Raw genomic sequence first — 57,671 nt, 5'->3', positions numbered from 1 at the left:
CCCAGGGTTTTGATTATTATGCTGGGGGTCACTTACATGAGAGGATAGAAAAATATGAAGAAGATTATGGCCTGATAGTATACCCTGGGCCATTGTTTGGATCATATGCAACTGATCTTGAAGCAAATGCCAAGGGCAAAGAACGGGGATTTTATATTATAGAATTTGATGATACTATCCAGAGTGCGAGTTTTCTGCCCTTGGACCTTGTTGAATATGCCTATTTTGAATATGATGTTACGGGTAAAAGCTCCCATGAGGCTATGGATGATATAATCTCTAAGCTCCAGGTTTATGATGTTGAAGATAAGCTTGTTATGGTGAAGATTTTGGGCGAGCTTTCATCAGGTAAAACAGCCGATATAGACCCCTTGAGGATAAGGGATTTGCTCATAGGGATGGGGGCTTTACATGTTAACATAAACCGTCATGGTCTCAGGCGCAGTGAAAGACGAAAGATAAGGATTAGGGTAGAGGATGTTCCGCAGGTTGAAAAGAGCCTTTTCAAGGAGAACAGGGAAGACTTAGACATTCTCAGAGAGTGTGATGTTGATGTTGCCATGGAACTCTTGGCAGTTTTAAGGAGGGATAGGGAACCTAATGAGCGCAGAATAGATTATGAAGAGGGGATGTTTAAGGATGCTATACGTGTATTGTCACTTGATAAGTCATTGGGTGATCTTTTATGATTATCAAATCCTTAGAACTTAAGAATATTCGAAGTTATAGGGAGGCAAGGATAAACTTTTCTAGTGGTGTCACATTATTTAAGGGTGATATCGGTTCTGGTAAGACAACAATACTCTTGGCGGTTGAATTCGCCCTTTTTGGTCTTGGAGGTCAAAGAGGGGCTGGTCTACTCCGTATAGGCTCAAATAGGGGTCATGTTTCCCTAACATTCCAAGTGGATGGTAAAACCTACACTATCTATAGGAGCCTTAGAAGGACTGATGGTAGTATAAGCCAGGGTGAATGTTATATCGAAACAGAGAATGGCAGGATAAATTTGAGACCGACAGAGATGAAGGATATGATACTTAAAATATTGGAGTATAATGAGCCTTTGAATCCGCGTGCAAAAAGCCACATTTACAGGTATGCTGTTTTCACCCCACAAGAAGAGATGAAAAATATAATAAATATGAACCCTGAAGACCGGCTTAAGACAATTAGAAAGGCTTTAAGATTGGAAGATTATAAGATAGCCGCCACTAACGCTAATATAGTGGCGGTTAGGATTGAAAAGAGGGCTGATGAACTCAAAGAGAGAATACACGACCTCCAAAGATTAAAGGATAAAAAAGATGATATTAAAAGTGAAATACACAAATACAGGCTTTTAATCGGGAGAATAGAAGATGAAATGGAAAAATTAGAAGAGAAGAGAAAGCTTGTAGAATATGATCTTAAGGAGCTTGAAAGAGCATATGAAAAGGTTAAAGATGCCGAAGGCAGAAAAAAGAGACTGACAGAAAAAATTGATATTATATGGGAGCAAATAGAGGATGCCAAGAAAAAAAATGAAAAAATAGAGGAAGAATATAGAAGACACATTCTAGAAAAGGATAAAAAAGAAAAAGAAAAATCAAGACAAGAAAAGAGACTAAAAAGGGTGGAAGAACGCTTAAAAATTATAAAAAAGGGAATAGAGAACATCCAAGAAGACTATAAGAGCATACCATTAAGCAAAAACCAATTAAAAAACTTGAAAGACCAAGAGCAAGAGCATCTAGAAAGGCTCCAAGAAATCCGAAAAGACAACGAAAAAATCAAAAAAGAACAATCCAAGATCACCAGAAAAATCAAAAACTTGGAAAAGATTAAAAAACCATCCAATCAAAGCCTAACAGAAGTCGAAGAAACCATAGAAAAATACAGGAGAAAAATAGGGATAACAGAGGAAAAAATAGGAGAAGTTAACGCTAAAATAAATGACTACTCCTCAATAAAAGAAGAAAAAACATGTCCAACATGCGGAGCCCCAGTCAACCCATCCAAAATCAAAAAGAAACTCAAAGAAAAACAAGACCAGAAAAAAGAACTTGAAAAAACAAAAAAAGAATACGAGACAAAAATAAAAGAAAAAAAGAAGCTCAAAGAAGAAATAATAGAATATGAAAACGCCAAAAGGGAACTAGAAACTCTCAAAGAAAAATTAGAAGACAAGGAACAAACCCGCCAAAAAAATAATAAGGCAATAGAAAAAATCCAAGAAAAAACAAAAAAGATAAAAACGATGATAAAAGACCTAGAAGAGAGCATAAAAGCAAAATCCAGCATACAAAGTGAAATGGAACGGCTTAAAACAGAAGAAACTGGATTAGAAGGTGAAAGAGACAAATTAAAAGAAAAAATAGCCAACATAAACGCCTCCATAAGATCACATCAAGAAATGATCAGAAAACTAAAACCAACACAAAACATGGAATACCAAGAAAACAAAAAAATCATAAAGGAAAAAACAAGCCAAATAGAAGCCGCAAAGGAAAAAATCAAAAAACTGGACAAAATACTAGAAAAAAAAGATAAAATAAAAGAAAAAAGAGACCAAACCCAGAATAAACTAGACAAAATCATGGAAAAGATAAGAGAATGTGAAAATAAACACCAAAGAACCATTGGAACACTCAAAAGGATAAAAAAAGAAATCAAAGAATTAGAAGACCAGATAAAAGAAAAAGAAAAGATAAAAAGATCCATAAAAAAACTAAAAGAATATGTTAGATGGCTCAAAGAATACTTCATACCAACACTCCACGATATCGAAACCCATGTAATGCTACAAATAAACCAAGAATTCAACAGCCACTTCCAACGCTGGTTCCAAAAACTCGTAGAAGACAATGAAAAAACCGTAAGAATAGACGAAAACTTCACACCCATCATAGAACAAGGAGGCTACGAACAAGACATAGAACACCTCAGCGGAGGAGAAAAAACAAGCGTAGCACTGGCATACAGACTAGCACTAAACACCATCATACAAAGATACTCCACAATAAAATCAGACATACTCATACTAGACGAACCAACAGACGGATTCAGCAAAGAACAACTCCTAAAACTCAGAGAAATACTAGACGAACTTGAATGCTCACAGATAATAATAGTATCCCACGAAGAAGAACTAGAAAACCTCGCAGACCACACATTCACAATAGAAAAAAATGGTGGAATCTCAACAATCCAAACAGGATAATAACCTTGATAATAACCCTTATTCTGGTGTCCCACTATGAAAGTCGCAGTGATAGGATTAGGCGTCGAAGGCAGAAAAGCCGTTAAATCACTTAGAAGACGTGGATACGAAGTATACGCCACTGACATCAACACCAACCTAAACTTGAAGGGCCTAGAAGATATTGAAGTAGACTTGGGCTTCCATGACCTGAAAAAAATAAGAGCATGTGACGCTGTAATGTTAAGCCCAAGCCTCTACTCCTCACCACTCAAAGAGAAATTAGAAGACAAACTACTCTGCAACATCCTAGAAGACCACAAAAAACCATATACCATAGGGGTCACAGGAACAAATGGCAAAACAACAACAGCCCTCATGATAACAAAAATACTAAAAAAGTGGGGTAAAAAAGTCCTAGTAGGTGGGAACGCTGGAGGAGGATTCCAAGGCTACACCGAACTCATACTAAAAGCCTCAGAAAAAAAATACGATATAATAGTCGTAGAAATATGCGACATGACACTAGATTTCGCAGACCAATGCTTCAACCCAAACCTCATAATCCTAACCAACATAGGCCGAGACCACATGAACCACCACAAAACCATCAAAAACTACAAAAAAAGCCTCAAAAAATTCATAAAAGGAAAAAAAGTGCTACTCAACAAAGAAGACCCACTCTCATTCCAATTAAAAAACCCAAAATCAATACTATACAATGCATACAATGGAAAACTCAAATTATTTGGAAAATTCAACAAATTAAACGCAGGAGCCGCCGCAGAAGCGGCCAGGCTACTAGGAGTGCCAGAAGATATAATAAAATCCACTCTAAGGGACTTCGAAGCTCCAAAAGGGCGTATAAAAAATTATAAATTTGATGATACAAATATCATCATAGGGAAAATTGACAATCCCTCAGCCATGAAAACAATACTACAAGAAACTGATTTTGATGTTATATTCCTCGGAACCCCAAGAAAAAACGAAGACTGGAGATTCGAAACACTCCAAGAAATAGGTAAAAAACCCCCAAAAATCCTAGTATTATTCCCAGGCCTCGAAGACACAGTAAATATCAGCATAGAACATGCAAAAAACCTACCATCAAAAGTGCTAACCGCAAAAGGCACCGATGAGATCATCAAATTACTAAAAAATTTTAGCAGAAAATACCATAGAATACTCATAGGAGGTAACGGACAAAAAAAGATCATAAAAATCCAAGAAAAGATAGAAAAAATGGTGGGACAATGAAAAATAAAAAAATACTAGTGGTTGGTGCAGGGAACGCCGGCAGACCCGCTGCAAAACTACTACACCACCTTGGCAATGAAGTGTTAGTCACAGAAATTAAAGAATTCGAAAAACTACCCCCAAAGGCCAAAAAGAGGATAAAAAAGATGCAAAAAAATGGTATAAGATTTCATTTTGGAGGACACCATCCCAAGGATATAGAATGGGCAGATTCAATCTTCATTTCACCCAACATCCCCAAAAATTCCATAATATACGAACTAATAAAAAAAACAGAAAAAGAGATTGAGTATATCACACCTCCTATGATTGGGAGAATGCTCAACTCTTTTATTAAAATTCCGATGGTTGGAGTAGCAGGCACAGATGGTAAAACCACGACCACAAACATGATAAAACATATCATAGAAGGACAGCACCCTACAATCTCCTTTTCATCATTAGAAGATTCCCTTGTCATCGAAGGGCTAGTCGACCTACTAATAGAAGATAAACTAGGTGAAGGCGAATTTGCAGTTTTTGAATTGCCTCATGGTACCATAAGGATGACACAAGGCCTTGAATTATGCGCTGGTATTATAACTACCCTCACCCCAGACCACCTCGATGAATTTAAAGATTATGATGATTATATCAGGCGTAACTTTCTCATCAAAGACCTTATCGACCAAAAGGGCCTGCTCATACTCAACGGAGACGATCCCATAATAAACAGGCTCACAAGTGAGATAGAATCACCCCATATCATCTATAGCGTGGGCAGAAAGAGAAAGATGGAATTTCATGGTAAAAGTTATGTGACAAAACCTTTACCAGCTGATGTTAAAGCCGAGAAAATCAAATTAAACGGTCTTAAAGGGTCGGAATTTACCCTCACAATTGGGAGAATACCCACAATAATCTGTGAAAGATGCGGAAGCATAAAATGTGAATGTGGAAATTTTAGAAGAGAATACTTCGGACCATACAAGGAAAGAGTAACTTTAAAGGTTCCAGGGATATTTAATGTTGAAAATGCACTAGCAGCCATTACAACAGGACTAATACTAGGCTTTGACATAGACTACCTAAAGAAGCGCATGGGCGAATTCAAGGGCATAAGAGGTCGTTTCGAGGTCATAGACGAAGTTAATGGTGTTAAAATTTACATGGACGCTGCTCACAATCCTGAGAGCATGGAAAAATTATTTGAGGGTTTGGAATTTGATGGTAGGCTTATAATAAGCCTCGACAACCCCGACACTTTAACAGTGCGGGACAAATTCAAGATAGGCAGAACACTCGCAAAAGCGGCTGAAATTCTCATTGTAAGCGCTAAAAATGAAACAACAGAAAAAATAGACTGGAAAGCAGCTGAAGAAGTTGCCAAGGGAGCGAACCCCACAAAAACCATAATAGTAGAAAACGTATACAAATCCATCAAAAAGGCCATAGAAAATTCTGAAAAAGGAGATACAATAATCCACATGGGCCCTGGTGTTGTTAACGCCTACCAAAATGTGAAAAAGGACATCCAACGTGCTATAAAAAATTACAAGGAGAAACTCTAAAATGGAGAACATAGTAGTACTTGGTGGTTGCGGGACAGTAGGCAGCCTAATGGCAAGAATACTTGCAAAAAATGCTATAGTAACGGTATCAGACATTCGCAAGGAAACACCCCTACGCAAGATCTTTGAAGCAGAAGGCATCAAACTAGACCTTGGAGGCCACAACCCCAAAATAATAAAAGGTGCTGATAAGATAGCGGTAGCGCCAAGCTTACTAAAAAATAAAAATATACTCCAACTCATAAAAGGCAAAAAGATCATAACAGTTGAGGACATCATAGCCTCTTGTAAAGTTAAAAAGCCAGTTGTAGGCGTCACCGGGACCAATGGTAAAACCACAACCACAAAGATACTAAAAAACATCCTAAAAGTGGCTGGATACAAGGTACCTGAACACCATCTTAACATCCAAGGAAATACCGAACTAATACCAGCTCTACAAGCAAGACTGGAAGGTGACATAGCAGTAGTTGAAATAGGAACATTCGGAAGACCAGGCGAAATAAAAAAGACAGCCGAAGACAGCAAGGTCAAAATAGCCATTATAACAAACATTTCAAGGGATCATCTACCACCAGAGGACTTCCCAACATACATAGAATGTAAGAGGGAAATCATAGATGTCGCCCAACACATCATATTAAATGCAGATGATCCAATAGTAGCAAGTTTCGCCAATAACCTCCCAAAGGACAGAGTAACATTCTATGGCATAGAATCACTCAAATACCCCGTTGAAGCATTCCCAGAGGACCGAGAATGCTCATACTGTGGCAAACCCCTAAAATACAAGAGAAGATTCTTAGGCCACCTTGGAGACTATTATTGTACATGCGGTTACAAGAGACCGCAACCAGAAGTTAAAGCCACCCAGGTAGAAAAGGACAAGTTCAAATTAAATATAACAGATGAGACAATTAAACTCAAAATAGGCGGAATTTTCAACGTATATAATAGTCTTGCGGCAGCAGCTGCCAGCTTAACTTTGGGCATAGACCCCAAGTATATCATTAAGGGTATAAGCTCATTCAAGGGCGCCAGCGGAAGACATGAAATAATAAAGGAAAAGCCCAGGATAATTATAGATTATGCTCATAACCCCGCTGGTGTTAGGGCAATAATGCAACTAGTAAAAGAAGAAACTATTGGAAAGATCATAGTAGTAAATACAATTTCTTCTGAGAGTGGAATAGAAGGTGACAAAGAAATAGCAAGAATATTATCAAATGCTAACATAATAATACCAGCGTCATATAATGCAAGGGAAGCATCAGATCATACAAAATCAAAGATCATACATATAAAGTCTAGTAGACAAAAAATAAAAAGGGGGACATTGGGGGCAAGCCACCAACAGGTAAAAGAAGCAATCCAAAAGGCCCTAGAACATGCCGATGAAAATGATACCATCCTAATAATAGGAGAAGGAGGCTATAAATATGCTAAAAGCATCCTCAAAGGATCCTAGGACCGTTATACTCATACTAATATTAATCGTTGTTGTAATGACACCAATAGACTACCATCTACAAAATAATATACCCCCACAGGATCCTGAGGAAATAAATAGCGTACCAGTAGGAAGTACAGTAGTGACTGGGATGCAAGTAGCAGACCCAGCCAAGATAAGAAAAGAACCACTAGTCACACGCCCAGATTATCTAATCAAAAACATGCAAGATGGAGATATAGGTGCGGTCATTTATGGTCTACTTACCGGGACTATCATGAAACCAATCAAGGAAATTACAGAGGGTGTCGAAGTTGGTGGAAGAGCCTCCCAATTTGAAGGTCCAGGGATGCTAACAATAAAAGAAAACAAGCTAGTTGTACAACCACCAGCAAACTTCATATGGGCCTACAAGACACCCTACACCTACGCCGTTAAGACAAAAGATGGCATAGCCATCATACAAAAAAATAGGACAATAAAGACCGTATCACCTAATGAGATAGGTAATATACATTCTGATTACATAAATACAACAGAACTCAAAAAATGGTACAATGAATCAAAAGTGGGTGACAGCATAGCTATAGACTTTTCACTTTCCAATTTTAATGATGGCAGACTAGAAGTACCACCCGACAAGATAACCAAATACTTCGGTGAAAAAACTAAAAAATACATGGAGGAATACCCCCCAGGCACGCCCATCATGGCTTACATGCACCATTACAAGGTTGAAGAGATTGCAACGGCCACAAGCCAACTTGAATCCTTCCCAGAATATGATGATATAAGCAGGGAATACAATGCAAGAGAATTCGTAAAAGCATGGAACGGTACTATAGTGCCGCCTGGGACAAGTTCATCTGGAAAGGATACAGTTCAGTTCACATCATCCAGGGATCCGAAAGCTCCTGGCGGGTATGCATCCCATGGTACATGTCCACCAGCAAGAGCCCTCAGGAATGCTGTTGCGCAAGCAGGATTACCCACACCCACAGGTATAACTTGGGGATATTTTGCCCTTGTATATGGTTTCGACCCGGCAACAGATGTTAAAGTATACAATGACGGAAAATATCCTATAATGATAATCATGTGGACTGAAGGTTCAGGTCCGAGCATGTTAATACATGCCAAGATACTCAGACTAATACCAACGTGAAACGATGACAGTATCAGGGATTATAACAGCAGCAGGTAAAGGAAAAAGGATGAAAGACGACATGAAAAAGAGGGGCTTAAAACCGGTGCATAAGCTCTTGCTCAGATTAAATAATAGTACAGTAATAGAAAAGACCATAGCTAATGTCCTAGAGGCTGGTGTGGATGAGTGTATCGTCGTTGTTGGACACCAAAAGGATAATATAATCCCAGTAATCAGCAACATAGATGTTAAGATTGTGGAAAACCAGGATGATCTGCCATTGACAGGTTCCCTTTTAAATGGTGTGAAGAACTCAAAGGGCGATCTTTGTCTTTGTGTTGCTGGAGACCAGCCGACGGTCACCTCCAAAACTTACAAGAGAATTATTGAGGCAGTGGAAGATGATATCGTGTCAATCCTTGGGAGAGGCTCTTTCGGCCGCTTAGAAGATCCCAGGGGCCTTGGAATGCCATTTGCAGCCACCAGGAAACTCCTACTAAAGTATCTGCCATCTTATAAAGGTAATATCAACCCATTACTCTGGCACCTAATAGAAGATGGTATAAGCCTATATGCTATAAGACCATCAGATGAGATAGAACTCATCAACCTTAATACTTTCGATGATTATCTAAAAATAAAATTGAGAAACTAGAATTTTTTACCTTCTAGCTCCTCCTCGAGCAAATCTACTCTATCCTGTAGTTCTTCAACTATCTTCGCCAACTTTTCCATTGAAAGCAGGACATCATAGACCCAACATGATATGATTTCGCTTTCAGCCTCTTTACGGTACTTTTTTATCTTTTCGGCCAAGTCACGTGTTTCATCCAATATTTCGGTTATCTCTACCAAGATCATCCCTCCTATGCCATTTCTTCTAGTGCTTCCATTATACAGTCTATGTTTTCGGCTGTTAAACCAACTATGAGTTCATCTTCTCTTATATCAGTATATTGTCTTGATCCGCTGCAGCCGAGGGTTATGTTGGCTTCGCCTCGCATGTATGGTCCTGCTACTGCATCTGCGCAAACTGACTGTATACCTGCGAAGTCTCCTTTGGCTCTGCCACCCTTAGTGTAGACTAGGGCTTGGACTATCCTAAGGGCCTGGGCCGGGTTACAGACCACTAGTATGACGTCAGGGTCAAATTCTGCCTTTTCTAGTGGTGCGTATACTACAGCATAAAATCTGAGGTCTATCTTTGGGATCATGTCTAAGGTTCTTTTGGCGGCTGGTAAACTTGAAAATCTGCCCAACTCATAATAGAATTCTCCGGTTTTCACTTTTTCTGGTGTTTCATCAGCTCCGATGGCACCTGCTCCTCCTTTGCATTCTTGGTCCTCTGCTAGTGCATAGAACATTTCGCCTCTGCTTGCTCTCATCACCATTTCACAATGTCTTGCCGGCTCACTTATCCTGGAAACACCATCTGGCAAGTCTTCCTCGCGGAGTACGAGTTTTACAGCCACTGGGGATCTTTCAAGTCCCAGTTTATCTTTCATTTTCTTGGAGATGGTCCCATATTCTGTCTTCATATTATCCCCCCATCTTGTTCGTTAAATCCATCTATAACGAACTTAATCTATTATGCTAGTGGGCCTACCATACTGCCTCCTCTCTATATGTCCACAATCCCTACACTTATACGTTATCATAACAAAATCTCCCTCAGGATATTCCTCTTCAATTTCAACTGCAACCCCGCCACAAACTGAACATTTAACAGTTTCAGGCGCATCCAACCTATAATGTATCAAACCCAAAACCCCCACAAACTAAAAAGTATATATTATATTTCCACCATCTTATATTAATATGAGCACCAAAAAATTTAAAACAGCATTCTTAGCATATGTACCAGATGCAGACCCACAAAAGGACAAATGCAAAATCGAAACAAACCTCTATGAACTTACAAGCATACTAGTAAAAGACGAAAACCAGGCAATAGAAGTATGCAAAGAACTCGCCAAACAGGGAATACACTCAATAATATTATGCCCAGGATTCACACACAAAACAATAGGCAAAATAATAGAAGCCACCAAAGAAAAAATCGGAATAAGCGTGGCAAGAGGCGACGACAAAAGCACCCAGATAGCATTAAAGGCCATGGAAGAAGCAGGCTGGTTCAAAAAATAACCCCCCCCTATATTAATTTTATAGGATAATAATCCCCATGGCCAGGTAAAACAATCAAACTCACCTTTTCATCAATTTCCTTTGCAACCTCTTTTAATGCTTCCATTTCTTCCTTAAATAGCATTGAGTTTGCATTTGTACTTGTCATAAGAAACCTTGGAATGTTCAGGAACTTCTTCTCTTCATCATCTAGGCTTGGCACATAAAGCAGATAATCACCACTGAACAGTACACCAGCCTCCTCTGATAAAAAGAATACCTGTCCAGGTATATGACCCCCAAGACTCTCCAAAACCTTAAATTCTAAGTTTCCAACATTGAAATGGTCTATTATGGGGAATGCCCCGATCTCGCCTTTTTTATTTGTCTTGTATGGTTGCCACTTTTCAGGAAACTTACACTCTGTAAAATGATTTACAAGGATTGTGAAATAATGGTTAAGCTCCATCAAGGGCGTTTTCGAGCCTGCCGCACGATTCTCCCCAACTATAATATCCTCGGCCCGCGGATGCAAAAAAACCTCACTACCATACTCCTCATGGAAGTACCCGCTAAGACCGGCATGATCAGCATCAGCATGCGAAAGATAAACCCTACCTATCCTAGAAGGATCCAAACCATTCTCCACCAACATACCCTTTACCTCATTATAATATATGCCATAGGATCCATCAACCATTACAAGATCATCCCCCTCTAGAAGGTAGATGTTGCCACCAGTTGGAGGCTTAAAAACATGCAATAGTACGTCACCGAGTGGCAGACTAGGCAACCTCCTATAAAAGAACGCATCACCCCTATGCCTCCTAGATGATATTGCAAAGGCTAATATGTTCCCAAGAACTTGACCAGCCTCAAGATTACGACCAGCCTCCCTATTAAAACCAATAAGAGTATCAGACAACCTCCTTGAAGTGTTAACAAGCCTCTTTACCTCCGCTAGTTCTTCATCATCTAGGATCTCTTTAAGTTTGAGGAAAAACCTCTCAATAAGGTTCAAGCCTATCATCGTATTAGTTTTTTCCTCGTCGGCCCCAGTATATTCAAGATTGTAATGATAGCCAAGCTTGTTTAATTCTTTGGCAAGTTCTTGGATCTGCCTGGGATCTTCGACATAGAATGCCATCTCAGCCTTGTTTTCTGATATCATTTCATTATAGATCATGTAGGTGACATTCGCATTATACTTTTCAAGTAGCCTTGCAAGATCCCTGAGGGTCCCGGGTTTGTTCTCAAGATAAACAGAAACCTTAAGAACATTACCAGGTTCCATGATCTGAAGATCCTCCTCAAAAAACTCCCCAAGGAACCCCTCCCTAAGAAGATCATTATAAAGGGATTGGAAAACATCCTCCCTAGACTTTCCTTCAACAAGAACGCGATTAGGATGCTCAGACCTATTATAATAAAAATATGATATATTTATACCATAATCCGCGAAATAACCGGCAATCCTTGCAAGAGACCCAGGCCTATCAGGAACATAAACTTTCACCCTACCAAGAAATAAAGTATTATGAAGAGACTTCCAAACCTCAAACTCAGCCACCAAGGAACACCCCCACCAAATGATCATTACATTCTATAATCCCACTAGATCAAATAATTTAAATAATGAACAAAAGCAAGTAATATAATAACCACCCACCCATATTAATATGGAAGAAAAATCACAAAAAAGGAAATCCTGGGGGAATCAAAAAAAACTCCCCCAACGAGAGTATAATATGTAGGAGTTGATTACTGATGGAAACAACACTAATATCAACAGTATACTCCATAGAACCCGTAATGATATGCATAACTCAATTCTCACCCAAAAAAGTCGTCCTCATCATGGAAGAAGAACCACCAAAAGAAAAACAACAAGTACAAAAAATCATACAAGACACACTAGGAAACTTCATAAAAGTCCAAATAAAAGAAACAAGCCTATATGACGTCGTACAAATAGCAAAAGACACAGTAGACACCATAGACGAAGAAAGAGCCCAAGGAAGAAAAGTAGTAGTAAACATAAGCGGAGGAAGAAAAACACAAGCCCTTGGAGTACTATTCGGATGCTACGCCAGAAACAACGACGTCCAAAGAATAGCCTACGTAACAGAAGAAGAAGGAGAAATAATAGACCTACCCATACTAAGCTTCGGAATATCAAAAACAAAAAAGAAAGTACTAGAAGAACTCAAAAAAGGAGAAACCTCAGTAAAAAACCTCGCCATAAAACTCGGAATAAGCAGAGGCATGACATACAACCACATAAGAGAACTAAGAAACATGGGATTCATAGACCCAGAAAAACTCGAAATAACATCAGCAGGAGAACTCGCAATACTCTAAATGCGGCGTCCGGGATTTGAACCCGGGTCACTGGCTTGGGGGGCCAGTGTCTTAACCAGGCTGGACCAACGCCGCAATTATGCTCCGACCGGGATTTGAACCCGGGTCCTCGGCTCGAGAGGCCGAGATGATTGGCCGGACTACACTATCGGAGCACACACAATCATTACTAGGTATTAAAAGTTTATAAAATTTTCGGGAGCCCAAAAACATGTACGATATAATAATAATAGGAGCCGGACCAGCCGGACTAACAGCCGCAATCTACGCAGGAAGACAAGGAAGCAAAACACTCATCCTAGAAAAAGGAATAGCCGGAGGAAAAGGACTAGAAGTACCACTAATGGAAAACTACCCAGGATACGAAAAAATACAAGGCCAAAAACTCATACAAAAAATGAAAAAACAAGCAACCCAACTCGTCCCACTCAAAGAACTAGAAGAAGTCACAAAAATCAAAAAACACAAAGAAGGATTCACAGTAAAAACAAAAAAAGACACATACCAAACCCGTACAATAATACTAGCCACCGGTACAAAGCACAGAAGACTAAAAATCCCAGGAGAAAAAGAATTCCTAGGACGAGGAGTATCATACTGTGCAACATGCGACGGACCACTCTACAAAAACAAAAAAGTCCTAGTAATCGGAGGAGGAAACAGCGCAGTACAAGAAGCAATATTCCTACACAAAATAGGATGCCAACCCACAATAATACACAGAAGAGACCAACTAAGAGCACAAAAATACCTACAAGACCAAATAAAAAAACTAAAAATCCCCATAAAATGGAACACCACACTAAAAGAAATCAAAGGCAACAAAAAAGTCCAAAAAGCAATACTAGAAGATAGAAAAACAGGCCAAACCCAAAAAATCAAAACCGACGGAATATTCATAGCAATAGGGGAGGAACCAACAAACCAACTCGCCCAAGACCTAGGAATCAAACTAGACAAGGCAGGTTACATAATAACTGACAAACAACAAAGAACAAACATAGAAGGCGTCTACGCAGCAGGTGACATAACCGGCGGCCTAAACCAGTGGATTACAGCATGTGCCGAAGGTGCAATAGCAGCAACTTCAGCCCACCAAGATATCCTCCAATAAAACAAAAAAGCATGCACAACTAGTGAGGTAAAAATGAGAGTGGTTGCGGTAGTCGTAACCTATAATCGTAAAAAATTGTTGGTTGAATGTTTAGAGGCTTTAGGTAGACAGACAAGGCCACTTGATGCTATCTATATCATTGATAAACTTCATTGATGGCATACCTGAATTATTAAGAGAAAAAGGTTACATAAATAGGTTAGAAACGGGAACATCAACAATAAGCCTTCAAGGTGGCAAAAAATAAAAATAGTTTATATACGCATGAAAGAAAATACAGGCGGATCTGGCGGCTTCCACGAAGGTGTGAAAAGAGCATACAATGATGGCTATGACTGGATTTGGCTCATGGATGACGATGCTGAACCCCTAGCAGACAGTCTAGAGAAACTATTGGAGTATATAAATGAAGATGTCGCTGTTCTTTGTTCAACTATTTTACTAAAAGATGGAAGTGTTTACCTTAACCATAGAGGAATATCTAAAGGTAGATTTCCTTCGCATTGGCGCCCTATAAAAAAAGAATGTTACGAAAGAAGGGTTCTTGAAATTGATATTGCCACTTTTGTCGGTTTTTTAATAAACAGAAAAAAGATAATGAAAGTTGGATTTCCAAAAAAAGAATTCTTCATACTTTACGATGATGTGGAATATTCACTAAGACTTAAAAAGGCTGGTAAAATACTCTTAATTCCATCCAGTATAATAATCCATAAAGAAGAAGGGCGAAAATACAAAATAAAAAAATTTTTAGGGAAAAAGTCAAAAAGAACACCCTACAAAAATTTTTGGAAACAATATTATGGTATAAGGAATAGCATCTGGGTATCAAAAAAATATACATCAACAAAAATCGGATTCTATATTATACTCCTCATTTGGACACTTGAGATAATCACAAATGTGCTGATTTTTGATGACAAAAAATTAAAAAGAATAAAAATCATCGTCAACGCCATCATAGACGGTCTCCTCGGAAAATTCAACAACAAAAAATACTCTCCAACCCCTATAAAAGACACCATTGTACCTATCCAACCATAAAGGTCCTTCAAAAAAAGTATTTTATAATTTATCTTCAAATACAAGCTTGTATATTCTCTCAGACGATTTATCATCCTTATAATAATTCACAAGATCGTTTATAACCATCCTTTCTTCTCGGTAATAATCTGGATTCTTTATACTCTTTTCAAGTTCTTCTAAAAATTCTTTGAAATTCTGAACCTTGGGCCCTGGCGTCCAAAACTCAAAAGGTTCAAGTACAAAACCCCTCCTTTTTTTGTATTCATCAAGATCGGGAACAACAAAAATAATGGGCTTGTCAAGTAAAAGAAAATCGAAGTATACTGATGAGTAATCTGTTATAAGGATGTCGACACAAGGCAATACATCATACAGATCTATGAGGTTTTCTTGTAATGTTTCTGTTTTTATGAGTTTAACATTTTCCATACTTCTAAAGTATTTTATGGCTTTTTTCTCTTCTAATGGATGGAATTTCACAAGACATAAGATTTCATGTTCTTTGAGGAATTCTTGGAATTCTTTTCCGCTGAAATCTCGAAGGTTGAATTTGTGGGAAATAAATTTGCCATCTTCTCTGAAATCCGACTTTCTGAATGTAGGCGCGAATAGAACAAACTTATCATACTCTTCAAGGTCAACCCCAAAAATCTTTAGAATTTTTTTCTGACAACTTTTAAGTTTATCATTTCGTGGCTGACCTGTAACAAATATACGACGAGGGTCTTGGTTAAAACAAGCAGCAAGAGCATTCTTCATAACAACAGAAGTCGCAATAAAATAATAATTCTTGTCATCAAAATTAAATGGCAAAAAAACATCCCTATTTTCCTCTTCAGCATAACCCATCGCCTTTAAAGGCATGCCATGCCAAACATTAACAAAAACTTGGTTTTTTGCTCTTGCAGGATGAATGCCATGTGATGTTACAATATATTTTGATCTGAGAAACTGCCACAATCTTTTTAAGGTAAACCTCTTATATTGGGGCACATTAATTTTATCATTTATTTCATTTACGGTCCATATGAGTCTATAATTTGTATTTAGAGACTTGATATAATCATATAATGCCTTTGGATTATCTGAAAAATCCGGATAACTTTCAAAGAGTATTTGATTATTATTCTTGGGTATTAGATAATTTAGTAGTTTGATTATAAACATGATAAATAATAAAAGTTTTTCTTTGACTATCATACGACTCCTCTTTTATTTATTTAATGTTTTTAACAAAATCAATTAGATGCTTGATTCTAAAAATGTTTGCCATTTCTCTGCGATTACAGAGGGGCTTCTAGTCTTTAGTATATATTCTCTGAGGTTTTCACCCCATTCACGGAGTCTTGAAGGGTTTTCAACGGCTTCTACAAGCTTTTGGATCATTTCCTCTTCGTTTTCTGCTATGATACCATGGATTCCATCTTTTAGTTCTTCGAATTCTCCTTTGAATTTGGCTATTGGAACTGATAGGTAGCCGGCTTCCATTACTGCATATCCGAGTTCGCTCATTTCATATCCAAGGAGCATCATATTCGCTGATTTAAGATAGCATAAGAAGTCTTTTTGGTAACCCATCATTTTAATATAGGGATTATCTACTTTCAGTGTATCGCCGAAAACTAAAAGTTGAATTTTTTTGCCTGTTCTTTTATTCGCTTCGGTAATTATCCTCGAGAGCTTCGGAATACTCGCAACCTTAGAACCACCTATGCTAACATATGTTATGAGAGTGAAATCATCAAAGGACAAATTTTTACACTCATTTACTTTTTTATCCACATTCTCTGGTATGAAAGCATTTGGTATAACAACACCTTTAACACCATTTTTTTCCATAGTTATCCTAGAAACCGCAGTCACGCGTCCTTTATAAATGAATGGTATGAAAATTAAGCGATGAAGGACCCAATTGAACAATGCATAAAAGAAGTAGAGGAAATTTATAATACTTGGATTTGTCCAAATTTCAGTTAATATTTCATCGGTAACCCACCCGTGAAGTGTTAAAATTATAGGTTTTTTACATTTATATAATTTAAGAGTATTTCTAATACCAATCGGGCCATGTACATGAACTATATCAAACTTTTCTAAAAGCTCCATATTTATTTCGCTTTCATTAAGTATACGTTGTACTATCTTCAAGTACCATTTCCTATCTTTATCCATATGTATTCGTTCGTCAATTACATACCCCTCATAACCAATCATTTCAAGACAATGTAAATATGATTTAATCGCAGAATAAATACCCGTTTTCTTTTTTCTGTAGAAACCGAAGGGATCTATTATCAATATTTTTTTCTTAATGATCTATCACCTCTATTGTTCTATATTTTCAAACTATAAACTTCCATATACTTCAGCTCTTCTTCTCGATAATTATGAGTTTCATCATGTTTATACCTTTCTTCTAAGTAGCGTTTGGATTAGTAAATTCCGTATAACTTAACCAAATAAAATCCTTGAACCTCTGTTATCATATATAACGCTCTTATCTGCGATTAGTCGAAGGTATTTTGTCAATGGCTCCACATTATGCATCTCAAGTTTACCATTAACAAACCTTGGAGGCCTGAAGGGTACGTCCTTGAATATGAGGCCTCGGTTTATGTTTAAATGTCTTAAATATATGTAATCGCCTTTCGTGAACGGACCGCTATTATTGAAGAACAAATTATCTATCCTCGGCTTTTCATTGAAGCCTAGTAAGATTCTGTTGTTACCTACTCTGTCTGTGTGTATTATTGAGGTCTTGTTGCCATGATTGTCTAACCAAATTGCTCCGGTAATCTCACTATCATAAATGAAAGTCTCATATCTCCTTTCTCCGTCATTATTGTAAGCATAGGAATATGGTATACCAAAGAAATAATATTGTAAATAATTCGTACATAAAAATCCTAAGATCAGGAGTGTTAATACGATGATTTTCATCATCTTTTCCGGGTTAAATGGTATCTTTTTTGTGTAATCTATTATAAATTTTACACCTATTATGAAACAGGGCGCTAAGATCACAAGTAATTGAGAAAAGAGTCTTGTGCCACCATAAGCCTTTGAAACATAAGGTAGGATGACAAATGATGCGAGCATGGCCAATATAACAAGCGTAGATGCAATATACTCATCATTTACCCGATATTTTTCTCGATACTCTTTCTTGAAAAATAATGCTAAAACTCCCACGCCAATAATCGCGAAAATAGTATCATGGACAAAAGCGCTCAAGAAATTGGGGAAGTGTGCCAAACCAATACCCAGAACCGCCTGTTCTGAATAATTCCTAAGTTCCAAAGAAAAGAAATTCGCCATACTTTTAAAAGTTTCAATAATAACACCTAAAGTGTCCCTGAAGCTTGGGCCTGTAAGCTGCGCATACCACAAAAATATTAAAATGAAAAAGAGCAGAGCCAAGTTTTTGTTGGAAAATGTCCCTGAATATTTCCACGGGATGGGTAATTTCCATTTTAGGTGCTTGCTTGCCCAGATAATAAATGGTGGTAAAGCCACAACAGCAAAGAAAACATAACTTGAAGTATAATGGGATAAGACCGTGGCAACAATAAATATTATGAATATTGCCTTCTTATAGGATTCTCTTATTGAAGATGTTAAAATCATTATGGCCGCGGCAAAGAAAATGAATGCAATGAGTTGACGTGCATATTGTCCCATGTAAGTATATGCGAATTGGAACATTAAAAGTAGAGTAGCATAGAATCCAAAGCTCTTACTTTTAAGGATTCTACGCGACAGGACATACATGGGCAAGGGCACAATAGCCCCCAAAACACAATAATAAAACTTAAACACAACCACAGAAGAAACATCCAACAAACACTTGTAAATGGCCGGTAATATCGTAACATTCAGACAACCATTATAGGCATTATAAGGGTCATGAATATTCCAATGCTGATTTATCAGAGTCCTTTTGAAGCAGTAATATTCCATGTGGATGTCCCTTCCAATAAGATAATTAGATGGTAAAGTATTCAGGGCAAGAAGTGAAAATCCGACGCACCACAATGTTAGAGGATAAACAATAGGATGAACCTTCCTCTTCTCCAAGACCAAAGCAATAATATATACTGGTATGCTGAACAACATAAAAAGTAAAATAATATTATTGGAATAGGTATTCATCATATAGGATCCGAGGATGGTTAAAACCGGTAAAAAAAGAGGATAAAAAATTATAGGATGGGAAAACACCTCAGTCCATTCCCTATCAAATGAAACCTTCATTTCATCAGTTTTTCTCATGCAAATAAACAATAAAATAACTACAAGGAAATTCAACGAAACTAAAATGGGCACTAGACTCAAAGGCCTGGAAACCAATGGATATAGACTATTTACAATAAGTCCCGTGAACATGAGAAGAGCCAAGCTCAATCCAACAGACAAGACAAACTTTTCAATAGGCCTAATATCAAAACCTCTAACTGATATATAACCAGGGATTATGCTGAAGAATAGGAAGGGCAAAGATTGTCTTAAAAATGGAATATCAGCTACAATACTAATATCCGTGAGTATTAATAGTATTAGGATGTAGAGTATGTCTCGTCTCACACTTTCTTCCTCCATGCATGGATCAATCCTATACTATAATTGCCCCTTAAATTTACCTCGAATCCCTCCAACTCTAGCTTTTCTATTATGTCATTTGGGTGTTTGTTTGTAGGTTGCGGATGATACTCTAATATTATCTCCTTAAATGGTGATAATTGTGCTTCCTCTAATACTTCGTATTCGCAGCCTTCACAATCCAATTTTAATCCACGAGGAACTATACTATATTCTTCTATTATTTCATTTAGTGTAGTGGAATCTACAGTTGTCTTGTTTTCACCTTTTGTATATAGGGAGGCCATATGGCTTTCTCTTGTTATATCTAGTTTGATTTTTCCTTTTTTGGTAGATATTGCTTTGGTTTATGTAATGGATTTTCCTTGCGAGATGGGGATTAAGTTTAAGATTTTCTTCTCCGATCTTATATATTTCAGGGTTAGGTTCAAATGCATAAACAGTATATCCTTCCCTTGCAAGATAAAGGCTACTGTCAGCGATTGAAGCCCCAATATCCAATATAACATCGCCCTGCTTTAGCTTTGTAAACTTGTAATCTTCCAACACAAAAATCTCCAATAAAATAAAGAGAGGTATCACATTTTTTATCTTCACATCACCAACTTCTATCATGTCATTATCTTTTTGTGCAATTATATTGTAAAGTTTTTTCCGCTGTTCAAAACTCAAATCTCTGGAACATGCGCTCACAAGCGCCTGAAGAAAATTACTCTTCAGATCATCCCTTTCAACCTTTATTTTACCCAAATATTTTAAATTTAAAGTACATTCATTGAAAAAGCCGAGCCAGAACATGAAAGCCTTCAAAGGATTCCTAACTGCCCTGAAAACCTTTTCAGCACCCCTAAGAGTATACCATGACAACCATAGTGGGCTTCTAGGATGCATCAACTTACTTGCAAATATTTTATCAAAATGCAAATTTCACCCTCTCCTTTCTTCTATTAGGCCCGTATAGATTTTCTCCAAACTATTTATATGCCTTTTTATATCATATTTCTTGCTTGATTTATGTGCATTCTTTTCTAATTTTTTGAGGATCATCGGATTTTCTGAAATTTCATTCAATATCTTAGTGAGTTCATCCACACTACCAGGTTCAAATAAGAAACCATTATAACCATCTTTTACAAGTTCTGGTATTCCACCGATTCTGCTTGCAATCACTGGCGTCGAACACATGAAACTCTCATAGATTACCATGGGGGAATTATCATACCATATTGAGGGTACAACCGTAACATTCGCCATCTTATACATGTCCATAAGTTTCTCACCACGCAGAAATCCATGAAATATTATCCTCTTATCTTTTCCTGCAAGCTTTTTCAATTTATCAAGGCACGGGCCCGTTCCTACAATATGGAGTCTTAAATTATCCCCTTTAACTTTTTTGAAACTTTGGATAAGGATATCTGGGCCTTTATGTTTAGAAAGCGATCCCACAAATAATATATCGATTATGTCATATGTTTTTTCGCTGTTTTCATTTTTTGGTTCTGTTGGGTTGGGGATCACTATTTTCCTGGAATTTTTGAATAAGCCTTCAGATTCGAGCTTTTCGAGCACGAATTTAGATGGTGCAATAATCACATCTGGTTTGTGATCTATAATAAATTTGCGAACTCTACTATATATTTTGCAAGGTAATTTTTTATTTTTGCATATTTGGCCTTTTCCATTTAAGAGGTTGCTCCTTATACATATAGGTGTGTAGTCATGTGCAGTGAAAATCAAAGGTAGGTTAAGGTCTTTCACGGCTTTAAAAGATAGTACAGATAAACCCTTGTAATCGTGTATATGAACCAAATCAGGTGCTTCTTTTTCTAATATTCTTTTTATTTTTATGTAAGCACTTACATTAAATAATTCTATTAGGTGCCATAATGCCCTTTTTATGATATGTTGTTTACGAAACTCGGTAATTGAATAAATGTTTAAAGGCAATCTGTATATTTTAATATTATTAATAATTTCTTTGCGAATTTTTCTATTTTTGCTAGTCGTTATTATGCTAACTTGATGTCCTTTCTTCGATAAATTGTCTGCAGTCTTTTGTGCTACAATTTCCGCGCCTCCGATTATGGCTGGGGGATAAAGAGTTGAAATAAAACATATTTTCATTTTTAGCCTCCTTCTAATATGAAAAGTTTACTTCTTTTTTAAAGCTATACTCTTTATTGTAGATAATTATTTAGGCTCCTGAAATCTCTGATTTTTTTTATATTAAATGCATTTTCAACAACTCTCTTTTTTTCTTTTAAATAATATATCTGGTCCTATAAATCTTCTTTTTATTATGAATTTGAACACCTATTCATCTAAAAAATTAGTGATCATGGAAATTATGAATTTTAGATCAATAATCTGCTTATAACATTAAAATTAACAAAAAAGTTTAAAGTCTTTAAACCAGAATATCCTGATTAAGTTTAAAAATAAACATATAGAGGTAATGCCATTTTCCCTATAGCCCCATTTATTCACACTAAGCCGACAATTAAGCAATTTATGAAACAACTTCTTCATAAACTCTTTCAGTTATTTTAGCAACTTTATCCCATGTATAATTTTTTTCAACCATTTTCTTCCCATTGTAACCCATTTTCCTTGCAAGTTCAGTATCCTCTAATAATCTTATGATGGCATCTGATAATGCATCTGGATTTTTTGGAGGTACCAATAAACCTGTTTTCCCATTTTTGATAACATCTGGAATTCCACCAATTTTTGAAGCTATAATTGGTAAACCACAAGTCATCGCTTCTAGATTTACAATACCAAATGATTCCGTGCTCATGGTTGAAGGTAGGCAAAAAATGTCAGCAGCTTTATAATATAATGCCTTTTTAAAAGAATCACCAACAAATCCAGCGAACATTATATGCTCTTCAATATTTAGATTTTTTGATAATCTTTTAAGCTCCCTTTCCATAGGTCCACTTCCCACTAATATTAATTCCGTGTTTGGGATTTTCTCTACTATTAATTTCATCGCTTTTATTAGAATGTCGGGCCCTTTATATTGGATCAGATTTCCTAAAAATAAAATGATATTCCTATCACGTGTTAAACCAAGTTTTTGTCTACATTCTTCCTTTTCCAAGGGAATCTCAAAATCTTCTATATTTATGCCATTTGGGATTACTGTTATTTTATCTTTGTATTTTCCGAGAAATCTTGATTCATTAATGTAATATTTGGAAGGTACAATAACGAGATCTGTTGAATCTAGAACTCTTCGGATTAAAAATTTATTATAAAAATACAATGGTATTCTTCTAGTGATACTACCAAAACTTTCCTGCCAATCCCCATGATATGTTAATACAAACGGTATTTTTTTCTTCTTTGCATATAATAATGCAGCTATTTCGGCTGGAGGGGTGCTGAAATGTGCATGGACTATATCTGCGTCATAATTCAGGGGTTTTCTGAACAATCCAAATGAAATATTCCCTTTTTCTATTGTAAAATTTGTACCATAACGATGTATTTGAATTCCTTTATACTCTTCAAAAAAGTCCTTGGAATTAATTGAAGTCGTGAATATATTGATATTATTATGTTCTGCCATCTTTAAAGCTAGATAATAAGCTGCCAGTTCAGCTCCTCCATGCTTGTAACGGGCAAAATAAGTTTCATCAGCCAAATGATTCTTATAAGGGAAATGAGTTATAAAATAATTTATTTTCACTTTAAGGCCTCACAAACTCTCTTGAGCATTTGTATATTTTTTCAGTAAAAAGTATCTCATACCACTTTTCTTTAAAGTAGTAATATTTTATGCTGATCCTCCAAGATACTTTAAAAACATTCTAGCCGAATATATTAATCTTTGGAGTTCGTGGATTCCATTTTTTCGCAGTACTTGGCGCAATGCAATCCTAAAATAGGAAGGTGAAAGGTAATAATCTTTTAATATCTTGTTGACTTCCTCTGTTATTTCGTCTTCTGTAAGTTCTGGGTATCTTATTATGGATTTTTGGTGTCCTTGTTCGTCAAGGTACTCATTGGGGTCGCTAGTTACGAGATAACCGTTCTTATGACACCACTCATAAAATTCTGTGCCAGGAAATGGTGAAGCAACGGAAACCTGTAGTATGTCGGGTTTTATCTCCCATATAAGCTTTCTTGTGTTTTTGATTGTTTCTCGGGTTTCACCAGGCAAGCCAATAATGAAATCTCCATGTACGAGCAGATCAGCCTTTTTAGCATCCTTTGAAAATTTTCGTATATCCTCTACTGTAATACCTTTTCTGATATTTTTCAAGATGTTATTATTTCCTGATTCAAAGCCTACGATGAGGAGTCGGCAGTTTGCTTTTTTCATCTCTTTCATTGTTTCGTAATCTAGTCCGACTCTTGCATTGCATGCCCATGTTATCTTGAGGTCTCTTTCTTTGTATTCTTGGCAGAATCTCAAGACCCTCTTTTTGTTTATGGTGAAGGTATCATCCTCAAAGAAAACTTCCTTTACTTGTGGCAAGTTTTTTTCAATCCATTCAAGTTCGTCTAGGACATTTTCTATGCTTCTTACACGATATTTTCTCCCCATGAGTGTCTGGGGCCATGAACAGAATGTGCATTGGAATGGGCAGCCGCGTCCGGTGAATATTTGGACTTCTGGGTATAATGAGCTTCCGAGGAAATAGTCTTTGATGTTGAGGAATTTCTTGTATATTTTTGTGACGAATGGTATCTTGTCAAGGTCTTCCGATGTGGAAAGTTCCCTGTCTGGGTTATGGATGATCCTACCATTTTCTTTGTAGGATATTCCCTTTACGAGGGAGATATCATTTGAAGATTTTAGTTTTTCTGCAAGCTCCTTAAGAGTGAAATCGTATTCGTATCTTGTAACGATATCTACACCAAAACTTTGGAGTATTTTTTCCGGGAATTGGGATCCTGGAGGTCCTACCAATATGTTCTTACAATTATAGTTTTGTTTTATGTATTCTGCAACTTTGATGTCGTTGTTGAGGCTAGGAAAACTACTATCTATTATTATCAGTTCTGGTTGGAATTTTTCTATATCTTTTAGGACATCTTTTTTGTCCCAGTTCCATGCGGGTGCGTCTACAAGTTTGATTTTGTGATATTTATCAAGGAGGGCTGCGGCATATGATAACCATATTGGATAGTAGAGTGTTCCACCCCGTCCGGTGTCTTGCCATCTCATTCCACGCCCAAAATGAGGCATATAAGGAGGATTCAGGAGGTAAATTTTCATTTGAAAGCACCTCTTATCATCCCAGCTCCATACAAGAAAATCCAAAGATTAACAAGAGAGAAAAAGGTTAAAGTTCGACACTCTGAACTATGTGTATACAATAATGCCACAACGAGCACTCCCACCACATTGAATACTAATATTGTGAGGAATATATAAAAGAAGAATTGGCTATAAATTGAAAGTATCAATAATATTATAAGTAATATCATATATAGTGGGGGTGCGAAGTGGAACCAGCGGGCCATCCTAGGGTGTATTTTGGTTGATTGCATCCTGCCAAGTCCATAATAGTATGCCATCTTTGCATATTTTTTCCAGTTGGGTCTTCTATAATGTTTGACTCGTGCAAATGGCGTATAAATTATCTTGTAGCCCTTTTTTCTTATCCTATAATCTAGTTCTTCATCATCCGTTGTCACTAAGTTGTGATTGAAACCTCCAACCTCTTCGAGGACGCTTTTACGGTACATTACATTACAGGTGGGGTTATGGTGGATCTCATGTACTTTCTTGCCTTCATAAGCGTATCTTGCACCTGGTTTGCTCAAGAATGATAATGCTAATCCAACACATTTTGCGAATGGTTTATCGTCCTCTGGTGTAACATTAGGCCCTCCAACAGCAGCAACGCCATCATCGAATGGTTCGAGGAGTCTTTTTATCCAATCTTCTTTTACTATGCAATCTGCATCCGTGAAGGCTATGAAATCACCATTGGCCTTTTTAAAGCCGATATCCCTGGCCTTTGAAACTCCAACGCCTTCTGTTTCAATGTACTGATAATTGAATGACCAATTTGTCTCGAGTATAAGTTCTCTGGTGTTGTCTGTTGATCCATCATTAACTATAACTATCTCTAATAGGTTATCTGGGTAATCTAGCTTTTCCATGGCTTGGAGGCACTTTTTAAGGATCTTAGCTTCGTTCCTCATTGGTATTACTACTGAGACGCGTGGGAGCATTTATAACACCTTATATAGTGGCGAATTTCCTTTTTAGCATGTATTTTATGTGTCTCCATCCGTCTTTGAATGAGTGTAGTTTGGCTTCTCCTTCTCGTTTTCTGTATGGTATGGGTATTTGTTTGATTTTTAGGTTTTTTTCGGTGGCTTCTATGACCATTTCTATGGCGAATTCCATTCCAGGCGCCTTCAGATCTAACTTTTCAAGGGCCTCTCTTGTAATGGCCCTCATCCCACAATGCGTGTCTCTTATATTATTGTTGAAGAGGATGTTTAGTATTTTTGATAGTATGGGGTTTCCTATGTATTTGTGGAGGGCTGGCATTGCACCATCTTCCATCATGCCATTTAGACGGTCTCCTATTACGAAATCATATCCTTTGAGTATTTCTTCTATGAATTTTGGTATCATTTCCATGGGGTATGTGAAGTCAGCATCTCCCATGATTATGATGTCACCCTTGGCCTCCTTGAATCCTCGCTGATAAGCATTACCATAACCTCTTTTTTCTTCTCTTACGACCTTTGCACCGGCTTCGGCTGCTTCTTTGCCTGTATTGTCTTCTGATGCATTATCAACTACAATTACTTCTACTTTGAATCCTTCTTGTTTGAGTTTGTCTGTGGGGATTGATTTTATGGTTTTTCCTACAAGGCCTTCTTCGTTAAGGGCTGGTATCACTACAGAAATTAGCATTGAAATATTCCTCCAGAACTCTAAAATCTTTTTAGTTAATTTTGTTTTTTATTCTCCCCTTTTTTATAAGTTTTTTTTGTTTTTATGGTTTATGATTTTTTTTATTAAGTTTACTTGGGGGGATGTCAGATCAAGGTTTTGGGAGGGTTTTCTTCGTTATTCCGCCCTATAACGAACAATTGTAATTTGGAGGTTTCGGTGAGGGGTAGATTTAGTTCTTTGTAGTGTGCTTGGGAAATGTGAAACTTCCATTTGCAATTGACAGTTTTCCGGACGTGAAAGAATGGAGAAGGTTTCCTGGAAAAATTTCAGGCAATATTTGCAAAATGGAGCAACTGTAGGGTATTGCTTGGTTAAATCCTGGAGGGTGCACTCTCCCCCATTTATGTTCTTCGATCCCCACCTGATAGTAATCTTTTTATACGATTTTGTATTATCATATTATTGGTGGTGGTGTATGAGGAGTTTCTTGTTCCTTGTAGCAGTTTTCTTGTGTTTTTATTTTGTGGGTGGTTCTTTTGCTGTGAGTTTATCTTATGATGAGGTTTGTGACACTTCTAAGATGATAGGGAATTATACAGCATCGCAGAACCGTATACCATCAGTGGTTGTGGTTAATGGGAAGAATATAACATCAGACAATTATTTGTATGTGGCGTCCTCCACTGTCCTGAACCTTAATCAGGGCAAACGGACCGGTATTTCATTACCTGATTATAATCCGCCTACTAATCCGAGTGGGGTGGCAACAGGAACACTATACAAAAGCGGATATTTGCAGGCGGCCCAGAACATCAAAAACTTCATGGAATCCAATGGCAGGTCGCCGAATTATGCCAACACAGCCATTGGACAAGTGCGCTACGAAAGCCTGATCTATGCCTATGCAAGGATAATAAACTTCTACAACAGCACAGGCAAACTACCAGACCACATCACAATACAGCAAATAACAAAAAAGGGAGGAACCATCACAAGGCCACGGGCCGACTACACCTACAAAATCGAAGGTTACACCACCTATTTCATGGATAAGAGCACAGGTTCTATCCAGTCATTGCAATGGGACTTTGGAGACAACACAACAAGCACTGAAAAAAAACCCGACACACACCTACAAAGCAGGAACATACACCGTAAACCTTACCGTCCGGGGTTATGGTGTCACATCCACTAGGACGATGATGTTGGAGGTTATGCTTGCGACAATTCATGTTAATTCAACAGCAGTAACGTTTTTGGGACAAACTTTAAACTTAACCTTTAAAATTCCTCTTAACAATACAGCCAAATGGATTAGTATAGGGGCCATGGCTACAGGCCCATTCAATGAGACAGTATTCCTTGTGGAGGATGGTGTAGCATATAAACTGGCAGAGCTAACCAACCCATTCTATCAAGTGAACAGGCAAAGTCAAAGAGAAATTGTCTGGACCGCCACCGCAGGACTGAACAGACTCATAGAAATCTGCACAAAACTCGGACTCGACGAATTCGAAACAATAAATGAATACCTCAACAACTTCAACCTAACAGGACAAGAAAAGAACTTCATCCTAACAAACCATGGAAGATGCATAGACATCCTCCAAGTCAACATAGAATATCCTGGCGAAGAAAGTGTCACAATAGCCAACATAACATTCCCAGGGAACCGATCAACAAGGACGCTCCTACTACTCTACACAAACGGCTACTACATACACCCCCCAGGAGAAACAGCACCCAACATAATAATAAATGACACCCTAACCTGGGAAGCCAGCAACTATGACGCCATTATAACCTACACCATAGCCACCAAAAAAATAACAAACCAGACACTACAATACTGGCTAAACAAAGAATACCCTCCAGGACCATTAAAAGCAGCCTACGGACTATTCCTCGCAGGCCTCGAAACAATATACCTCCACGATCTCATCGCAGACCAAGCAGCCGCAAAATACAACACAACATGGACAAGAACCAAGCCAGCGATGGTCTCAGCAGGAGACCACAGCCCAGCGACATGGATAAGCCTGGAATGCAACCACAACATGGGAGTGAAAGCCAACGGAACAACACAAAACCTGAAAGCATTCAACTACGCAAGGACATCCACAATAAACCCAATAGAATACTATGTTATGGAAGCCCTATTCCCAGGATCAGACCCCACAACCGCCCCAATAACAGGAATAGGCCAGAAACTACTCAATGGAGAGCCACTAGACATCCTCGAAACCGAAAATTATACTCTAATCACTGACAACCAAGGAAGATACATCATAATAGACCATAAAACAGGAATAGTCAGAGACATAATCTACAATCTTATGGGAGCATACTGCTACTACCACCAACAAACAGAACTAGCCAAAAAACTTGGGAATGAAATTTTGAATGGGAGTGGTTGGTGGAAATTTATTGGTGTTGCTGGTGTTTCAACAGCCGAGGCTGCTGTGCTTGAACTGGGTGTGCTTTCAGCCCCAGAAACCCTTGGTTTGAGTTTGGCTGTTACCCTGGCCGCATATATTATCATGGAGCATCCTGAATGGCTACCATACATCAAAGACGCCGCAATAATGACACTACTACTAACACCAGCTGGCATACATCTTGCTATGGCGTATGCATGGTTGAGTAAGGATGCTACATACTTTGAATTACTTTTAAAGAAGATAACGGATCCTAATGAAGTCTTGGATAATGTGATAAAAGAGCTTCAGAATAATTTAGATCCAAATAGTTTAATAGGACCCGATGGAAAAAGAGGAAATATCCTTGGGTTTTTCCGTGATAGATATGTGAGGTTCTATAACTCTCTTAAGAGGGGGGATATCGTGGGTGTTGTGAAATATGGTATTGAGCTTATTACTGGAGGGATAACGGTTGGTTCGTGGGCGGTGAGTGGCTTTAAGGAATTTGTGAAGGCTGTTCTTGAAAAAGAAACTGGAGGAGGTTAAATTGGATTTAAATGCACTCATATTTATATTTCTATTAAGCGTAGTCTTCATTTTCATAGAATATTCTCTAGGAAAAATCGCGTTGGGATTAATTGAAAAAGAAGAGTATGAAAAAGCCATAAATGTCTATAAGCTCCTCATATCAAAAACTGAGAAAGATTTATTCAACATAGGATTCTGTTTCACCAAAAACAAAGAATACCAAAAAGCTTTAAAATATTATGACAAAGCATTAAAAATAAATCCGGAATATGCAGAAGCATGGAACAACAAGGGAATAATACTAAAAGAACTTAAAAAATACAAAAAGGCACTAAAGTGCTACAACAAAGCCCTAGAAATAAACCCTGAACTTATAGAAGCATGGAACAACAAAGGAACAACCCTTCAGGAGCTGGGCAAATATGATGAAGCATTAGAATGCTACAACAAAGCCCTAGAAATAAACCCAAAAAACATTGAAACATTAACTTACAAGGGAATAACATTATCCAAAATCGGCAAATACAAAAAAGCCCTAAAATACTTCGACAAAGCACTCAAAATAGACCCAAAAAACAAACTATTACACAAGACCAAAGCAGCACTTCACAAAAAACTTAAAAACCAAGAAAAAGCTTGATATTACAATCTCGAAAATGTCGCAATGATTACACTACTACTAACACTAGGTGGTCTGCCAACATTCATCACCTACACATTACTAACAGGAGACACACAACCAATACAAAACTATCTTGAAATACTATCAAGACAGCCAGACGGACGGACCCGTAGAATGGTAAATGAGTATAGAGAAGCCGTAGATATTCTAAGGGCGGTTAGCAGTGGTGGTGTTGGCGATCCCGACGATATAGAAAGGGCTATGAATAATTTATGTAAACTCATGAGGGATGAATGGGAGCTGTTCAAGGAGGCTTTAAAGGATGGGGATGTTGTGGAGGCCATAGAACATGGAAGCACTATAATAGGCACCGGGATGGGCGTTGCGGCCCTGTTAACATATGAGAATCGCGAGGCGATAGAGGCATGCATACTAGGATTCAAAAACTACCTAGAAAAGAAGTTGAGAGAGGCTGGAGCATGAATCCCCTTAAGAAGATAAAGGATTGGATAGCCAGGGGAAAGGCTGGATGGCACCTCAACGGGGGCCGATCAAGCCTAAAACAGGGAAAATACAAAGAAGCTCTTAAAGAATTCAGGAAAGCCCTCAAGGCGAGTCCAAACGACCCGGAAATCTTGCACTATAATGCAATGACACTACTAAAACTCAAAAGACCAGAGAAAGCCTTAGAATGTTATGAAAAAATCCTCAAAAACAATCCAAAACTAGCAGAAGCATGGAACAACAAAGGAGTAGTCCTTAAAGAACTTAAGAGATATGATGAAGCAATGGAATGCTATGAAAGGGCACTACAAATAGATCCAGAAGACGATGGAACATGGAGCAACAAAGGAGCGCTCCTTGACACAATCGGTAAACCTGAAAAAGCAATAGAATGCTTTGAAAAAGCACTAAAAATAAACCAAAAAAATGCAAAAGCATGGTATAATAAAGGTAACGGATTACGCAGTCTTGGAAAATATGAGGATGCGCTGGAATGCTATGAAAAAGCATTACAGATAAACGCAGAATTCGTAGAGGCATGGAACAACAAAGCACTAATTCTTGAAGAACTTAAGAGATATGATGAAGCAATGGAATGCTATGAAAGGGCACTACAAATAGATCCAGAAGACGATAGAACATGGGCTAACAAGGGAGTACTCCTCAGGAAACTTGGAAAATATGAGGAGGCGCTGGAATGCTTTGAAAAAGCCCTTGAAATAAACCCAGAATTCGTCGATGCATGGAAATGGAAAGGGATAATCTTGGAAGACCTCAAAAAACCAGAGGAAGCCCTGAAATGCCACGAGAAAGCCCTCAAACTAAACCCCCAAAACAAAACACTATGGTACATGCAAGGAAAAACACTACAAAAACTTGGAAAACACCAAAAAGCCAAAAAATCCTACAAAAGAGCCCTGAAAATAGACCCAGAATACAAAAAAGCCAAAAAAGCCCTGAAAGAACTCCAAATGAAAGGCTAAAGTCACTCTTGGGGTAATAGCACAGCAAACCTTTGAAGGCTTAAAGAACAGCGAGAGAAAAGCCTTCATGGGTCTTATAGCTTCAATGCGACTCGCCCTAAATAACCCCATAACCTTTGATATACTCGGTTATGGCTTGGTGGGTCAGGGCCTCTAGGAGTTAACATAGCAGCATACGCAACAACAATACACTCCAACCTCAACAACATTACAGGCAGCATCAAAGAATTTATAGTGGAACATCAAACATACATCCCATGGGATATTGTAGATGCAGTAGGTGTGGTTGGTGGCTGTTATTTTATGTTAGAAGGAGGATCCTTTGCGGCAACTGGATTTAGCCTTATTGGTTGTATTAAGGGAGAAGGGGATTTGATTCTTAATATAAGGGATCATTAGGGAATACTGGAAGTATATATCCCTTCATCGTGGCCCGATATATGGATACAAACTGGAAGCATACATTGGTGCGGATAATTGTATACACTATATTGAAATACCGAAGAACCCTGATGGTAGTTTGAGGTGGGAGGATGCTCGATACATTTAGGCTTCTTTATTATATTGCGGTTATTTTGTCATCTTTCATGGTTCCAGTAACTTTGCTGGCCATTAGATCATATGCAGTGATGCAGGCACAGGTCAGATTATTGTTAGTGTTTCTTTTAATGATAAATTTTGTACTCCTATTTTATCTAGTCTAAGAAAGCGTTTAAAGGCGAAGAAAAAGGGGCAATCGAAATCCTCACATTTATAATATTTTTACTACTTATAATTGTTCTTCCAGGTGCTCCTGCTTAACAAAACACGGGAGATATCATGTATTATCACAGCTAACATATGATGTGCAATTATCATGATGCTGAAAATGCCAAGAACCTTGATGGTACTCTACGGTGGGGATGAGGCAGTATTGGCTTTTGCTTGATAAGCTTTTCTGTTTTCACCTAGTAGTAATCTTTTTATACGATTTTGTATTACTATTTTATTTGGGGGGTGAAAAGAATGTTAAGAAGGGTTTTGTTTTTCGCATTGTTATGTTCCCTTCTTATAGGTGGTGTTTCAGCATCGAATTCAACATATGATATAGTGGCGCCGGGTTGCACTTCTCAAAACCCTGGTAATGTAACCATAGAGATAAACCAGACAAAGGGTTGGACAATATCAGGACCTGCAGGATCGCCACCATCCCAAGATAAATATCCTAGTTAATCCAGATGACGTGACTTGGATAAGCGTCTATTTCAGAGATGCCGGGCCAATTGAACATTTCGAGGATGATACTGGAGCAGTTGAACAAATAGGCGTGATCGTAAATGGTCAGACCATGGGAAAATGGAGCTTCTATGACCCATGGCTTTACGAAGGATTCAGAGAAGGATGGCCAAGCGACCATGAAACCTGGAAATCCTATTAAAATCGCTTTCAAATACAAACCCGCATATCAATCATGGCCTTCCCTCCTATTCAGCAAAGATGTGAACGTCCATTACAAGAATTTGTGGGCGGGTGGTGATGCAGGTTTTGAAGAAGTGATAAGCCTGTGCATAGCTGGACCCGAGCTCCCAGATCCAATCAGGGCAAACTGGGAAACATGCCACTTCGAAACACCATGGAAGACAGCGGCCTATGGAACATTCCTAACAGCATTCAAAACATTGGGATGATGCCCTGCGAATAGCAGCCCAAAACCTACATACATCCCATATTCATGATCTGCGGCGTCACCAACCTCGGATTCATCGGAGGGGACGGATATACTTACATGCACACCCCAGCTTGCACCCTCATTAGCCACAATGACTACAATCTCTGGGATGAAATGAACAGCGACCCCCGCGATTATCTCAAAAGGGTGAAAGCATTTAACATTGCAAGAGGCCTGCTCATCAAAGAACTAGAAACAATAATGCTAAATAAAATAGGGATCAACACGATATCCCCAGTTAAGGAAATCCTAAGCGCATTAGAAAACGGAAATGCAACCATCTACCATGACCCATGCTACATAGAATACCTAGAGATAGATACACCAGGCCAAGTCTACATGTTTATAGACCTTGCATCAGACGGGCAAACAATAATCGACAAATACTATCCACTACTAGGATGGCTAAGCGGCGCAGCAGGAACAGGAGGAGCATGCTACCACAACACACACCCAACAAATAAAAATAAAAAACTGGAACGAATTTCTCAAAGGATTGTTCTTTGTAGGTCTGGGTACTTTGAAGTTGATTATCGCATGTACTGGAGAGGCTTGTAGTGAAGGTCTACTCACTCCAGAATGCATCTCCGAGCTAGGGGGTGATATTTCTCTAATATGGGGCGGTCTAGATACGATAGATAAGAGTGTGGAGGTAGTGGAGGTGGTATAGAGATGATGGATGAGAGTGTGGAGGTTTAAACTTGCACTGGACCATATCTATGCTAGAGATGATTGGTATCATAGGTTCTCTCATAGGAGCGCTAGGGCTCCTCATAGGAAAGAGGTTGGCTTTTCTTTTCTGCGGGTTTATAAGTAGTGCGCTGCTTGCTGCTATCTATGCTATCGAATCAGATGTTTGGGGAGTTCCTCTACCCCTCAGTTTTTCTTTCGTCCTCTTATATTGGATAGGGAAAGTTAAGGGGATGAAATGGACAGAGACTAGGATATTTCAGGTTACTCTAACTATTATTACCTGATATTATTAGTTCGTCTTATCAGGGATATTATGATATGGCTTGGCATGCTGTGAGAAAAGGTCAAAACACCAATCCTCAAAGAGAATGATGTCAAGGATCCCTTCAAGATCCCTGGATGAAGCATTGGAATGGTACAGGATGTTGCACACCAATTCTACAATCAACGCAACGACGTTCAAACACCTAGTCCTTAACTGCCATGTTATTAGAAAGTTTACTCTGAAAAACCCCCCAAGCTTGGGTGGGATGAAACATTGAGGTGCATAAGGTACATTTTTTAGTTATCTATCTGGGTGGTGTGGGCCATAATAGACAGCATATTATTGGAGATGATCAAAACCCTAACATGGTTTTGGTGTCCACATTTTGCTATAGGCTTCGCCCCCCCTAATTCTTTTGAGCAAATAAAGGAAAGGCTGCCATGACAAAACAATCATGGGGGGACTATCAGCACCCAGAGTGTGTGGATCCTTGGATAAAGAAGTTGAAAAAAATACTTTACCGTGCGGGATGGAAAAAGCAAATATGGAGCTCCCTGGCCTTGTAAAATACTGGATAACCCTATTTTATTAAGTGCATAGCAAAAAAAGCGATACTATACAACTCCCAAACCATGTAACATCGTATCAAAATTTGTGTAAATAATAAAAATTCCGCTACCGAATGCAAGCGAAGGTGCGGGCTAATCATCGGACGAATAAAGCGGGTCTTAGGTGGGTTTTCGGGCTGATGGTTTGTTTAGGGTTAATTCGGCGGTCTTATTTTGTTATATTAGATAAAGTGATCTAGACTAAGTGGTGAGAATGCTAGATCTTTTTAAAATGTTTTTAACATTGTTAAAATGCTTTTTATTTTCTTTTTGCGTCGTTTACCCCATTGTATTATTATTTTTGGTTATTGGAAGTCTTCGATTGTGAATTCCAATGTTTCCTATTGGTGTATTTCATTAAAATCCAGTGCCTACACCCCCATGTTTCAAAATATTTAGAAATATTTGGATCTTTTACATAGGTGATATTAATTGTTAAAATGCTGGAAGTAGCTAGATCATTAAATTCTTGCATGTAATATGAGGGGATATGTTTTCTCCCACAGTCTGCACGAATTATATCAATCATTTGCTTGGTAGAAAATTAGAAGGTATTCAATACAAAATTATCGTTCCTAAAAAGATAAGTGACTATAACATCTGTCTTCAAGATTATCATAATGACAAGAAGACATTAGAAGCCACTACGCATACTTGAATAATGATAAGAGCAATTGAATGGCCTCCTTAGAGGAGTATCTAGATGTAGAAGATGGGAAAGGCTTGTAGCTGATAGTCGTATGTGCCCGTCAGCACACTTTTCACCATATGTTGCACATATTATGATTAACTTGTATGCTACTTTAGATAAGAGTGCCATTGGACATTATGTAGGGATTGAAGCGCTTATAAGATTTTCGCTGGACTTCCAGCGCTTCCACATTTTGATTCTGGTTATTATAACCGCAAAGCTTTCCAGCCACGCCCTGAACATAATAGTAAGATCCATGATGTATTGCATGAAGAATTGGCTTTTTACAGAGGATGATCATATTTTTGGCGGCTTGCAAATAAAAAAAATATAAAAATATAAACTTGATGTGTGAAATATATTTTATATCTTCATCCCTTTGGATTTATGAACGATTTTAGTTCGAAAATTTATTAAAGTTAGGGTGAAACGATTGCTGACTTCCGAAGAGATATTGAGAAAAATAGATGAAAATAAAGATAAGATTAAAAGATTTGGAGTTAAAAGGATAGGTTTGTTTGGATCATATGCAAAAGGAAGGCAGAGAGGTAAAAGTGATATAGATATATTGGTAGAATCCGAAAAGGGCGAGGCAACCCTTGAGAATTTTCTAAATCTTGGAGAATATCTAGAGAAGATACTGGGTAAAAAAATTGATCTCCTTACAAAAGAGGGAGTGAAAAGTATAAGGATAGAACATATTCGAAAAGACATTGAGGAGAATGTGATATATGTCTCGTAGAGGTGATAAAGAGTTTCTGCTTGATATACTTGAAGCTTGTAACAGGATTATTAATTTCACAAATATGGTATATGATAAATTTGTAGAAGACATAAAAACACAAGATGCAGTATTACGAGATATTGAGATAATGGGTGAGGCCGCTAAGAATATAATCTGATGAACTGAAAGATAGACACAGCGATATAGAATGGAAGAAGATCGCGAGAATGAGAGACAAACTGATACACTTTTATTTCGGGGTGAATCTAGATATAGTCTGGGACGTTGCCAAAAATAAAGCTCCGGTGTTGAGAGATAAAATTTCAAAACTATTTTTGGAACTCGAGTGAAAAAGGCGCGTTTAAAAACTATGAATCTTATAACAGCTTTTCTCATGTAAAAGGATAAAGATAATCTTAAATACAATTAAGAAAACTTGAATTCCGCAAAAACTAATACACCTTAAACTCTCAGCTGATAAAAAAACGTTGAATAAGAAATTAATTTCATGTTATAATCACTTTACAAGATTACTCCTAGTTTTCAGTTTATATTTTCGTTTCTGCTGTGGCTGCGCAGGTTGTCATTTTATTCAACATATTCCTGAGATCTTCTTCCACTCTTTCATGGTCTTGGCGGTTGAAGTCCCTTATAAGTTCCCTGGCCAATTTTGAAGCATCTTCAAAGTAATCTTTCGCCCAATTTACCTTGGAGCATATGGTTTTTCCGAGTGTTATCTCTTTTTCGCACCCTTTGAATATTTCTAGCATGAGTTTGTCCAATTCCTTGCTATTGTTTAATTGTTGGTATTGTTCGAATAGTCTGAATGTTTCTATTATGAATGCCTTTGCCCGGTCAGCATAATGGAATACAAGTACTTCATTATCCATTGAAGGTTGCACCTCCTTACATATTCCCTTTTTATCTTCCACTTTACATAATCTTATTGTAGGAGGGGTTTTAGTGATTGTTAAGAATGTTATAGATTGTAAGTATGAAAGAGTTTTGGATGGTACCCTGCTCTGTGAACTTTTGCATCCTCAACATGAAAGCTTGAAGATGAATTTTAGTTTGGCTCATGCCATCCTTAAACCTGGCGAGGCTTCGCTACCACACCGTCTAAAAGAATCCATGGAAGTCTACTATATCCTAGAGGGCGAGGGTATAATGCATATTGATGATGAGACGAAAAAGGTCAGGATGGGAGATGCTATTTATATTCCAGCCAAGGCTGTGCAGTATATTGAGAACAGTGGCGATTCCATGCTTTCCTTTTTGTGTGTTGTGTCTCCTCCTTGGCGAAGAAAAAACGAAGAAGTACTATAATAATTTTTTAATGATGGAAACCTCAGTAGCTAAAAATAATTAATTATTTGATAGTAAATCGTAATACCTTGGGCATGGAGTCCATGGATCTTCGAAGTCAAAATTATGGGGGAATAAAAAGGGGTCAATTTTGGATTTTGATAAATGTTTCTACCCTTAAGTTAATAAAAGTTTAGATATTGTAAAAAAATTGGGATTTTATGTTATATGAACAGAAATATTCTTACAAAATCGGAAGCTTTTAGAAAAATATTTAAAGTTTTTCTTACATTTAATTAATACCATTAAAGACAATTAACCACAGCTGATATTAGATAATGAGATGAAATTCTTGGGAGAAGTGGATTTAAATGATTTCATTCAAGAATATAAAGGCTGAGAGATTATCTTCCCAAGGAAGAAAGTCGAAATATTTGATAGACAGTAAAGAATGTTTTGCTGAGGAAGTTGCATTGCTTCATTACAAAAAAGAGGGATATGATGGAATCTGGGCAGAAAATTCATATTGGTGGATGCTACTTTCTCTACTTTTCTGGCATGTTATTTTTGCTAAAATAGAAAGGCTTATTCCCGATTCTAAAAGTTTTATGCAGCTTAATGGCATGCCTTCTGATCTTTTCGAGGAGGAATTTTATGAAAGGCGTAGAGATCTTATCAGGAACAGATGCCAGGAACTCTTACATGGTGATATAATACAAAAATTAATTGAATCGTACGAGGAAAACTATGGCAAAAATTGTAGACTTATTGAGGACTGGAATGCATTTAGTATCGATGAATTAGCAATTCCCCTTAAGTTAGTGGAAAGGGAAAAGTTGTTAAAAATATTCCATAGGCTACTTTCTGATTTCAATAACAATAGAAGAGGCTTGCCAGATTTAATATTATATAATGATAATGAACTTTTTTTTGCGGAAGTGAAATCTGAAAATGACAGTATAACAGAGGACCAACTAAAATGGCACGACTTTTTATCAAAACTTGGATTTAAAGTAGAATTAGCCCTCATAAACCATACAAAAAGGCAGATTGAAAATAAGAAAAGGATTTACAAGCCCAGTAGTGGTAAAGTGACTATAACATTTGGTTATTCAACATCTAAGTATAGAGAAGAGGCAATAGATTTCATCAAAAGGCAAGAAACATACTTTACTGAAGGGGAAGGGAAAGAAAAGATTTATGGTGCCACATTCGAAATCAATGAAGATGACATTGAAAAAATATATAAACTTCTTGACTACACAACCGGTTGGAAAACGCAAAAAGTTATAGTAAATGGCGAACAAATGAAGTCAGGGACTCTGAGGAGCGCACTTTGGTGTTTCAGAAAAAAATGCACTGAAAACAAGCCTCTAGATTATTGTGAAACAGACGATTACAGGAACAAACATTTAAAATCAGGATGTAAAGGAATTTATGCTTTCGATGAAAAACTAAAAGATGGACTAGAAAATGGGCAATGGCTAAACTACGGTTACGTGGACACATCATTCCAGAAGTGGATCTTTAACAAAGAAGAGTTAAAATCAAGGATCAAAAAGTTGATAGAAGATATCCAATTATGTCCTCTCTTCAAGGACGATAATATTTGGGGTTTAGTTGAAGACCTCCCTCCAGAAATTGACCCAAAAACAGATGAGGAATGGGCTTTTATTTCCGCCAATTATGATTACTGGTTCTGGCACAATGGGAAATGGCTAAGTAATTTCGGTGACACCAACTTTCCAGGAATCCACTTCATGATTGGAGTAAAAAAATTAACTCCTAAAGAAAAAATGGATGTAATTTCAAGATCCCATGAATATAAAATAATTTGAAAAAGAATAAATGTATTACAAGGAGATGCCGTACCTAAATGTTAAAATAAGCTCCGAGAAAAAAATCATTTTATTAAATTTTTAAAATTTTGCAGATAATACGATAGAAGAAGAAATGTACTGGAAGAAGTAAACTTCCAAAATCAAGTTAATCTTTTTTTTTTAGTACTTCAATTTTTGGTTCTTGGAACAAGAAAAGTTCAGATGATTTTTTTGTTAAATTAGGTCAACAAAATGGTCTTTTTGAATATTCCAAAGTAAAGTTAAAGTTTTGAATTTAATTTGATGAAGTTTTGTATTATTTTTTGATTTTAAGATGATTTAAGTCATAATTTAAGAAAGCTAAAGTTTTGTGGAATTATTTTCCTGCTGACTTTTTTGTCGAATGAGTGATAATGTTTATATACCAATAGCTTATTTAAAGTTTACTTGATATAATTTAAAGTAAATTTTAATAAGGGTGGTGTGAATGAAACGAACAATATTACTCATACTTTGCATCAGCATATTCTACATGATAGGAACAGCCGCAGCAGAAAACACAACAAAAAATCCAGAAATCCTCATAATAAGCTCCAGTCCAAACGAAGTTGCACTAATCAACAAAGTAGCAGAAGACCCAGCAATCAAAGGCAAAATAAACATAAGAGGAGAACCCGGAAGAACAGACAGCAACCTCACCTATGAAGTGAAAGGAGACGTTATAATCTTCGGGACAAGAAGCGGCCTCAGCGCACCAGTATGGGAAGCCCTAAAAGACAAAGTCGAAACAGCGAAAAACAATGGATCATATGTGATGATCTGCGTAGAACCATCATCACGCCAAAACTACGCCCCAATATTACACCTACAAAACATCGACACCAACGACCCACGCTACACCGAAACACTCAAATACCTCAACTACACATGTTATGAAAACCTAAAACGCCTCACAATTTTTCTAGCAGTTTCCCTCTGCAATTACACAGCCACAATAGAACCGCCAATACAAAGACCACTATGGGGAATATACCACCCAGAAGCCCCAGAAATATTCAACAACCTCACAAACTACCTACAATGGTACAAAACCATAAGATATAATGAGACTTCCCCCACGGTAGGTATACTCACCACAGAATACAGTGACATGGCAAGGGACGGGCCACTACTAGACGCCCTTATAAGAACATTCGAAGCAAAAAAAGCCAATGTAATAGTGGCAACATACACCTACAGAGACCCCAAATCAATAGAATACTTCCTATTAGATGGTAAACCCATAATAGACGTTGCAATAGTAATCTCAAGGGGCGGATCCCTCAACTCCCAAAATTGGACCAAGGGAATCGAAGACCTCCAGAAGCTCAACGTAACGGTCTTAAATGGCATCCGCATATTCTCACCTAACATAACAGTACAAGACTGGGAAAACAGCATACAAGGCGTACCACCAAACGAACTTTACCAACTTGCATTCGCAGAAATGGATGGAATCATAGAACCCATAGTAATAAGTGCAAAGGAAACAGACCCCCAAACAGGGGTCATCTACAACAAACCAATAGAATACCAGATAGAATGGTTAGCAGACAGAACATTATCATGGGCCAAACTCAAAAGAACCCCAAATAACCTCAAAAAGATAATAATAACCTATTATAGTGAAGGTGGCGGTAAAGCGAATATTGGCGCTGACATCGACTACTACCTAAACGCCCAAGCAAGCATAAAAAGACTACTAGAAGCCATGAAAGAAAGAGGCTACAACGTTGGCGACAAGCCAATACCATCAGAAGACGAACTAGCAAAACTAATGGCAGAGATAGGCAGCAACATCGGCACATGGGCTCCCGGAGAACTAGAAAAAAGAATCAAAGAAGGCCAAGTTATATTAATAAGCGAGGAAGAATACCTCCAATGGTTCAATGAACTCCCAGAAAGCAAGAAAAAAGAGGTAATAGATGTTTGGGGGCCTCCACCCGGGAAAATCATGGTCTATGCCAATAGTACAGGAAAATATATTGTTATACCCCGGTTAGAGTTTGGTAACATAATACTTGCACCAGAACCAGTATGGGGATGGTTACAAGACAACAACACCTTATATAATACTGGTAAATTGCCACCGACACACCAACTACTAGCATTCTATTGGTGGATTAATAAAGTCTATGATGCAGATGCAATACTCTCAATATTCAGTATAGTGGAATTGATGCCAGGAAAACAGGCAGGACTTTCAGCAGAAGACTGGGGTGCAATACTACTCCAAGACACCCCAATCATACACGTGCTGCCAATGGATGCACCGGCCATATTCGACAAGAGAAGAGCCAACATGCTAATCATAAATTTCATGACACCAGTACTCCTACCAGCTAGTCTCTACGGCAACCTAACAAGCATATACGATAACATCAAATTCTACAGGGAAACAGCAGACACAACACTAAAAGAAGCATATAAACAAGAGATCATAAACCAAACAAAAGAATTAGGATTAGAATACAACCCAGAAAAGGACTTTGAAAAGTTTATTGACGAAGTCATAGCATGCCTAGAGGATATCAAAGCCAGTTATATGCCATATGGTTCCCACACCCTCGGTGTTGTCCCGCAGGGCGACCAACTAATACAAATGTTACAAGCAATGCTACCAGATGAAATCGACAAGGAAACATCAAAACTCTTACTCAAAGAGGTGATATTCAATAATCTCACACCAGAAGAAGCCCAACTCAAAATACTTGGCAACACAACACCAAAGATCACAGAATATTTAAAACTTGCAATAGACTACAACCAGAGGATCCAAGAATCCAAAAATGAAATAACAAGCTTACTTAACGCACTAGAGGGCGCATACATAATCCCAGGCCCCCGGGGCGATCCTATAAAGAATCCAGAGGCCCTACTAACCGGTAGAAACCCCTACCCATTCGATCCAAGAACCATACCAACAAAGGTTGCATGGGAAACAGCGAAAAAACTCGTGGACAAATTTCTAGAAGAGTACTTGGAAGAACATGGAGAATACCCAGTGAAAATCGCATATGTATTATGGGCATGTGAAACAATGAGACACCAAGGAGTCATGGAATCAGAAATACTATACCTACTAGGTGTGAAACCAGTGTGGGATTCAAGGGGCAGAGTAAAAGATGTTGAACTCATAACAGACCTTGGAAGGCCACGGATCGACGTTACAATCATAACCTCTGGCATCTACAGAGATCTTCACATGGACATCATAAACCTCCTTGACAAGGCCATTAAACTTGCCGCAAGTGCCAATGACACCCAAAATTATGTTAAAATCAACTCCCAGAAAATCTATGAAAAACTAAAAGCTGAAGGTTACAATGAATCAGAGGCCATGAAACTTTCACTCCTCAGGATATTTTCAGAAGAACCAGAAGCATATTCACCTGGACTCCAAGAAATCATACCAGCAAGTGACACATGGCAGGACAGAGAAGAAATAGCTAACTTTTACATTGAAAGGATGTCAGCCGCCTACAGCACCGACACCTGGGGAGTGAGGATCCCAAATGTCTTTAAAGAAAATCTCCGCGAAGTAAATGTTTCAATGTTCAGTAGAAGTTCAAACCTTTACGGCGCACTAGAACATCCAATGGTAGCAGCATACCTAGGTGGTCTCAGTCTCGCAATAGAAAAGGTCTCAGGGTCACAACCATCAATGTATATAAATAATCTCAGAAGTGAGGCAAAAATCGAAACATTCACACAATTCCTCAACAGGGACATTCTAAGCCGTTACTTCAACCCAACCTGGATAAAAGGTATGATGGAAAACGGCTATGATGGCGCCAGATACATGGACTCATTCATAGAAAATCTTTGGATGTGGCAGGTCACAAACCCCAGCCTCGTGAAAGAATCGACATGGAATCAAGTAGCCAACATATATGTAATGGACACTTATAACCTAGGCTTAGGAGATTTCTTCAATAATGCAAATCCTTATGCAAAAACTTCGATCATAGCAAGGTTACTTGAAACAGCAAGGAAAGGCTACTGGAATCCCACAGTAGAGACTAGAACATACCTTGCCAATGAATACATAAACATGGTAAACCAGTATGGTGTTGCTTGCTGCCATCATACTTGTGGTAATATTGTGTTTAATCAGTGGGTTGTGAGTGTTTCGTCATTGAATTCTGCGAGCCTTCAGAGGTTTGCGGGTGTGTTTGCAGCGGCTACTGGAGCGAAGATCAGTGTCCCGGGCGGGCCAGGAGTGCCGGGACAGCCGGGTTCTGGAATTCCAAGCGTTCCTGGGCAGTCAAGTCCTGGTTATATTGGTGGTCAGGTTGGTGGAAATGGTCAATCAAGTCCTGGTTATATTGGTGGTCAGGTTGGCAGGGGTGTTGAAACTGTTTCTGGCGGTTTAGCAGCTTCTGCTGGAGTAGTTCCAGGTGCAGGTCCAGGTGGTGGCGGATCGTCCGCAGGGAAAACTGGTAAGGTTTTTGAGGTCGTGGCATCCTCAAGGGGAGGAGCAGGGAGTCAAATGCCATTCTACGCACTTTTAGGCGTTGTAAGTATCGTACTCCTTATAGGCGCCGGCTACATTTTCAAAGGAAGCGGAAAACTTTAAAATGTGGGGAGATAGCATGTTATTCTTCCACTTTTCAGTGATGGGGGGAACATGCTCTCCCTAATTATTTTTTTGGCAATCTAATGCATGAGCAGCCATGAATTATGCCTCTGCTTATATAAGATCCTATGTTTCCATTCTTATAGGCACTTTTTTGAATAACAAGGATAATTTTGTGTAGAAAAGTTGCTTTATTAATCTATTTCAACCTGGTTAATTTCCCTAGGTTTATATTATCGGCTATCCAAAAATAACAGTATAATTTGTAGGAGGTTTTTTCGTGAAAAAGTTTTTACCAATTCTCGTATTATTGGTTGTGGCTTTTACATTTGGCTGCACAGGAACACCAGCGGAAAAGACCTTTTCTGGGGATGGTATAACATTCCAATACCCCGGGACTTGGGAGAACTTATCTGCAGGTGAATTAGAAGCTTCTCTTCCCACTTTAAAGTATGGATCAGCTAATGTTATAACATACCTGGGGAATGATACAGAAGAATTCGCCGTGGTAGAGTTAAAAGCAACAAGTGAAGGTTATGTTAGATCACCAAGTGAATGGTTACAGCAAATGGAGTCATCCCTTGAACCTTCACAGATCATATCAAAAGATGAAAGTCTAAGTGTAGCCGGTAAAAACGCTGCTCTCGTCCAATGGCAAGAAGGAAACCAATTTATCACCGCTGTACATATAAAAATAGATGAAAGCAAAGGATACCAGTTATATTACAGCAGCCCACAAAGTGATCTGACTACATTCCAAAAAATAATACAAAACTTCAATATATCTTAAGAATTTCCCGTGTGGGGTCAAAACCCACACACAAATAATTTTTTTAACCCCTTTTTTATAAAATTTGAGTTGCCCTGGGGGGTGTAAATTTTTGAAGGTGCCCTACAGTGAACTTGAAAATCGTATGAAACGATTTAAAGCCAAGCTGAATGAGAAAGATCCACAATGGGAGATGGCAGTGATCTTCACCAAGATAAACCAATATTATTTTACTGGGACAATGCAAGATGGCATCCTAATCATACCCAAGGATGATGAGCCAATATTCTGGGTGAGGCGCAGCTACGAACGTGCATTGGACGAATCCAATTTCAAGGATATAAGGCGCATGTATAGTTTCCGCGACGCCAGCCAAGCTCTCGAAAAAATCCCAGAAAAGATATACCTTGAAACAGAAAGCCTACCCCTTGGATTATATGAAAGATTCAAAAAATATTTCCCCATCAAAGAATATAAAAAGGTTGATCCCATCATAGGAATGGTGAGAGCCGTAAAAAGTGAATATGAACTTAAACTAATGAGAAAATCCGGGGAAAAACACCAACACATACTCGAAGACATCGTACCTGAGATCCTATATGAGGGTATGAGCGAAGCCGAACTCGGCGCAAAACTCTTCCAAATAATGATAGACGAAGGATACCATGGTGTCACAAGATTTGGAATGTTCGACACCGAAATGCTACTCGGGCACATAGGCTTCGGTGAGACCTCGATATACCCATCATACTTCAACGGGGCCAGTGGAAACCGCGGATTGTCACCAGCAGCACCACTACTCGGAAGCCGCCACCGAAAACTAAAAAAAGATGACCTAGTTTATGTTGATATTGGCTTTGGAATAGAAGGTTATCATACAGATAAGACAATGACATACACCTTTGGCAGAATCCCAAGGGAGGCCATTGAAGCCCACAAAGAGTGCGTTGAAATCCAGAATGAGATTGCATCAATGCTAAAACCTGGTATAAGCCCATCAGAAATTTACAATATTATAATAGAAGGGCTTGATGAGGATTTCCGCAAAAACTTCATGGGCTTCAACAACCACCAAGTTAAGTTCCTGGGTCATGGCATAGGCCTCTTAATTGATGAAGTGCCAGTGATAGCCGAAAAATTCAAAGAACCGCTCGAGGAGAACATGACATTGGCGATCGAACCCAAAAAAGGCATCAAGGGTGTGGGGATGGTTGGAATTGAAAACACATTCATAGTAACACATACTGGGGGAGAATGCATTACTGGGGACAATCCAGGTCTCATCCCACTCTCATAATTCCCTTTTTTGACATCCCAAAAGCCTTTATATCAAGTTTATTCTAAGTGGATTAGAGTTAATTTCATGTTTGCCTTTTATGTCATAATATATTACTGTGTATCCTCCAATGTAGAAGGGATTTGAGAGTGTTGCGTTTGGACCGAAGGATTCTTTAACTTCCTCTGGAGTCGGGATGTATACTTCAACTGTGAACTCCACTTTTTCACTGGGGTTTATCCTGTCTATGTGTTTTTCAAATATCTGTGAAGTTACTGTGATGTTCTCAGCTGGTTCGGATCCTATATTTTTTATTTTGCAAGTTATTGTCACATTTGTACCGGGGATTGCTGTTTTAGGACCCTCTTGTATCGCTACAAGTTCCGCAGCTCCCTGGACAGGTGTTACATTATATGGTGTTTTTTGGGTGACATTAACCACTAGAGGTTTGGTCTCTTCACCTTGTAACAAATATGCTGCTGCTACTATCCCTATAAGGCCCGCTATTATTAATATTATTGTTAATGTGCTGGTTTTCAAGGAAATTCCCTCTCAAAAGTATTGGGAAGCATAATATTCTTCTTTTTATGGGACACAAAATTTGCCACTAATCTATTAAGACTTTCCCCCTTTATATTCTTTTTGAAAAAAGGACTTCCCTAAAAATGCCCAACCCATTATTATATAATTGAATTATATATTGTTACACAAACTGTGCTCGTGTTCCAAGAATCTTGGAAGAATTTTAGATCACGGCCTTGGGGGGGTGTCACCTTTGCAAATTACAAATAAATCCGAAAAACACTTGTATATATTCTTTCTAATAGCCTTTGCTTGGTCTTGGCTACTTTGGCTACCTGAGGCTATTTGGAGCATCAAATTATATCTCGCCCCATTCGGCCCCACAATAGCAGCCTTTATCCTCACATACGCAAGTGGGGGATTAGATGGGGCGAAAAAGCTATTGAAAAGGGGTATAGATTTCAGCTTCGGGAAAATTTGGCTCATACCCATATTCTTATTAATGCCAACCATTATAGGATTATCCTTCTTACTAGCAATCCTCAGTGGCGAACCAGCCCCTGAAATGGGGGTATTGTCTCAGCCATGGATTATTATCCCTGCATTTTTCTACATATTATTCCTTGGCGGTCCGATGGCAGAAGAATTTGGTTGGAGAGGATATGCCCTCGACAGATTACAAACTAAGTATAATGCTCTCATTTCCAGCATAATCCTTGGGATCATATGGGGATTATGGCATCTGCCCCTATTCTTCATGAAAGGACAGGAAATATACCGTAATGTGCCAATTTTGGGTTTTATACTTGGCACAGTCCTCCTTTCAATATTGTTCACATGGATATATAACAACACAGGAAGAAGCATCCTAGCGGTTTTGCTCTTCCATACAATGGGTAACTTGTCACATTTCATCTTTCCAACAATGGCAACAAGCCTAGGCGGACTATACTCCCTCATACTAAACATAATAGCGGTGATAATCATCCTAATAATCTGGGGACCTGAAAAAATGATCCGCAGACAATACCAACAAAACCACCACCTAAAACAAGACCCTCCATTTTAGGCCACAAATCATGTGGGATGTGAAAAATGGATATGAGCGAAAGAAATATGGAAGTTTAGCCTTTGTAGGTTAGTATGGGTGTTGGACTAGCATTTAACAGGCCAGATATAAGTGCAATTATCGGGGTAGGATTCGGATTTCTTCTAATGGCTATCATTAATGTCTCAAAAATTATAAAATTGGCGGTTTTTACCAGCTCAGCCTAATGTGCTCATGATAACACCAATTGGAATATTTTTGATCAAGTCCAGCTTTTCAGAAACCCATAAAGAACCCTTCAATAAAACTAGTGGGGATATCGTCCACGGCGATTCTACATGTTCCCAAAATAAGTATCAGTGAGGACAATCCAATACCATGAATCTTATGAAAATGGTGAACAAGGCTCTTGATAGGATAAAAGCAATTAGAGGTTTTAGGGTAAAATTCATAATATTGTATGGATCAGCAGCCCATGATAAAGAATATAATGATATAGATTTATTTATTATGGGGATGTGGAAGAATCATTAGATTTCAGATTCAGAGTCTTAAAGGAACTTCTTGGGATATTCGATGTTCAAATTTTTCCAGCTCCTCCCATTATATATCAAGGTTGAAGTGCTGAAGGGGAAGGTAATTATATTGTCCGGATGAAACCTTCCTACATGATATCGCTTGGCAGACCATAAAAAAATTCGACGCTTTTAAACACAGTTTCTATGATTATATTGGAGAAAAACCAATAGAATAAACCTTAATGGGGGCTCCGAAGATTGGTGAGGAAGAGCATTATCAGGACAAAATTTAAAGAAATAGAAGAAAGTATAAGATTAGTGGAGGAAAACACCCCCCCAAAACTTTTAAGGAATTTTCTAGGCTTGGACTCGTGAAAGATGGTATATATAAAAGACTAGAATTTTCCATAGGCAACATTTTTGACATATGCTCTATTTTAAATTCAGATCTCAAACTTGGGGTTCCAAGGGAAGATGAAGACATATTCTACAATCTTTTGCGGGAGAATATCATCGACGAGGAACTCGGGGAAAAACTTAGAGCTATGAAAGCATAGGAACATACTAGTTCATCGTTATGGGAAAATCGATGATAAGATAGCCTTTAATATCCTAAGAGAGCATCTCCCAGACTTTTACGATTTTCTGGAAAAAATTGAAGAATTACTCAAAAGAATTTAGATTCACCCTATTTTTCCAATTGTAATCCAATTTCAGATCTCGTCTAAAAATTTCAGTTAGAAGTTTTTCTTCACATTCTTTGCATGTAGATAACCCATCAAGAACTTTTGATCTCCTACCCTGTAGAGGATGGGTTTTGTGTTTTTGACTTGGAAACCCGCACTTTCAAGTTTTTCTTTGAGGTTCATATAACCATGATGATACTCTATTATCATCTCCCAGAACACTTTTAGGATACTTTTTGGCGTTTCAAGTATACTGTACTCACAGCCCTCACAATCCATTTTCAGACAAGCATTCTTTAAATTGAACTCTCTTACTATTTCTTCCAAGTTTGTTAATTTCACAAGCCTACCCTTACAAAAGTCTTTCAATCGTGAAGTGGCCAAGGCCCTATAATCCTCATTTACTTTTATCTTGCCTACTTTTTCACCGAGCCCTTCATTAAATGCTATTATCCTTTTATCCAAATTATTGGCCATGATATTTTTTAAAAGAAGATTATAAGAGTTTGGATAAGGTTCAAAAGCATATACTTGTCTTGCCCCCATTAAAACGAAATATATTGGTGAATCTCCAATATAGGAGCCTATATCAACCACAACCCTCCTTTTGACATCCAAATGCTTGTAGGGTTTTATGGCAAAGGTTTCACTTAACACATTAAGAGCATCTAATAATCCTACTTTGTCCTTGCCTAAATAAAACTTGAGTTTCGTGCCATTGAATTTGAATTCTATGATTCTACCCCAAATCTTCGCATGGTCTAACATTTGAGCATATAATAGACGATAGTACTCCCATAAATTCGCTATCTTTACATTTTCTCCGTTTCTAAGCTTTCCCATGAACCCATCCAGCAAACCTAATCTGAACAATATAGCTTCAAGCCAATTCCTGAAAACCTTTTTAACATTTAAAAACTCTTCCCGATAAAATAGAAGCCCAGAAAATAACATAGCCCTTATATAATCTGAAACTGTTACATTTAACATCATGGACAACAACCACTCCATGAAGTCTACTATATTTTAGAAAATAACATTCAATGGAAGTTTCATTTGAAGGCGTGTTTCATCTTAAATTTCAGAAATTCCTACAATTATGGTTTACGTTTTCGCCGACATGTCATGGATAAGGTTGCTCTAACCCTATTATAATGGGCTTATAATTGAAAAAGAAAAAAATTTAAAGTAGGAGGAGGCCTCCACTATCTTTTTCGTGGGTTAATTAATCCACCTAATACTAGAAGTAGGCCTAGTATTAGTCCTGTTAATGGTATGCCAGTTTCTTGCATGGCTACAACAAGAGTTTCGCCTTGAACTTCCTCGCTGACTTCAGATCCAACTTCCTCGCTGATTTCAGATCCGAAGGTTATAAGTGGTATTGGTAATAGTATCTCTTTGTCCACGCCACTTGGATCAGTGTAGGTAACTTTGGATTCGCCTCCTATGTTGGTTAGAAGGTTTCCTGTCCTAGTTGAGAGTATGTTATAACTGACGGTCCATGTTTGGTCTTTACCTAAATTCCCGATTTCCCAAGTTAGTGTGGTTGTTCCATCAGAGTTAATGATTTGGCTAGTTGGTGAAATTGTGGGTTGTCCGACTAGCTGTATATAATCAGGTAGGACATCGATTACTACAACATTGGTGGCTGCCACTGTTATTTCCTGGAAAATCTCAGAGAATATTGAATCCAATACTGATGCATCAGTTGCATGTAAATATTTGCCCCCAGTTACATTAGCGATTTCTTGTAATATTGTTTCATCGACATAATCACCTAATCCAATGGTGTATATAATGTAACCTTTATTTTTAGCATCGTCTGCTGGTGAACCAAGTGATCCACTAGGAGTATAATATCCCTCCCCATCAGTTAGGAAGATGATAAATTTACTGGAATTTGTTCTACCGCCTTCGTCTAGCAATCTTATTGCTTCATTTAAACCAATGTCGAGATCTGTTCCACCAAAGGCTCCTCCGGTATCTATGAAATTCTTAACTTTTTGGAAATCATTGGTTAAGGGTTCAGAGCCTAAAACCTCATCATCCCAGTTAACTGCTCCAACTTGGTCTCTTTGAGGATCCATTTTATCTATAAAATTCTTTGCAGCTTCGATCCTTAGATTGTTTGGATCACTACTATACATGCTACCAGAACTGTCTATAGAAAATACAAGATCTACTGCTGATGTTGTGGTTTCACTAGCCCCTGTAACTTCGATGGTTACGGTAGCACTGTTTTCACCCGTTTTTGTAGCGGTCTTATTAACGGTTATATCTTGAGCCGATACGACACCACATGCCAATGTCCCTACAAAGAATACTAGCAAAATAGCTACTATCCTATTCAACATTATTAACCTCCCTCTTTTTTATGGGGAGAAAAATCAGAAAAAACACTTTTTCACTGTTTTTTAACTAAATAGTCCTATTGTGAAGACTTTGGAAATATTGATCTAACCCCCCACAATAATTTAATAATACTATCCCTCTATATAAATGTTTGCTATAAGCTTAAAGGACACGGTACTCAGATGGGTGCCCTTCCCCAAAGTTTCGGATTTAAGTTGATGGATCTGGGATAGAAAACAAAATTAAATAGGGGATGGACTAATGGGATTTTTTAGGATACACTCCCAGTATTTTTTGGGACAGAACACTGGATCCTGCCAGGAAAATACTTTTACAATGTAAACTTTATGACTTGGAGGAAAGACTTTCTGATTATATGCTACATTTGAGACAAATTATCATAGGGGATGAAATCAATCCTGGGACCTTGAAAATAGATTTTATATCCTAGCGTGTCCATATTTTCGTTCCGCACATTCCACAAAAATTTTCACTACCAATTAATTTAACACCACACTTTGGACATTTCAATTCAACTTCAGATGATTCACCAGCATGTTTTTTGACAATATCCTCATATTCTCCCGATTCGACCCATTTAAGTATTTCATAACAGTCCATGGGTGTGTTTCATCTATTATTATAATAAACTTACCGATCTTATCAAGAGCTTCAAAATCATATCCCTTAAACTCTTTTTGCCTGTTTGATGAAGTCTTCCTTTCTTATATTATCATAAAACTTTTTTGGAGCACCAGCCATTTTGATCAATGCCATGATAGCAACATCTTCATCTTAACATGCTAAAAGTCCAGCTCTGTCAGCTGTAAATTCTGACATACGCTGCCAGTATAATAAAGCGAATTGTAAACTCCAACCTACAATGTTAGTAATACCCATTGTATAGCCTACAATCTCACCAATAATAGGTATAACTTCTGCCATTTCATGATAGAGCATATGGCCACTTTTTATATAGCCCACTTCATGGCCAATTACATATAATAATTCGTCATTTGTCAGTAAATCAACAGCACCTGATGTAAAGACTATTATAAGTCTGATTTCCGTGGTGAATCCATTAACAGTGTAATCCCACTGCATATAAAATTCAGGCTTTAAATGTAGTATATCACAGACTTCAACAAGCATGTTATAAATATCTGGAAAGTTGCCTTCGTTTACTTTTATGTAACTTCCTGTGTATTTTAAACGAACATACCTTTCCACTATGTGCTCATTAAACTTTCTCGTGAGTATTTCAAATTCTGGTGTCCCTTCAAGATTGCATATGAAAGTATAACGATATCACAGTAAGTACAAGTAAATGTCATGTAAAGATACCTAGAGAAATGCTTGAAGATTTCAAAACCAAAGTAGGGGACAGAGTAATCTTCATAAAGAACAAAAACGGAAATTGGGCGCTCATGTCGGTTAAAAAGCTAGCAGAGAAGATAATAGAATTATCAAACGATACACCATCAGAAAATCTAGGGAAGGCTTCAGAAAAGGCATGACAAAAATTTTAAACTTCTGTGATATCAGAAACTTTTTGGTATAGATCATCCAATGTTAATTCTTTTATGAATGAGGGAAAAACAGTTCTTTATTCGAATTTATGAGGAACATGGTGGAATATTAATCTGGGAACAAAGCAAATTCTGAAAAACTCAAAACGTTTCTCTGATAGATTAACCAAATATTTCAAGGAGGAGTTTCTTAAAAAAAAATCCATTCCAAAATTGTATGCATTTTGAATATTATAAATCAAAAAGCCGATGAAAAATTAATTGCGATAAATGAATTTTCTTCTCTAATGAGGCGATCCATCATTTCCATCCATCCATTTAAGAACTTTCAAAATATTTCTTATAGTCTTTATAAAAGTTCACGGTATCCTCAGAGGAAGTACAGCCCATCTACTAGATAACAGATAAAGAAAACCTATTGAAGTATCAAAAATGATTCATTCCTTCACCAAAACCCCCCTTTTTTATCTATGCGAAGAACTCAAAAAAACTGAGAAGTTACTTCGCAACAATGGAAGTTATAGCTTGAGAAAACAACCTTAGGAGAAACGAAACAAGTCTCAACGGGACACCTGTGGCTAAATACTTTTCCGTGTTCTCATCGAACTATCGATTATACGCCGCGAAGTCTCCCATAACTGCAAGTTGAAATAATATGAAAAAAGCATAATATGCCTATTAGAAGCTTCAGATGGCCTCTAGCAGAATGTTAATTCTATCCAAACACCCACATAATGTGCTATGATTATAACTGCCAATGCTATAAATACATGTTCTGCTATTATCCTCCAAGGATCTTTTTTCTGTTCCTTAGCGATTTGAAAACTAAAAATCCCCAAAAGAAACAAACCCCAGATAATATTAACTAAAACAGCAGTTGACAATGTAAACAATAAAAGTGGAATGATAAATGTTAATGCGAAAGCAAACTTGGACAAGAAAGTGGAAATGGTCGACTCCCATATCTCCCTTGTACTGTGCCTATCCTCTGCTTCCTCAGAAATATGAATACCAAGCGCATCCGAAAGAGCGTCAGCAACCGCTATCGTTAATATACCACCAATAACAACAAACCTTGAATGCGTCCCAGAATTTAAACCAACCATCAAACCTAATGTTGTGATTACCGCGGAAGTCAAACCGAAACTAAACCCAATCCTTAATGAATGCCTCATCATACAATAAAACTATTACTATCAAGGTTATTAAAATCATCCCCCAAAATTTTATGGGCAGGGATAATCTCTAAATCTTAAAGGGACTTCCACATTCTACCCTTTTTAGGCAAAAAATCGGAAACTTGATCAATACTCCTCTAGAAAAGATTTGAAAAATCACTGTCAATCAGTAGATATCATTATATTTTATCGAAAACTATAATAAAACGATAAAAGGTTTGTGTGAGGTTTTATGTCCACTCTCAAGATCATATCATGGAATGTTAATGGCTTGAGAGCAGCATACCGTAAAGGCTTCCTAGACTGGTTCCTCAGCGAAAAACCAGATATATTATGTTTACAGGAGATAAAAGCAAACCCAGAACAGCTTCCAAGGAAATTGAGGCATGTTGAAGGTTATAGAGCATTCTTCACACCAGCCCAGAAAAAAGGTTACAGTGGAGTTGCCCTCTACACCAAAATCAAACCCAAAAGTTTAAGGGAAGGCTTCGGGATAAAAAAATTTGATATTGAAGGCCGAATCCAAATAGCAAACTTTGATGATTTCCTACTTTACAATATTTATTTTCCCAATGGTAAAATGTCAGAAGAAAGACTCAAATATAAACTGGAATTCTATGATGCATTCCTAAAAGATGTGAACCATGAAAAGGATCAAGGACATAACATAATAGCCTGCGGAGATTTCAACACCGCCCACAAGGAAATAGACCTTGCAAGGCCAAAGGAAAACAGTAACGTTTCAGGTTTTCTACCAGTTGAAAGGGCTTGGATCGACCGTTTCATCGAAAACGGGTACATTGACACTTTCAGAGTTTTCAACAAAGAACCAGGACAATACACTTGGTGGAGTTACAGGACAAAGGCGCGTGAAAGAAACGTGGGATGGAGGCTGGATTACTTTTTCGTGAACAAAGAATTTTTAGACAAAGTTAAAAAATCATGGATACTATCAGATGTAATGGGCTCAGACCATTGCCCAATAGGGCTCAAAATCAAAATATAGCCTTCCAATACGCCTTTTGTTAATCTGTTTAATGCTAAAAGAATCTTGAGAGGGATAATCCTTTTTTTGTAGTTGTTAGCAACATTATGGAGACTCTTTGCTGGTTCAGCTCCCTTGATCTGAGAGGTCATCTGCGAATACTTATTGGGATGCTTAAACATTTTGTTGCTTTTATAATGGCACTTGTTGAGCGCGTGTTCATCTCAGCAATAGCTTTTGAACCGATAGATGAAGCCTATTCGGAAGTCTACTACATGTTACTACCAACTTTATCAGTGAAGCTATTATCTTTACTTGGATTAAATGTTTATTTAACGTAAAGGAGAACATCGTAAGCGTTCTGTTAAGCATATGCTGGAATGTTACTTTAACAATTACAGTAGATTCGATTTTAGATGGTATACCACAATCTGTTGCAATTGGCCTTACCATGAAAGGGGGGTGATATTAGCATGGCCACAATAATAGCCATATTCCTATCTAGTATATCTAAAGGGCTTTCAACTTCAGTTTATATGGAAAAGGCATCTTGGAAAGCCATTTTATTTCTGGATTATAATTTTTCTATAGCCTTTTGCATGGTAATTGCATCAGTTGAAAGATTGGAAAGTTCAAAGTTTTTATCCGTGTTACTTTCATATTGAAAATACCATCTTCTATACTCCCCTTGTGAAATGTAAGCAAAAATCATCTTTTTATCCTTGATCATCCTAGTCTCTACTACTTTTTTTGCAATGTCTATTGTATCTTTTTGCGTGTTTTTCCGGTGCATTTTTTCTCAATATATACATCCCGTATAAAAGCACTTTTTAATGCACTTTCAAAATATGGACTTTTTCAAGGACAGCTGCCAATCTCATCCCTCTTCTACAGTCATGATCTACTATATCATTTAAGTTTTGGACCTTGCATTTGCAACTGCAATCTTCAAAAAAGATCAGTATCATTTTCATTATCCCTATGGCCATCATATCCCAGACTATGAACTTCAATGCCTGTGATGAAAATGATGACATGAAAAAACAGGAAAATCTCCAAGCGGCTTCGCAAATATTCCAAAAGCGGCTGTGGATGCCGTTTTCTCAAAATCAGTAGCATGAAAACAACCTCTCATAAAATCCACGGCATTCAAACCCATAAATTATCCTAACATCCGCTTCATCCGCCTTTGCATTTACAAGGGACCCATTAAACCAAGCACTTTAAAAAATGTCACAAAAGGGTGATAATAACACCCAACCCTGCGGGCTTTCCTTAATACACAACAAATTACCACTTTAACCTTGGTAAAAACGCGTATACCATGCTGCATTATTTTATGCTCGTAAAACTCGTAAAAATGCAGTAATCTTAACCGTTAAAATCTCATATTCCTCTTAACGACTTCATAGAAAATTCTACTCATAACCACCAAAAGACTTTCAATAATTCTTTCTAAATACCATACTATAATTTGTTAAAAATCCAAATAAATTAGCTACCCCTACAAATAAAATAAAAAAAGGAAGGGAATAAATTATTTTTTCCATGGTATAACCTGTCCAATGATTACAAGGAGCACAGCTAATAACATTAAAGCCAATGGAGCTCCTGTAGGTTGCATAGGCACTTTTCCATGTGGATAAGGCACTGGAGAAGGTTTAGGTGCAGGCTTTGTAACCCTTACCTCAACTCTACTCATCTTCTCCTCACCAGAAAATTCAGAGCTTACCGTAGCCACATTTTCAAACACACCTACCATCATGACCTTCACTACTATTCGAAGCACCGCTGAAGAACCAGCTGGAAGATCTCCGATAACCCACAAACCAGTCATTGGATCATATGAACCAACAGATGCAGATGATGAAACATACTTCATCGCAGCAGGAAGCCTATCAACAACGACTGTATTCAATGCAACATCTGGTCCCGTATTAAACACCCATATAGTGAATGTAATACTCTCACCATAATTAGGTGTCGCATTATCAACAGACTTCTTAATTTCTAAATTTGCTGCCGGTGGAACCCATATTGTAGCATCTGCGGTGTTGTTTGCAAGGTATGGGTCATAGACTGTTCCTGTGATGGTTGCTGTGTTGATTAGTATTGCGTTTGTTGTTGCAACCTGTGCTGTGATTTCGAGTGTTTGTGAGCTGCCGGCTGCCATTGTTCCGAGGTTCCATGTGATGGTCCTTGCAATGGCGTCCCATGTTCCTGTTGGGTTGGAACTTAGGTATGTGAGTCCTGTTGGGAGAACATCCACGACTACGACGTTTTCCGCTGTGTTTGGTCCGATGTTTGTGACATTCAGTGTGAATTTGATGGTGTCACCGTATCTTGGTGTTGGGTTGTCCACTTTCTTCGTTATTCCAAGGTCTGCTTCAGGAGCCACGCCCACGGTAGCATCTGCGGTGTTGTTTCCAGTGTATGGGTCATATACGCTGCCAGCAACAGTAGCCGTATTTACGAAATTCACATCAGTCATGTCCACACGGGCTGTGATTTCGAGTGTTTGTGAGCTGCCGGCTGCCATTGTTCCGAGGTTCCATGTGATGGTCCTTGCAATGGCGTCCCATGTTCCTGTTGGGTTGGAACTTAGGTATGTGAGTCCTGTTGGGAGAACA

The 57,671-nt window shown here is 37.9% G+C and carries 58 protein-coding genes, 2 tRNA genes and 2 pseudogenes (1 of these 62 running past the window's edge); 36 read left to right on the top strand and 26 right to left on the bottom strand.

Annotated features, from left to right (window positions below):
- The 7 genes in view from QFX38_07605 to QFX38_07575 are tightly spaced (at most 36 nt apart) and all read left to right on the top strand, a layout consistent with a single transcriptional unit that may run on beyond the window.
- A protein-coding gene (locus QFX38_07605) for a DNA repair exonuclease (protein MDI9624732.1) crosses the window boundary here: on the top strand, positions 1 to 689 show its 3' portion. The gene continues 562 nt to the left of window position 1, outside the view; the window shows 689 of its 1,251 coding nt (coding positions 563-1,251); its start codon lies beyond the left edge, outside the window; its stop codon occupies positions 687 to 689.
- On the top strand, positions 686 to 3,199 hold the full coding sequence (locus tag QFX38_07600; GenBank protein ID MDI9624731.1) for an SMC family ATPase: 2,514 nt from the start codon (positions 686 to 688) through the stop codon (positions 3,197 to 3,199). Before QFX38_07605 ends, QFX38_07600 begins: the two co-directional genes overlap by 4 nt.
- 36 nt (positions 3,200 to 3,235) lie before the next feature.
- Positions 3,236 to 4,438 carry a Mur ligase family protein gene (locus QFX38_07595; protein ID MDI9624730.1) on the top strand — a complete coding sequence of 401 codons (1,203 nt, stop codon included), beginning with the start codon at positions 3,236 to 3,238 and terminating at the stop codon, positions 4,436 to 4,438.
- Positions 4,435 to 5,988 carry a Mur ligase family protein gene (locus QFX38_07590; protein MDI9624729.1) on the top strand — a complete coding sequence of 518 codons (1,554 nt, stop codon included), beginning with the start codon at positions 4,435 to 4,437 and terminating at the stop codon, positions 5,986 to 5,988. Before QFX38_07595 ends, QFX38_07590 begins: the two co-directional genes overlap by 4 nt.
- A gap of 1 nt (position 5,989) precedes the next feature.
- On the top strand, positions 5,990 to 7,456 hold the full coding sequence (locus QFX38_07585) for a Mur ligase family protein (protein MDI9624728.1): 1,467 nt from the start codon (positions 5,990 to 5,992) through the stop codon (positions 7,454 to 7,456).
- Positions 7,428 to 8,603: a hypothetical protein gene (locus QFX38_07580; GenBank protein ID MDI9624727.1), complete on the top strand. Its 1,176-nt coding sequence runs from the start codon at positions 7,428 to 7,430 to the stop codon at positions 8,601 to 8,603. Before QFX38_07585 ends, QFX38_07580 begins: the two co-directional genes overlap by 29 nt.
- Before the next feature lie 4 nt (positions 8,604 to 8,607).
- Positions 8,608 to 9,240, top strand: a complete 633-nt coding sequence (locus QFX38_07575; GenBank protein MDI9624726.1) for an NTP transferase domain-containing protein — start codon at positions 8,608 to 8,610, stop codon at positions 9,238 to 9,240.
- Here QFX38_07575 and QFX38_07570 read toward each other — a convergent pair.
- Genes QFX38_07570 through QFX38_07560 form a run of 3 tightly spaced genes read right to left on the bottom strand, consistent with a single transcriptional unit; the run spans position 9,237 to position 10,345 of the window.
- Positions 9,237 to 9,440: a hypothetical protein gene (locus QFX38_07570; protein MDI9624725.1), complete on the bottom strand. Its 204-nt coding sequence runs from the start codon at positions 9,438 to 9,440 to the stop codon at positions 9,237 to 9,239. The two genes, QFX38_07575 and QFX38_07570, sit on opposite strands and share 4 nt — an antisense overlap.
- Positions 9,441 to 9,451: 11 nt before the next feature.
- Positions 9,452 to 10,123 carry a DUF169 domain-containing protein gene (locus QFX38_07565; protein ID MDI9624724.1) on the bottom strand — a complete coding sequence of 224 codons (672 nt, stop codon included), beginning with the start codon at positions 10,121 to 10,123 and terminating at the stop codon, positions 9,452 to 9,454.
- 42 nt (positions 10,124 to 10,165) lie between these two features.
- Complete coding sequence (locus QFX38_07560; GenBank protein ID MDI9624723.1) at positions 10,166 to 10,345, bottom strand: hypothetical protein; 180 nt, start codon at positions 10,343 to 10,345, stop codon at positions 10,166 to 10,168.
- Between the two features lie 58 nt (positions 10,346 to 10,403).
- On the opposite strand from QFX38_07560, the gene QFX38_07555 reads away from it, so the two are divergent.
- The gene (locus tag QFX38_07555) at positions 10,404 to 10,730 is read left to right on the top strand and encodes a DUF6506 family protein (GenBank protein MDI9624722.1); all 327 of its coding nucleotides are present in this window, start codon (positions 10,404 to 10,406) and stop codon (positions 10,728 to 10,730) included.
- 7 nt (positions 10,731 to 10,737) lie between these two features.
- Here QFX38_07555 and QFX38_07550 read toward each other — a convergent pair whose 3' ends face one another.
- The gene (locus tag QFX38_07550) at positions 10,738 to 12,279 is read right to left on the bottom strand and encodes an ACT domain-containing protein (protein ID MDI9624721.1); all 1,542 of its coding nucleotides are present in this window, start codon (positions 12,277 to 12,279) and stop codon (positions 10,738 to 10,740) included.
- A 197-nt stretch (positions 12,280 to 12,476) separates the two neighbouring features.
- Between QFX38_07550 and csa3 the strand changes: the two genes are divergently transcribed.
- Positions 12,477 to 13,070: a CRISPR-associated CARF protein Csa3 gene (gene csa3 / locus QFX38_07545; protein ID MDI9624720.1), complete on the top strand. Its 594-nt coding sequence runs from the start codon at positions 12,477 to 12,479 to the stop codon at positions 13,068 to 13,070.
- 1 nt (position 13,071) lies between these two features.
- On the opposite strand, the gene QFX38_07540 is transcribed toward csa3, so the two are convergent.
- A tRNA-Gly gene (locus QFX38_07540) sits at positions 13,072 to 13,145 on the bottom strand.
- Positions 13,146 to 13,150: 5 nt separating this feature from the next.
- A tRNA-Glu gene (locus QFX38_07535) sits at positions 13,151 to 13,225 on the bottom strand.
- Positions 13,226 to 13,281: 56 nt separating this feature from the next.
- Here QFX38_07535 and trxB point away from each other — a divergent pair.
- Both trxB and QFX38_07525 read left to right on the top strand, forming a co-directional pair.
- Positions 13,282 to 14,184 (top strand): thioredoxin-disulfide reductase, encoded by a 903-nt coding sequence (gene trxB, locus QFX38_07530; GenBank protein ID MDI9624719.1) that lies wholly within the window; start codon positions 13,282 to 13,284, stop codon positions 14,182 to 14,184.
- A 33-nt stretch (positions 14,185 to 14,217) separates the two neighbouring features.
- Positions 14,218 to 15,228, top strand: a pseudogene (locus tag QFX38_07525) (glycosyltransferase family 2 protein).
- A 21-nt stretch (positions 15,229 to 15,249) separates the two neighbouring features.
- Here the strand turns inward: QFX38_07525 and QFX38_07520 are convergent.
- The 3 genes from QFX38_07520 to QFX38_07510 all read right to left on the bottom strand — a co-directional run bounded on the left by QFX38_07520 (position 15,250) and on the right by QFX38_07510 (position 18,993).
- Complete coding sequence (locus QFX38_07520) at positions 15,250 to 16,410, bottom strand: CDP-glycerol glycerophosphotransferase family protein (GenBank protein MDI9624718.1); 1,161 nt, start codon at positions 16,408 to 16,410, stop codon at positions 15,250 to 15,252.
- Positions 16,411 to 16,452: 42 nt separating this feature from the next.
- Positions 16,453 to 17,382 carry a glycosyltransferase family 4 protein gene (locus QFX38_07515; protein ID MDI9624717.1) on the bottom strand — a complete coding sequence of 310 codons (930 nt, stop codon included), beginning with the start codon at positions 17,380 to 17,382 and terminating at the stop codon, positions 16,453 to 16,455.
- 279 nt (positions 17,383 to 17,661) lie between these two features.
- The gene (locus QFX38_07510; protein MDI9624716.1) at positions 17,662 to 18,993 is read right to left on the bottom strand and encodes a DUF2206 domain-containing protein; all 1,332 of its coding nucleotides are present in this window, start codon (positions 18,991 to 18,993) and stop codon (positions 17,662 to 17,664) included.
- Between the two features lie 487 nt (positions 18,994 to 19,480).
- On the opposite strand from QFX38_07510, the gene QFX38_07505 reads away from it, so the two are divergent.
- Complete coding sequence (locus tag QFX38_07505) at positions 19,481 to 19,675, top strand: hypothetical protein (protein ID MDI9624715.1); 195 nt, start codon at positions 19,481 to 19,483, stop codon at positions 19,673 to 19,675.
- A gap of 115 nt (positions 19,676 to 19,790) precedes the next feature.
- Here QFX38_07505 and QFX38_07500 read toward each other — a convergent pair whose 3' ends face one another.
- From QFX38_07500 to QFX38_07470, 7 genes are all read right to left on the bottom strand, one after another.
- Positions 19,791 to 20,096, bottom strand: a complete 306-nt coding sequence (locus QFX38_07500; GenBank protein MDI9624714.1) for an FkbM family methyltransferase — start codon at positions 20,094 to 20,096, stop codon at positions 19,791 to 19,793.
- Entirely contained in the window at positions 20,071 to 20,733 is a 663-nt protein-coding gene (locus tag QFX38_07495) for an FkbM family methyltransferase (GenBank protein ID MDI9624713.1), read from the bottom strand. Before QFX38_07495 ends, QFX38_07500 begins: the two co-directional genes overlap by 26 nt.
- 3 nt (positions 20,734 to 20,736) lie before the next feature.
- Positions 20,737 to 21,936, bottom strand: coding sequence for a glycosyltransferase family 4 protein (locus QFX38_07490; GenBank protein ID MDI9624712.1), 1,200 nt, complete (start codon positions 21,934 to 21,936; stop codon positions 20,737 to 20,739).
- A 385-nt stretch (positions 21,937 to 22,321) separates the two neighbouring features.
- Positions 22,322 to 23,464: a glycosyltransferase family 4 protein gene (locus QFX38_07485; protein ID MDI9624711.1), complete on the bottom strand. Its 1,143-nt coding sequence runs from the start codon at positions 23,462 to 23,464 to the stop codon at positions 22,322 to 22,324.
- Positions 23,465 to 23,596: 132 nt separating this feature from the next.
- Positions 23,597 to 24,994 carry a radical SAM protein gene (locus QFX38_07480; protein ID MDI9624710.1) on the bottom strand — a complete coding sequence of 466 codons (1,398 nt, stop codon included), beginning with the start codon at positions 24,992 to 24,994 and terminating at the stop codon, positions 23,597 to 23,599.
- Between the two features lie 47 nt (positions 24,995 to 25,041).
- Positions 25,042 to 26,010: a glycosyltransferase gene (locus QFX38_07475; GenBank protein MDI9624709.1), complete on the bottom strand. Its 969-nt coding sequence runs from the start codon at positions 26,008 to 26,010 to the stop codon at positions 25,042 to 25,044.
- Positions 26,011 to 26,020: 10 nt separating this feature from the next.
- Complete coding sequence (locus tag QFX38_07470) at positions 26,021 to 26,707, bottom strand: glycosyltransferase family 2 protein (protein MDI9624708.1); 687 nt, start codon at positions 26,705 to 26,707, stop codon at positions 26,021 to 26,023.
- A 457-nt stretch (positions 26,708 to 27,164) separates the two neighbouring features.
- Here QFX38_07470 and QFX38_07465 point away from each other — a divergent pair, with 457 nt between their 5' ends.
- The 11 genes and pseudogenes from QFX38_07465 (at position 27,165) to QFX38_07415 (ending at position 34,431) form a co-directional block, all read left to right on the top strand.
- On the top strand, positions 27,165 to 27,884 hold the full coding sequence (locus QFX38_07465) for a pseudomurein-binding repeat-containing protein (GenBank protein ID MDI9624707.1): 720 nt from the start codon (positions 27,165 to 27,167) through the stop codon (positions 27,882 to 27,884).
- Positions 27,778 to 29,655, top strand: a complete 1,878-nt coding sequence (locus QFX38_07460; protein MDI9624706.1) for a hypothetical protein — start codon at positions 27,778 to 27,780, stop codon at positions 29,653 to 29,655. Before QFX38_07465 ends, QFX38_07460 begins: the two co-directional genes overlap by 107 nt.
- Positions 29,630 to 30,277: a tetratricopeptide repeat protein gene (locus QFX38_07455; protein MDI9624705.1), complete on the top strand. Its 648-nt coding sequence runs from the start codon at positions 29,630 to 29,632 to the stop codon at positions 30,275 to 30,277. Before QFX38_07460 ends, QFX38_07455 begins: the two co-directional genes overlap by 26 nt.
- Positions 30,278 to 30,301: 24 nt before the next feature.
- Positions 30,302 to 30,742: a hypothetical protein gene (locus QFX38_07450; GenBank protein ID MDI9624704.1), complete on the top strand. Its 441-nt coding sequence runs from the start codon at positions 30,302 to 30,304 to the stop codon at positions 30,740 to 30,742.
- Positions 30,739 to 31,656: pseudogene (locus QFX38_07445) on the top strand (tetratricopeptide repeat protein). Before QFX38_07450 ends, QFX38_07445 begins: the two are co-directional and overlap by 4 nt.
- A complete protein-coding gene (locus QFX38_07440; protein ID MDI9624703.1) occupies positions 31,608 to 31,763 on the top strand; it encodes a hypothetical protein in 156 nt (51 codons plus the stop codon). The pseudogene QFX38_07445 and the gene QFX38_07440 overlap by 49 nt, the downstream one beginning before the upstream one ends.
- 988 nt (positions 31,764 to 32,751) lie before the next feature.
- Positions 32,752 to 32,958, top strand: a complete 207-nt coding sequence (locus QFX38_07435) for a hypothetical protein (protein ID MDI9624702.1) — start codon at positions 32,752 to 32,754, stop codon at positions 32,956 to 32,958.
- 10 nt (positions 32,959 to 32,968) lie between these two features.
- A complete protein-coding gene (locus tag QFX38_07430; protein ID MDI9624701.1) occupies positions 32,969 to 33,163 on the top strand; it encodes a hypothetical protein in 195 nt (64 codons plus the stop codon).
- The gene (locus tag QFX38_07425) at positions 33,141 to 33,413 is read left to right on the top strand and encodes a hypothetical protein (protein ID MDI9624700.1); all 273 of its coding nucleotides are present in this window, start codon (positions 33,141 to 33,143) and stop codon (positions 33,411 to 33,413) included. The genes QFX38_07430 and QFX38_07425 overlap by 23 nt, the downstream gene beginning before the upstream one ends.
- A gap of 44 nt (positions 33,414 to 33,457) precedes the next feature.
- Complete coding sequence (locus QFX38_07420) at positions 33,458 to 34,012, top strand: hypothetical protein (GenBank protein MDI9624699.1); 555 nt, start codon at positions 33,458 to 33,460, stop codon at positions 34,010 to 34,012.
- Positions 34,013 to 34,155: 143 nt separating this feature from the next.
- Positions 34,156 to 34,431, top strand: a complete 276-nt coding sequence (locus tag QFX38_07415; GenBank protein MDI9624698.1) for a hypothetical protein — start codon at positions 34,156 to 34,158, stop codon at positions 34,429 to 34,431.
- 1,223 nt (positions 34,432 to 35,654) lie between these two features.
- On the opposite strand, the gene QFX38_07410 is transcribed toward QFX38_07415, so the two are convergent.
- Positions 35,655 to 35,840: a hypothetical protein gene (locus QFX38_07410; protein ID MDI9624697.1), complete on the bottom strand. Its 186-nt coding sequence runs from the start codon at positions 35,838 to 35,840 to the stop codon at positions 35,655 to 35,657.
- Positions 35,841 to 36,144: 304 nt separating this feature from the next.
- On the opposite strand from QFX38_07410, the gene QFX38_07405 reads away from it, so the two are divergent.
- The gene (locus tag QFX38_07405; protein ID MDI9624696.1) at positions 36,145 to 36,453 is read left to right on the top strand and encodes a nucleotidyltransferase family protein; all 309 of its coding nucleotides are present in this window, start codon (positions 36,145 to 36,147) and stop codon (positions 36,451 to 36,453) included.
- The gene (locus QFX38_07400; protein MDI9624695.1) at positions 36,443 to 36,613 is read left to right on the top strand and encodes a DUF86 domain-containing protein; all 171 of its coding nucleotides are present in this window, start codon (positions 36,443 to 36,445) and stop codon (positions 36,611 to 36,613) included. Before QFX38_07405 ends, QFX38_07400 begins: the two co-directional genes overlap by 11 nt.
- 370 nt (positions 36,614 to 36,983) lie before the next feature.
- Here the strand turns inward: QFX38_07400 and QFX38_07395 are convergent, their stop codons facing one another.
- Positions 36,984 to 37,325 carry a hypothetical protein gene (locus tag QFX38_07395; GenBank protein MDI9624694.1) on the bottom strand — a complete coding sequence of 114 codons (342 nt, stop codon included), beginning with the start codon at positions 37,323 to 37,325 and terminating at the stop codon, positions 36,984 to 36,986.
- A 73-nt stretch (positions 37,326 to 37,398) separates the two neighbouring features.
- Between QFX38_07395 and QFX38_07390 the strand changes: the two genes are divergently transcribed.
- The 5 genes from QFX38_07390 to QFX38_07370 all read left to right on the top strand — a co-directional run bounded on the left by QFX38_07390 (position 37,399) and on the right by QFX38_07370 (position 46,244).
- The gene (locus QFX38_07390) at positions 37,399 to 37,761 is read left to right on the top strand and encodes a cupin domain-containing protein (GenBank protein ID MDI9624693.1); all 363 of its coding nucleotides are present in this window, start codon (positions 37,399 to 37,401) and stop codon (positions 37,759 to 37,761) included.
- Positions 37,762 to 38,111: 350 nt separating this feature from the next.
- Positions 38,112 to 39,578, top strand: coding sequence for a VRR-NUC domain-containing protein (locus QFX38_07385; protein ID MDI9624692.1), 1,467 nt, complete (start codon positions 38,112 to 38,114; stop codon positions 39,576 to 39,578).
- 469 nt (positions 39,579 to 40,047) lie between these two features.
- A complete protein-coding gene (locus tag QFX38_07380) occupies positions 40,048 to 44,178 on the top strand; it encodes a cobaltochelatase subunit CobN (protein MDI9624691.1) in 4,131 nt (1,376 codons plus the stop codon).
- 280 nt (positions 44,179 to 44,458) lie between these two features.
- On the top strand, positions 44,459 to 44,968 hold the full coding sequence (locus tag QFX38_07375; GenBank protein ID MDI9624690.1) for a hypothetical protein: 510 nt from the start codon (positions 44,459 to 44,461) through the stop codon (positions 44,966 to 44,968).
- 97 nt (positions 44,969 to 45,065) lie between these two features.
- A complete protein-coding gene (locus QFX38_07370) occupies positions 45,066 to 46,244 on the top strand; it encodes a Xaa-Pro peptidase family protein (GenBank protein MDI9624689.1) in 1,179 nt (392 codons plus the stop codon).
- A 27-nt stretch (positions 46,245 to 46,271) separates the two neighbouring features.
- Here QFX38_07370 and QFX38_07365 read toward each other — a convergent pair whose 3' ends face one another.
- Positions 46,272 to 46,763: a CARDB domain-containing protein gene (locus QFX38_07365; protein ID MDI9624688.1), complete on the bottom strand. Its 492-nt coding sequence runs from the start codon at positions 46,761 to 46,763 to the stop codon at positions 46,272 to 46,274.
- A 235-nt stretch (positions 46,764 to 46,998) separates the two neighbouring features.
- Here QFX38_07365 and QFX38_07360 point away from each other — a divergent pair, with 235 nt between their 5' ends.
- The 3 genes from QFX38_07360 (at position 46,999) to QFX38_07350 (ending at position 48,992) form a co-directional block, all read left to right on the top strand.
- Positions 46,999 to 47,814, top strand: a complete 816-nt coding sequence (locus QFX38_07360; GenBank protein ID MDI9624687.1) for a type II CAAX endopeptidase family protein — start codon at positions 46,999 to 47,001, stop codon at positions 47,812 to 47,814.
- An 868-nt stretch (positions 47,815 to 48,682) separates the two neighbouring features.
- Complete coding sequence (locus QFX38_07355; GenBank protein ID MDI9624686.1) at positions 48,683 to 48,868, top strand: DUF86 domain-containing protein; 186 nt, start codon at positions 48,683 to 48,685, stop codon at positions 48,866 to 48,868.
- Between the two features lie 4 nt (positions 48,869 to 48,872).
- On the top strand, positions 48,873 to 48,992 hold the full coding sequence (locus QFX38_07350; GenBank protein ID MDI9624685.1) for a DUF86 domain-containing protein: 120 nt from the start codon (positions 48,873 to 48,875) through the stop codon (positions 48,990 to 48,992).
- 56 nt (positions 48,993 to 49,048) lie between these two features.
- Here QFX38_07350 and QFX38_07345 read toward each other — a convergent pair whose 3' ends face one another.
- The 4 genes from QFX38_07345 to QFX38_07330 form a co-directional block, all read right to left on the bottom strand.
- Entirely contained in the window at positions 49,049 to 50,008 is a 960-nt protein-coding gene (locus QFX38_07345) for an FkbM family methyltransferase (protein ID MDI9624684.1), read from the bottom strand.
- Positions 50,009 to 50,202: 194 nt separating this feature from the next.
- A complete protein-coding gene (locus QFX38_07340) occupies positions 50,203 to 51,351 on the bottom strand; it encodes a vWA domain-containing protein (GenBank protein ID MDI9624683.1) in 1,149 nt (382 codons plus the stop codon).
- Between the two features lie 445 nt (positions 51,352 to 51,796).
- On the bottom strand, positions 51,797 to 51,970 hold the full coding sequence (locus tag QFX38_07335) for a zinc-ribbon domain-containing protein (GenBank protein MDI9624682.1): 174 nt from the start codon (positions 51,968 to 51,970) through the stop codon (positions 51,797 to 51,799).
- A gap of 174 nt (positions 51,971 to 52,144) precedes the next feature.
- Positions 52,145 to 52,579, bottom strand: a complete 435-nt coding sequence (locus tag QFX38_07330; GenBank protein MDI9624681.1) for a M48 family metallopeptidase — start codon at positions 52,577 to 52,579, stop codon at positions 52,145 to 52,147.
- Positions 52,580 to 52,701: 122 nt separating this feature from the next.
- On the opposite strand from QFX38_07330, the gene QFX38_07325 reads away from it, so the two are divergent.
- Complete coding sequence (locus QFX38_07325; protein MDI9624680.1) at positions 52,702 to 52,866, top strand: hypothetical protein; 165 nt, start codon at positions 52,702 to 52,704, stop codon at positions 52,864 to 52,866.
- 710 nt (positions 52,867 to 53,576) lie between these two features.
- Here the strand turns inward: QFX38_07325 and QFX38_07320 are convergent.
- Positions 53,577 to 54,017 carry a hypothetical protein gene (locus QFX38_07320; protein MDI9624679.1) on the bottom strand — a complete coding sequence of 147 codons (441 nt, stop codon included), beginning with the start codon at positions 54,015 to 54,017 and terminating at the stop codon, positions 53,577 to 53,579.
- 271 nt (positions 54,018 to 54,288) lie between these two features.
- Between QFX38_07320 and xth the strand changes: the two genes are divergently transcribed.
- Positions 54,289 to 55,062 (top strand): exodeoxyribonuclease III, encoded by a 774-nt coding sequence (xth, locus tag QFX38_07315; protein MDI9624678.1) that lies wholly within the window; start codon positions 54,289 to 54,291, stop codon positions 55,060 to 55,062.
- Positions 55,063 to 55,514: 452 nt separating this feature from the next.
- On the top strand, positions 55,515 to 55,706 hold the full coding sequence (locus tag QFX38_07310) for a hypothetical protein (protein ID MDI9624677.1): 192 nt from the start codon (positions 55,515 to 55,517) through the stop codon (positions 55,704 to 55,706).
- A gap of 165 nt (positions 55,707 to 55,871) precedes the next feature.
- On the opposite strand, the gene QFX38_07305 is transcribed toward QFX38_07310, so the two are convergent.
- Entirely contained in the window at positions 55,872 to 56,078 is a 207-nt protein-coding gene (locus QFX38_07305; protein MDI9624676.1) for a hypothetical protein, read from the bottom strand.
- 500 nt (positions 56,079 to 56,578) lie between these two features.
- Positions 56,579 to 57,671, bottom strand: a 1,093-nt coding sequence (locus tag QFX38_07300; GenBank protein MDI9624675.1) for a DUF11 domain-containing protein, incomplete at its 5' end; no start/stop codon positions are given.

Source organism: Methanothermobacter sp., from assembly GCA_030055615.1.
GTDB lineage: Archaea > Methanobacteriota > Methanobacteria > Methanobacteriales > DSM-23052 > Methanothermobacter_A.
This window is presented reverse-complemented; position numbering and strand designations above follow the sequence as displayed.

Coding starts and splice junctions, on each gene's coding strand:
- QFX38_07600 (MDI9624731.1), top strand. CDS start 686: ATGATTATCAAATCCTTAGAACTTAAGAATATTCGAAGTTATAGGGAG.
- QFX38_07595 (MDI9624730.1), top strand. CDS start 3,236: ATGAAAGTCGCAGTGATAGGATTAGGCGTCGAAGGCAGAAAAGCCGTT.
- QFX38_07590 (MDI9624729.1), top strand. CDS start 4,435: ATGAAAAATAAAAAAATACTAGTGGTTGGTGCAGGGAACGCCGGCAGA.
- QFX38_07585 (MDI9624728.1), top strand. CDS start 5,990: ATGGAGAACATAGTAGTACTTGGTGGTTGCGGGACAGTAGGCAGCCTA.
- QFX38_07580 (MDI9624727.1), top strand. CDS start 7,428: ATGCTAAAAGCATCCTCAAAGGATCCTAGGACCGTTATACTCATACTA.
- QFX38_07575 (MDI9624726.1), top strand. CDS start 8,608: ATGACAGTATCAGGGATTATAACAGCAGCAGGTAAAGGAAAAAGGATG.
- QFX38_07565 (MDI9624724.1), bottom strand. CDS start 10,123: ATGAAGACAGAATATGGGACCATCTCCAAGAAAATGAAAGATAAACTG.
- QFX38_07555 (MDI9624722.1), top strand. CDS start 10,404: ATGAGCACCAAAAAATTTAAAACAGCATTCTTAGCATATGTACCAGAT.
- csa3 (MDI9624720.1), top strand. CDS start 12,477: ATGGAAACAACACTAATATCAACAGTATACTCCATAGAACCCGTAATG.
- trxB (MDI9624719.1), top strand. CDS start 13,282: ATGTACGATATAATAATAATAGGAGCCGGACCAGCCGGACTAACAGCC.
- QFX38_07520 (MDI9624718.1), bottom strand. CDS start 16,410: ATGATAGTCAAAGAAAAACTTTTATTATTTATCATGTTTATAATCAAA.
- QFX38_07515 (MDI9624717.1), bottom strand. CDS start 17,382: ATGGATAAAGATAGGAAATGGTACTTGAAGATAGTACAACGTATACTT.
- QFX38_07505 (MDI9624715.1), top strand. CDS start 19,481: ATGCAAATAAACAATAAAATAACTACAAGGAAATTCAACGAAACTAAA.
- QFX38_07500 (MDI9624714.1), bottom strand. CDS start 20,096: ATGGCCTCCCTATATACAAAAGGTGAAAACAAGACAACTGTAGATTCC.
- QFX38_07490 (MDI9624712.1), bottom strand. CDS start 21,936: ATGAAAATATGTTTTATTTCAACTCTTTATCCCCCAGCCATAATCGGA.
- QFX38_07480 (MDI9624710.1), bottom strand. CDS start 24,994: ATGAGATGGCAAGACACCGGACGGGGTGGAACACTCTACTATCCAATA.
- QFX38_07475 (MDI9624709.1), bottom strand. CDS start 26,010: ATGCTCCCACGCGTCTCAGTAGTAATACCAATGAGGAACGAAGCTAAG.
- QFX38_07470 (MDI9624708.1), bottom strand. CDS start 26,707: ATGCTAATTTCTGTAGTGATACCAGCCCTTAACGAAGAAGGCCTTGTA.
- QFX38_07465 (MDI9624707.1), top strand. CDS start 27,165: ATGAGGAGTTTCTTGTTCCTTGTAGCAGTTTTCTTGTGTTTTTATTTT.
- QFX38_07450 (MDI9624704.1), top strand. CDS start 30,302: ATGATTACACTACTACTAACACTAGGTGGTCTGCCAACATTCATCACC.
- QFX38_07440 (MDI9624703.1), top strand. CDS start 31,608: ATGGTACATGCAAGGAAAAACACTACAAAAACTTGGAAAACACCAAAA.
- QFX38_07435 (MDI9624702.1), top strand. CDS start 32,752: ATGTTAAGAAGGGTTTTGTTTTTCGCATTGTTATGTTCCCTTCTTATA.
- QFX38_07425 (MDI9624700.1), top strand. CDS start 33,141: ATGAAACCTGGAAATCCTATTAAAATCGCTTTCAAATACAAACCCGCA.
- QFX38_07420 (MDI9624699.1), top strand. CDS start 33,458: ATGATCTGCGGCGTCACCAACCTCGGATTCATCGGAGGGGACGGATAT.
- QFX38_07410 (MDI9624697.1), bottom strand. CDS start 35,840: ATGGCACTCTTATCTAAAGTAGCATACAAGTTAATCATAATATGTGCA.
- QFX38_07400 (MDI9624695.1), top strand. CDS start 36,443: ATGTCTCGTAGAGGTGATAAAGAGTTTCTGCTTGATATACTTGAAGCT.
- QFX38_07395 (MDI9624694.1), bottom strand. CDS start 37,325: ATGGATAATGAAGTACTTGTATTCCATTATGCTGACCGGGCAAAGGCA.
- QFX38_07385 (MDI9624692.1), top strand. CDS start 38,112: ATGATTTCATTCAAGAATATAAAGGCTGAGAGATTATCTTCCCAAGGA.
- QFX38_07380 (MDI9624691.1), top strand. CDS start 40,048: ATGAAACGAACAATATTACTCATACTTTGCATCAGCATATTCTACATG.
- QFX38_07345 (MDI9624684.1), bottom strand. CDS start 50,008: ATGGAGTGGTTGTTGTCCATGATGTTAAATGTAACAGTTTCAGATTAT.
- QFX38_07340 (MDI9624683.1), bottom strand. CDS start 51,351: ATGTTGAATAGGATAGTAGCTATTTTGCTAGTATTCTTTGTAGGGACA.
- QFX38_07335 (MDI9624682.1), bottom strand. CDS start 51,970: ATGGACTGTTATGAAATACTTAAATGGGTCGAATCGGGAGAATATGAG.
- QFX38_07325 (MDI9624680.1), top strand. CDS start 52,702: ATGCTTGAAGATTTCAAAACCAAAGTAGGGGACAGAGTAATCTTCATA.
- xth (MDI9624678.1), top strand. CDS start 54,289: ATGTCCACTCTCAAGATCATATCATGGAATGTTAATGGCTTGAGAGCA.
- QFX38_07310 (MDI9624677.1), top strand. CDS start 55,515: ATGGCCACAATAATAGCCATATTCCTATCTAGTATATCTAAAGGGCTT.
- QFX38_07305 (MDI9624676.1), bottom strand. CDS start 56,078: ATGTCATCATTTTCATCACAGGCATTGAAGTTCATAGTCTGGGATATG.